This window comes from Isobaculum melis (genome assembly GCF_900111355.1).
GTDB lineage: Bacteria > Bacillota > Bacilli > Lactobacillales > Carnobacteriaceae > Isobaculum > Isobaculum melis.
Window position 1 is genome coordinate 1 of record NZ_FOHA01000003.1, and the last position, 57,671, is coordinate 57,671.

Annotated in this window: 55 protein-coding genes and 1 other annotated feature (1 of these 56 running past the window's edge); of the genes, 50 read left to right on the forward strand and 5 right to left on the reverse strand. The window is 35.7% G+C overall.

Translation table 11 applies throughout. The features are described from left to right. Positions 1–329 precede the first annotated feature (329 nt). Genes BMW29_RS03455 through BMW29_RS03480 form a run of 6 tightly spaced genes read left to right on the forward strand, consistent with a single transcriptional unit; the run spans position 330 to position 4,880 of the window. A complete protein-coding gene (locus BMW29_RS03455; RefSeq protein WP_092650369.1) occupies positions 330–983 on the forward strand; it encodes a metal-dependent transcriptional regulator in 654 nt (217 codons plus the stop codon). Between the two features lie 15 nt (positions 984–998). Next, positions 999–1,928 carry a metal ABC transporter solute-binding protein, Zn/Mn family gene (locus tag BMW29_RS03460; protein ID WP_092650371.1) on the forward strand — a complete coding sequence of 310 codons (930 nt, stop codon included), beginning with the start codon at positions 999–1,001 and terminating at the stop codon, positions 1,926–1,928. Between the two features lie 12 nt (positions 1,929–1,940). After that, positions 1,941–2,699 carry a metal ABC transporter ATP-binding protein gene (locus BMW29_RS03465; RefSeq protein WP_218139635.1) on the forward strand — a complete coding sequence of 253 codons (759 nt, stop codon included), beginning with the start codon at positions 1,941–1,943 and terminating at the stop codon, positions 2,697–2,699. After that, a complete protein-coding gene (locus tag BMW29_RS03470; protein WP_092650375.1) occupies positions 2,696–3,616 on the forward strand; it encodes a metal ABC transporter permease in 921 nt (306 codons plus the stop codon). The genes BMW29_RS03465 and BMW29_RS03470 overlap by 4 nt, the downstream gene beginning before the upstream one ends. Next, positions 3,613–4,524 (forward strand): metal ABC transporter permease, encoded by a 912-nt coding sequence (locus BMW29_RS03475; RefSeq protein WP_092650377.1) that lies wholly within the window; start codon positions 3,613–3,615, stop codon positions 4,522–4,524. Before BMW29_RS03470 ends, BMW29_RS03475 begins: the two co-directional genes overlap by 4 nt. Positions 4,525–4,562: 38 nt before the next feature. Next, a complete protein-coding gene (locus BMW29_RS03480) occupies positions 4,563–4,880 on the forward strand; it encodes a hypothetical protein (RefSeq protein WP_092650379.1) in 318 nt (105 codons plus the stop codon). A 92-nt stretch (positions 4,881–4,972) separates the two neighbouring features. Here the strand turns inward: BMW29_RS03480 and BMW29_RS03485 are convergent, their stop codons facing one another. Beyond that, complete coding sequence (locus BMW29_RS03485) at positions 4,973–5,422, reverse strand: 2-thiouracil desulfurase family protein (protein ID WP_177165663.1); 450 nt, start codon at positions 5,420–5,422, stop codon at positions 4,973–4,975. A gap of 225 nt (positions 5,423–5,647) precedes the next feature. Between BMW29_RS03485 and hrcA the strand changes: the two genes are divergently transcribed. The 25 genes from hrcA (at position 5,648) to BMW29_RS03610 (ending at position 33,579) form a co-directional block, all read left to right on the forward strand. Then, on the forward strand, positions 5,648–6,688 hold the full coding sequence (gene hrcA / locus BMW29_RS03490) for a heat-inducible transcriptional repressor HrcA (RefSeq protein WP_092650383.1): 1,041 nt from the start codon (positions 5,648–5,650) through the stop codon (positions 6,686–6,688). A gap of 21 nt (positions 6,689–6,709) precedes the next feature. Further along, on the forward strand, positions 6,710–7,282 hold the full coding sequence (gene grpE / locus BMW29_RS03495) for a nucleotide exchange factor GrpE (protein ID WP_092650385.1): 573 nt from the start codon (positions 6,710–6,712) through the stop codon (positions 7,280–7,282). 65 nt (positions 7,283–7,347) lie between these two features. Beyond that, positions 7,348–9,180, forward strand: coding sequence for a molecular chaperone DnaK (gene dnaK, locus BMW29_RS03500; RefSeq protein ID WP_092650387.1), 1,833 nt, complete (start codon positions 7,348–7,350; stop codon positions 9,178–9,180). 147 nt (positions 9,181–9,327) lie between these two features. After that, positions 9,328–10,509: a molecular chaperone DnaJ gene (gene dnaJ / locus BMW29_RS03505; protein WP_092650389.1), complete on the forward strand. Its 1,182-nt coding sequence runs from the start codon at positions 9,328–9,330 to the stop codon at positions 10,507–10,509. Positions 10,510–10,699: 190 nt separating this feature from the next. Next, positions 10,700–11,647, forward strand: a complete 948-nt coding sequence (gene prmA, locus BMW29_RS03510; protein ID WP_092650391.1) for a 50S ribosomal protein L11 methyltransferase — start codon at positions 10,700–10,702, stop codon at positions 11,645–11,647. Positions 11,648–11,650: 3 nt separating this feature from the next. Then, positions 11,651–12,412 carry a 16S rRNA (uracil(1498)-N(3))-methyltransferase gene (locus tag BMW29_RS03515; RefSeq protein WP_092650393.1) on the forward strand — a complete coding sequence of 254 codons (762 nt, stop codon included), beginning with the start codon at positions 11,651–11,653 and terminating at the stop codon, positions 12,410–12,412. 222 nt (positions 12,413–12,634) lie between these two features. Further along, the gene (gene rpsU / locus BMW29_RS03520) at positions 12,635–12,811 is read left to right on the forward strand and encodes a 30S ribosomal protein S21 (protein WP_092650395.1); all 177 of its coding nucleotides are present in this window, start codon (positions 12,635–12,637) and stop codon (positions 12,809–12,811) included. Between the two features lie 23 nt (positions 12,812–12,834). Then, positions 12,835–13,281 (forward strand): GatB/YqeY domain-containing protein, encoded by a 447-nt coding sequence (locus BMW29_RS03525; RefSeq protein ID WP_092650397.1) that lies wholly within the window; start codon positions 12,835–12,837, stop codon positions 13,279–13,281. Between the two features lie 280 nt (positions 13,282–13,561). Continuing rightward, positions 13,562–14,509, forward strand: coding sequence for a PhoH family protein (locus tag BMW29_RS03530; RefSeq protein ID WP_281241497.1), 948 nt, complete (start codon positions 13,562–13,564; stop codon positions 14,507–14,509). A 20-nt stretch (positions 14,510–14,529) separates the two neighbouring features. After that, the gene (locus tag BMW29_RS03535) at positions 14,530–16,707 is read left to right on the forward strand and encodes an HD family phosphohydrolase (RefSeq protein WP_092650401.1); all 2,178 of its coding nucleotides are present in this window, start codon (positions 14,530–14,532) and stop codon (positions 16,705–16,707) included. A 14-nt stretch (positions 16,708–16,721) separates the two neighbouring features. Continuing rightward, a complete protein-coding gene (ybeY, locus tag BMW29_RS03540; protein ID WP_092650403.1) occupies positions 16,722–17,198 on the forward strand; it encodes an rRNA maturation RNase YbeY in 477 nt (158 codons plus the stop codon). After that, positions 17,176–17,571, forward strand: coding sequence for a diacylglycerol kinase family protein (locus BMW29_RS03545; RefSeq protein ID WP_092650405.1), 396 nt, complete (start codon positions 17,176–17,178; stop codon positions 17,569–17,571). Before ybeY ends, BMW29_RS03545 begins: the two co-directional genes overlap by 23 nt. A 13-nt stretch (positions 17,572–17,584) precedes the next feature. Continuing rightward, entirely contained in the window at positions 17,585–17,989 is a 405-nt protein-coding gene (locus BMW29_RS03550; RefSeq protein ID WP_092650407.1) for a cytidine deaminase, read from the forward strand. Further along, complete coding sequence (gene era, locus BMW29_RS03555; RefSeq protein WP_092650409.1) at positions 17,982–18,887, forward strand: GTPase Era; 906 nt, start codon at positions 17,982–17,984, stop codon at positions 18,885–18,887. The genes BMW29_RS03550 and era overlap by 8 nt, the downstream gene beginning before the upstream one ends. Before the next feature lie 148 nt (positions 18,888–19,035). Then, positions 19,036–19,803 (forward strand): DNA repair protein RecO, encoded by a 768-nt coding sequence (gene recO, locus BMW29_RS03560; RefSeq protein WP_092650411.1) that lies wholly within the window; start codon positions 19,036–19,038, stop codon positions 19,801–19,803. Positions 19,804–20,007: 204 nt separating this feature from the next. After that, positions 20,008–21,129 carry a hypothetical protein gene (locus tag BMW29_RS03565; RefSeq protein WP_092650413.1) on the forward strand — a complete coding sequence of 374 codons (1,122 nt, stop codon included), beginning with the start codon at positions 20,008–20,010 and terminating at the stop codon, positions 21,127–21,129. Positions 21,130–21,499: 370 nt separating this feature from the next. Further along, the gene (locus BMW29_RS03570; RefSeq protein ID WP_092650415.1) at positions 21,500–22,621 is read left to right on the forward strand and encodes a hypothetical protein; all 1,122 of its coding nucleotides are present in this window, start codon (positions 21,500–21,502) and stop codon (positions 22,619–22,621) included. Between the two features lie 114 nt (positions 22,622–22,735). Next, positions 22,736–23,452 carry a class A sortase gene (locus BMW29_RS03575; RefSeq protein WP_092650417.1) on the forward strand — a complete coding sequence of 239 codons (717 nt, stop codon included), beginning with the start codon at positions 22,736–22,738 and terminating at the stop codon, positions 23,450–23,452. A gap of 55 nt (positions 23,453–23,507) precedes the next feature. Then, positions 23,508–23,687 (forward strand) — a binding site (T-box leader). 89 nt (positions 23,688–23,776) lie between these two features. After that, entirely contained in the window at positions 23,777–24,688 is a 912-nt protein-coding gene (gene glyQ, locus BMW29_RS03580) for a glycine--tRNA ligase subunit alpha (RefSeq protein ID WP_092650419.1), read from the forward strand. Next, positions 24,681–26,768, forward strand: coding sequence for a glycine--tRNA ligase subunit beta (gene glyS / locus BMW29_RS03585; protein WP_092650421.1), 2,088 nt, complete (start codon positions 24,681–24,683; stop codon positions 26,766–26,768). The genes glyQ and glyS overlap by 8 nt, the downstream gene beginning before the upstream one ends. Positions 26,769–26,884: 116 nt before the next feature. Then, a complete protein-coding gene (locus BMW29_RS03590) occupies positions 26,885–28,600 on the forward strand; it encodes an ABC transporter ATP-binding protein (protein ID WP_092650423.1) in 1,716 nt (571 codons plus the stop codon). A gap of 264 nt (positions 28,601–28,864) precedes the next feature. Beyond that, on the forward strand, positions 28,865–29,251 hold the full coding sequence (locus BMW29_RS03595; protein WP_092650425.1) for a BlaI/MecI/CopY family transcriptional regulator: 387 nt from the start codon (positions 28,865–28,867) through the stop codon (positions 29,249–29,251). Then, complete coding sequence (locus BMW29_RS03600) at positions 29,244–31,283, forward strand: M56 family metallopeptidase (RefSeq protein ID WP_092650427.1); 2,040 nt, start codon at positions 29,244–29,246, stop codon at positions 31,281–31,283. Before BMW29_RS03595 ends, BMW29_RS03600 begins: the two co-directional genes overlap by 8 nt. Positions 31,284–31,444: 161 nt before the next feature. After that, positions 31,445–32,155, forward strand: a complete 711-nt coding sequence (locus BMW29_RS03605) for a glucosamine-6-phosphate deaminase (protein WP_092650429.1) — start codon at positions 31,445–31,447, stop codon at positions 32,153–32,155. A 20-nt stretch (positions 32,156–32,175) separates the two neighbouring features. Beyond that, on the forward strand, positions 32,176–33,579 hold the full coding sequence (locus tag BMW29_RS03610; RefSeq protein ID WP_092650431.1) for a glycoside hydrolase family 1 protein: 1,404 nt from the start codon (positions 32,176–32,178) through the stop codon (positions 33,577–33,579). Positions 33,580–33,647: 68 nt separating this feature from the next. Here the strand turns inward: BMW29_RS03610 and BMW29_RS14110 are convergent, their stop codons facing one another. Beyond that, positions 33,648–33,992: a hypothetical protein gene (locus BMW29_RS14110; protein WP_092650433.1), complete on the reverse strand. Its 345-nt coding sequence runs from the start codon at positions 33,990–33,992 to the stop codon at positions 33,648–33,650. 237 nt (positions 33,993–34,229) lie between these two features. On the opposite strand from BMW29_RS14110, the gene BMW29_RS03620 reads away from it, so the two are divergent. The 3 genes from BMW29_RS03620 to BMW29_RS03630 all read left to right on the forward strand — a co-directional run bounded on the left by BMW29_RS03620 (position 34,230) and on the right by BMW29_RS03630 (position 37,954). Next, positions 34,230–34,643 carry a hypothetical protein gene (locus BMW29_RS03620; RefSeq protein WP_092650435.1) on the forward strand — a complete coding sequence of 138 codons (414 nt, stop codon included), beginning with the start codon at positions 34,230–34,232 and terminating at the stop codon, positions 34,641–34,643. A 499-nt stretch (positions 34,644–35,142) separates the two neighbouring features. Next, positions 35,143–35,571: a hypothetical protein gene (locus BMW29_RS03625; protein ID WP_092650437.1), complete on the forward strand. Its 429-nt coding sequence runs from the start codon at positions 35,143–35,145 to the stop codon at positions 35,569–35,571. 16 nt (positions 35,572–35,587) lie between these two features. After that, complete coding sequence (locus BMW29_RS03630) at positions 35,588–37,954, forward strand: hypothetical protein (protein WP_092650439.1); 2,367 nt, start codon at positions 35,588–35,590, stop codon at positions 37,952–37,954. Positions 37,955–38,005: 51 nt separating this feature from the next. Here the strand turns inward: BMW29_RS03630 and BMW29_RS03635 are convergent, their stop codons facing one another. After that, positions 38,006–38,593, reverse strand: a complete 588-nt coding sequence (locus BMW29_RS03635) for a nitroreductase family protein (protein WP_092650441.1) — start codon at positions 38,591–38,593, stop codon at positions 38,006–38,008. 249 nt (positions 38,594–38,842) lie between these two features. On the opposite strand from BMW29_RS03635, the gene dnaG reads away from it, so the two are divergent. The 3 genes from dnaG to BMW29_RS03650 all read left to right on the forward strand — a co-directional run bounded on the left by dnaG (position 38,843) and on the right by BMW29_RS03650 (position 42,586). Next, complete coding sequence (gene dnaG / locus BMW29_RS03640; protein ID WP_092650443.1) at positions 38,843–40,720, forward strand: DNA primase; 1,878 nt, start codon at positions 38,843–38,845, stop codon at positions 40,718–40,720. A gap of 48 nt (positions 40,721–40,768) precedes the next feature. Beyond that, positions 40,769–41,893 carry an RNA polymerase sigma factor RpoD gene (gene rpoD / locus BMW29_RS03645; protein ID WP_092650445.1) on the forward strand — a complete coding sequence of 375 codons (1,125 nt, stop codon included), beginning with the start codon at positions 40,769–40,771 and terminating at the stop codon, positions 41,891–41,893. Between the two features lie 243 nt (positions 41,894–42,136). Then, positions 42,137–42,586 carry a hypothetical protein gene (locus tag BMW29_RS03650; RefSeq protein WP_092650447.1) on the forward strand — a complete coding sequence of 150 codons (450 nt, stop codon included), beginning with the start codon at positions 42,137–42,139 and terminating at the stop codon, positions 42,584–42,586. A 198-nt stretch (positions 42,587–42,784) separates the two neighbouring features. On the opposite strand, the gene BMW29_RS03655 is transcribed toward BMW29_RS03650, so the two are convergent. Further along, positions 42,785–43,825 (reverse strand): hypothetical protein, encoded by a 1,041-nt coding sequence (locus BMW29_RS03655; protein WP_092650449.1) that lies wholly within the window; start codon positions 43,823–43,825, stop codon positions 42,785–42,787. A 245-nt stretch (positions 43,826–44,070) separates the two neighbouring features. Between BMW29_RS03655 and BMW29_RS03660 the strand changes: the two genes are divergently transcribed. The 9 genes from BMW29_RS03660 to BMW29_RS03700 all read left to right on the forward strand — a co-directional run bounded on the left by BMW29_RS03660 (position 44,071) and on the right by BMW29_RS03700 (position 51,413). Beyond that, positions 44,071–44,769: a tRNA (adenine(22)-N(1))-methyltransferase gene (locus tag BMW29_RS03660; protein WP_092650451.1), complete on the forward strand. Its 699-nt coding sequence runs from the start codon at positions 44,071–44,073 to the stop codon at positions 44,767–44,769. 1 nt (position 44,770) lies between these two features. After that, complete coding sequence (locus tag BMW29_RS03665; RefSeq protein ID WP_092650453.1) at positions 44,771–45,895, forward strand: Nif3-like dinuclear metal center hexameric protein; 1,125 nt, start codon at positions 44,771–44,773, stop codon at positions 45,893–45,895. Between the two features lie 11 nt (positions 45,896–45,906). Continuing rightward, positions 45,907–46,524 (forward strand): hypothetical protein, encoded by a 618-nt coding sequence (locus BMW29_RS03670; RefSeq protein ID WP_092650455.1) that lies wholly within the window; start codon positions 45,907–45,909, stop codon positions 46,522–46,524. 50 nt (positions 46,525–46,574) lie between these two features. Further along, positions 46,575–47,804, forward strand: coding sequence for a peptidase T (pepT, locus tag BMW29_RS03675; RefSeq protein WP_092650457.1), 1,230 nt, complete (start codon positions 46,575–46,577; stop codon positions 47,802–47,804). Continuing rightward, on the forward strand, positions 47,804–48,091 hold the full coding sequence (locus tag BMW29_RS03680) for a DUF1294 domain-containing protein (protein WP_281241490.1): 288 nt from the start codon (positions 47,804–47,806) through the stop codon (positions 48,089–48,091). Before pepT ends, BMW29_RS03680 begins: the two co-directional genes overlap by 1 nt. 206 nt (positions 48,092–48,297) lie before the next feature. Further along, complete coding sequence (locus BMW29_RS03685) at positions 48,298–49,035, forward strand: metal ABC transporter ATP-binding protein (RefSeq protein WP_092650459.1); 738 nt, start codon at positions 48,298–48,300, stop codon at positions 49,033–49,035. Beyond that, entirely contained in the window at positions 49,032–49,886 is an 855-nt protein-coding gene (locus BMW29_RS03690; protein ID WP_092650461.1) for a metal ABC transporter permease, read from the forward strand. The genes BMW29_RS03685 and BMW29_RS03690 overlap by 4 nt, the downstream gene beginning before the upstream one ends. Then, on the forward strand, positions 49,873–50,808 hold the full coding sequence (gene efaA / locus BMW29_RS03695; RefSeq protein WP_092650462.1) for an Mn/Fe ABC transporter substrate-binding lipoprotein EfaA: 936 nt from the start codon (positions 49,873–49,875) through the stop codon (positions 50,806–50,808). Before BMW29_RS03690 ends, efaA begins: the two co-directional genes overlap by 14 nt. A 98-nt stretch (positions 50,809–50,906) precedes the next feature. After that, positions 50,907–51,413: a hypothetical protein gene (locus tag BMW29_RS03700; protein ID WP_092650464.1), complete on the forward strand. Its 507-nt coding sequence runs from the start codon at positions 50,907–50,909 to the stop codon at positions 51,411–51,413. Between the two features lie 45 nt (positions 51,414–51,458). On the opposite strand, the gene BMW29_RS03705 is transcribed toward BMW29_RS03700, so the two are convergent. Beyond that, positions 51,459–52,454 (reverse strand): 4-hydroxy-3-methylbut-2-enyl diphosphate reductase, encoded by a 996-nt coding sequence (locus tag BMW29_RS03705; RefSeq protein WP_092650466.1) that lies wholly within the window; start codon positions 52,452–52,454, stop codon positions 51,459–51,461. A 193-nt stretch (positions 52,455–52,647) separates the two neighbouring features. On the opposite strand from BMW29_RS03705, the gene BMW29_RS03710 reads away from it, so the two are divergent. The 4 genes from BMW29_RS03710 to addA all read left to right on the forward strand — a co-directional run. Continuing rightward, positions 52,648–52,986 (forward strand): DMT family transporter, encoded by a 339-nt coding sequence (locus BMW29_RS03710; RefSeq protein ID WP_092650468.1) that lies wholly within the window; start codon positions 52,648–52,650, stop codon positions 52,984–52,986. Then, complete coding sequence (locus BMW29_RS03715) at positions 52,983–53,300, forward strand: DMT family transporter (protein WP_092650470.1); 318 nt, start codon at positions 52,983–52,985, stop codon at positions 53,298–53,300. Before BMW29_RS03710 ends, BMW29_RS03715 begins: the two co-directional genes overlap by 4 nt. A 412-nt stretch (positions 53,301–53,712) precedes the next feature. After that, positions 53,713–57,327, forward strand: coding sequence for a helicase-exonuclease AddAB subunit AddB (gene addB, locus BMW29_RS03720; RefSeq protein ID WP_092650472.1), 3,615 nt, complete (start codon positions 53,713–53,715; stop codon positions 57,325–57,327). Next, positions 57,308–57,671, forward strand: the 5' portion of a protein-coding gene (gene addA, locus BMW29_RS03725; protein WP_092650474.1) for a helicase-exonuclease AddAB subunit AddA. The gene runs 3,446 nt beyond the window's last position; only the first 364 of its 3,810 coding nucleotides appear in the window; the start codon lies at positions 57,308–57,310; its stop codon lies beyond the right edge, outside the window. Before addB ends, addA begins: the two co-directional genes overlap by 20 nt.

Consider the following 57,671-nt stretch of genomic DNA (forward strand, 5'->3'; position numbering starts at 1 on the left):
TATTTTCTACATGATAGCTAAATCAAAAGAATACTATAATCTTATTAATTGTAGCATTAAAATACTCATTCACATTATTAACTTCATAAAAAATTACAACTAAATAATCATTCATACTATCCAATCACATCCATCATAACTCAATAAACAAAGACTTTTATTAAATCCTCAAAATAAAAAAACTTCCAAAATTATCCTTATAAAAATTATTACATCAAATTTAAACGACTAATCTTTCCTATTGCTTTTCCCCACAAGATTCGCTATATTAAAGATAAGTTTTAGGTTTACCTAAAAATATTTTCCAGAAAAAGGAGGCATCTATTTAGATGACACCAAATAAAGAAGACTATTTAAAAATGATCTTTGAACTAAATGGCACTTATAAAAAAGTTAGTAATAAAGAAATTGTTTCAGGACTAAAAGTTTCCGCAGCATCGGTTAGTGAAATGATGACAAAGCTTGTAAAAGGTGGCTATATTACCTATACCCCTTATCAAGGCGTTCAATTAACCGAAACAGGCATCGCTGAAGCTTCTATTCTCATTCGCAAGCATCGTCTTTGGGAAGTATTTCTAGTAGAAAAATTAGGCTACTCTTGGAGCGAAGTCCATGAAGAGGCTGAGTTGCTTGAACATGTTACTTCAAGTACTTTAAGTGAACGCTTAGATGCATTTCTAGGCTTTCCTGAAAAATGTCCTCATGGAGATATGATTCCAAAAGGGACAGTAGTTGTGGATGAAACAGTGACCTACCCCTTATCTGCATTAGAAGTTGGTCAGAAAGCATGTCTCTATAAAGTCATGGATGAAAAAGAATTGCTGGATTATTTAATTGAACTAGATATGCATATTGGCGAAAGCTTTACCTTACTTTCAATTGGCTCATACGAAGGGCCGATTAAAATCCAAAAAGAGAACTGTGAAATCGTGCATATTAGTCAGAAAGCAGCGCAGCATTTATTTGTTGAACGATTAGCATAAGGAGTGAGGTCTTTCATGAAAAAAATAAGGTTAATAGCAGCCGTTTTGATGTTGTCCTTGCTAGCGATTGGTTGTAGTGGAAAAACTGCTGACTCACAGGATCATGACAAAATAAATATCGTGACGACAACGACTATGCTGACCGATTTGGTACAAACCATTGGTGGCGAACATGTTTCTGTCAAAGGGTTAATGGGAACAGGTGTCGATCCTCACTTATATCAAGCCAGCGCAGGGGATGTCATCAAAATGCAAGAAGCGGATATGGTGGTTTACACTGGTTTACATTTAGAGGGTAAAATGGGAGATGTTTTTGCTTCCTTAGATAAGGTTGGAAAAGATGTTATTGCGATTGAAAATGGCTTAGATGAATCCAGATTAATTGTATCAGATGATGATGGTGTCAGCTATGACCCACATATTTGGTTTGATGTGGCGAATTGGAAAGCTGCTGCAAAAGAAGTGACAAAAGGACTGATTGCAAAAGATCCTACTAATGAAGCGGACTATCAACAGCATTTAACAGACTATTTAGTTGAATTAGATGAATTAGAAATTTATATTGAAAAACGTGTTGCTGAATTATCCGAGGATCAAAGGATTCTAGTAACGGCTCATGATGCCTTTGAATACTTTGGACAAGCCTATGATTTTAAAGTAGTAGGTATCCAAGGCATTAGCACAGTTTCAGAAGCAGGGACAGGTGATGTCAGTGAAATGGCCAATTTTATTGTGAAACATCATGTCAAAGCAATCTTTGTAGAATCCTCTGTCTCACCAAAAACCATTCAAGCCTTACAAGCTGCTGTTAAGGCAAAAGGTGCAGCGATTGAAATTGGTGGCGAGCTTTACTCTGATTCATTAGGAGATAAGCAATCTGGGGATGAAACCTATATTAAAACATTCAAAAAAAATGTCGATATTATTGTCGATTCATTGAAATAAGGAGGAATTGGGTTGAAGAAAGAGAATCCAGTTGTTACAATCAAGCATTTAACAGTCGCATATGACTTACAGCCAGTCTTATGGAATGTCAACTTAGCGATTCCACGAGGCCACTTAATGGCTATTGTGGGACCAAATGGTGCAGGAAAATCCACTTTAATTAAAGCGATTATGGAGCTATTAAAACCAGTAGCAGGAGAGATTACTTTTGACTTAGGTGAGCACTTATCTAAAAAAGAAGAGCGCAACTTAATTGGTTATGTACCTCAAAACGGAAGTGTCGACTGGGATTTTCCAGCAACCGTTTTAGATGTGGTTTTAATGGGGCGATATGGGCACCTTGGTTGGATGAAGCGACCAAAAGAGGCGGACTATGCTTTATCTAGAGAAATGTTAAAACGTGTGGGCATGGAAACCTATGAAAATCGTCAAATTAGTCAATTATCTGGTGGACAAAAACAGCGGGTATTCTTAGCCCGTGCCTTGGTTCAACAGCCAGACATTTACTTTATGGATGAACCTTTTCAAGGAGTAGATGCGCAAACGGAAAAAACAATTGTGGCTTTGTTAAAGGATTTAAAAAAAGCTGGAAAAACGGTTGTGGTGGTCCATCATGATTTACAAACCGTCCCCACTTATTTTGATGATGTGACACTTATTAATCGTGAAGTGATTGAAAGCGGTCCAGTAGAAACTATTTTTACAGAAGAAAATTTAGCAAAAACTTATCAAAAAGAAGCAAATGAAGTAAGAGAGGAGCTGGTTGAATGAGCTCATTGATTCAGCTGTTTTCTGATTATACCTTGCAAATTGTGGCACTAGGATCTGGTGTATTAGGTTTACTAAGTGGCGTGATTGGGAGTTTTGCTGTTTTAAGAAAACAAAGCTTGTTAGGCGATGCGATTTCTCATGCTGCCTTGCCAGGAATCTGTTTAGCTTTTATGCTAACAGGCATTAAAAGTTCAGAAGTCTTATTGCTAGGTGCCTTGATTTCTGGCTTAATTGGGACATTTTTTATTATTAAAATTGTCAATTATTCTAACATTAAGTATGATAACGCATTAGCTTTTATTTTATCGATTTTCTTTGGTTTAGGTCTGGTTTTGCTGACATATATTCAAAAACTACCGAATGCGAACCAAGCAGGCTTAAAAAACTTTATCTTTGGGCAATCCTCCGCACTCTTAATTCAAGATGTCGAATGGATGATTGGCATTGGTAGTGTGATGTTAGTGTTAGTTTTTCTTTTTTGGAAAGAATTTAAATTATTAGCCTTTGATGAAGTTTTTGCTGAAAGTATTGGTTTTTCGACACAAAAAATTAATTTGTTGCTCTCAGGAATGATTGTCTTAACCATTATCTTAGGGCTACAAACAGTTGGCGTTGTATTAATGAGTGCCTTATTAATTGGCCCTGCTGTAGCAGCTAGACAATGGACCAATCGTTTAAATATTATGGTATTTTTAGCTGCTATTTTTGGCTCAGTTTCAGGTATCGTAGGAACAGTAATCAGCTCAGTAGTCACTAAAATGCCAACAGGACCAACCATTGTTTTGGTTTTAAGTATGATCGTCTTATTTAGTTTATTATTTGCACCCGGTCGTGGGATGATTTGGACACTTTATTTAAGAAATAGACAAAAGCATTATTTAAAAGAGAAGTTAAAAACAGAGGAGGGCGCTGCATGAACAATCCAGCATTAGAAATTCAAATCATTGCCGTGATTGTTGCGGTAGCCTGCGCTTTACCTGGTGTTTTCTTAGTCTTAAGAGGAATGGCAATGATGGCAGATGCCATTACACACACAATTTTATTAGGCATTGTGATGGCTTTCTTTGTTACTGAGGATTTATCTTCTCCTTATTTAATTCTTGGGGCAGCCTTAATGGGTGTTTTTACAGTTTGGTTAACAGAATTATTACACCAAACAAAGCTCTTGGGAAAAGATGCTTCAATTGGTGTTGTTTTTCCCTTGCTTTTTAGCATTGCGATTATTCTGATTTCTCGTTATGCAGGATCGGTTCACTTAGATACAGATTCAGTGTTACTTGGCGAATTAGCATTTGCACCATTTGATCGCTTGCTTGTTTTTGGAGTAGATATTGGGGCGAAAGCCATTTATGTGATGGGGATTATCTTACTGATTGCAGTCATAGCTGTAATTGTGTTCTTCAAAGAATTACAAATTGCCACTTTTGATCCAGCTTTAGCTGCTGCTTTAGGCTTTTCACCAGTGTTGATCCATTATGGCTTAATGACAATGGTTTCAGTCACAGCAGTAGGTGCTTTTGAAGCAGTAGGCTCCATTTTAGTCGTTGCTTTTATGGTAGGCCCACCGATTACAGCCTATCTGTTAACCAATCATTTAAAGAAAATGTTGGTCATTAGTGCAGGAATTGGTGCTTTCAATGGGATTGTTGGCTTCCAATTAGCGATGCTAGCAGATGTCTCGATTGCTGGAATGATGGCAGTTGTAACTGGCTTGGTCTTTTTGCTAGTCTTTATTATCGCACCAGAAAAAGGACTATATACAGGAATGAAACGTCGTAAAATGCAGAAAAAAGAATTTGAAAAGGCATTAAAAAACCTGTTATAAGAAAATGTATCCAATACTAAATGAGGACTGATGCTTAAATGAAGGTTATGACAGTTTGTGGTAGTTTAACATTTAAAGATGAGATAATGAAAGTAGCTGTGGAAATGGAATTGAGAGGACATGTAGTATTGACTCCAATCATTCCAGCAAATCATGCCAAGGATGCTTTTTCTGAAGCAGAATTAAAGATACTTGGAAAAATGCACAAAGAGAAAATAAAGCTATCCGATGGGATATTCGTTGTCAATGTAAACAGTTATATAGGAAATAGTACAAAAAGTGAAATAGAATTTGCTAAATCATTAAATAAAGAGATTATATATTATACTGATTTAATAGAAGAACATTTAATCTAATAGTAGCAAAAATCCATATCAAAAATTGATATGGATTTTTGCTGTTTTTTGAAAAGTATTCACTGCTATCATTAGTCGTGTACACGATTTAATCATGCATTCCAATGATATTCATCCGTCACGATAATCTGATGTTTTTTCAATAAAGCAGCAGTTAATCCATTACCAATTATTTTATGCCCAGAAAAAGTCCCATCATATACCATCTCACTCCCACAAGAAGGACTATTCGCTTTTAAAATCACTGTTTTAATCCCATGCTTTTTAAGGGCTGCTAAAGTAGCCAGCGCACCATTTTTAAATGCTTCTGTCACATCTTTACCTGAAATTGTCAGCACTTTAGCTGAACCATTCCACACATCCTCAGCAGAACCGCCCACAATCTCAGCAGGCTCACGAGGTGTCGCAAGACCTCCAAGCACTTCTGGACAAAAAGCGACTGCTTGTTCATTTTGAATCAATCTTTTTATTTCTTCAACCGTATTTGCTTGTCCATCATACCGACAAGGACATCCCGCCAAACAGGCACTAACACCAATCATGATAATCTCCTCATTTTCGTTTTAGCTTTTCTTTGAATCATTATAACAAAAATAATGAAGAAAGTAGCAGAAATCGTGAAAAAAGCTACAAATCGTGATTTTTTTTTAAGATTCTCACTTTTTTTATTATTTTTTAAGCTTTAATCGTTGACAAAGCCTAAGATATTTGTTAATTTATGAGTATGTTAGCACTCGATGTTGTTAAGTGCTAAAAGGGGTGATCAGATGTTAACAGAAAGACAAGTATTGATTCTAGAATCAATCATTCGGTTCTATACTGAAACAGGACATCCTGTTGGGTCTAAGACGTTGATGAATGAGTTAAGCCTGCCTTTTAGTTCTGCTACGATTCGAAATGAAATGAGCCGACTTGAGGAGTTAGGTTTTATTGAAAAGACCCATTCTTCATCAGGCCGTATTCCTTCAGTGAAAGGCTATCGTTTCTATGTAGACTATTTGATTTCACCTGAGCAGTTGCCTGCCCAGGAGGTTGCAAAAATTCGTTCAGCATTTGGACCTAGATACCATGAGCTAGACGAAATTGTGTCGCAATCAGCGAATATTTTATCAGAGCTAACAAACTACACAGCGATTCTTTTAGGACCGAAAATGCAAGAGAATAAGTTAACTGGCTTTAGATTAGTACCATTAAGTGAACATCAAGCGATGGCCATTTTGGTCACCGATCAAGCCCATGTTGAAAATCGGACATTTACGATTCCACCTGGGATGAAGCTAGCAGATTTAGAAACCATTGTGAAAATCTTTAATGACCAATTGATTGGCTTACCATTAACTGAGGTTTTCAAGAAAATCAATGTCGAAATACCACAAATTTTAGCACGACATCTCCATACCGATTCAGATCTTTTTGTTGATGTGTTTGGCAATATTATCACACATACAATAAGAGAACGATTTTATGTCGGTGGCAAAATGAACCTGTTAAACTTTTCAGAATTTCAAGATATCGAAAAGTTTAAATCCATTTATTCACTAATGGATGAAGGAAACAATTTAAGAACATTGATTTCAAGAAAGTCTGATGGGATTCATGTGAAAATTGGACAAGAATTAAACAATGACCTATTTTCTGACTTTAGTTTAATCACTGCAACCTATCAAGTTGTGGGACATGGTGAAGGAATGATTGCACTACTTGGTCCGACCAGTATGCCTTATTCCAAAATGCTAGGACTAGTAGATACATTTAGAAATGAGCTAGCGGATAAAGTGAGCGATTACTATCGCTTCTTAGAAGAATAGCAACATAAGGAGGAAACGCTTGTGTCAAAGAAAAAAACACATGAAGAAACACAAAATGAAGAAGAAGTAGTAGCAGAAATCCAACCTGAGGCTGATGTAGAAACAGCAGAAGAAGTGGACAATAAAGAAGAAGCTACTAAAAAAACAGAATTGGAAGTTGCACAAGAAGCACTTGCTGCCTCAGAAGAACGTTATCTTCGTTTACAAGCTGATGTTGCGAATATTCGTAAACGTACCCAGCAAGATAGAGAAGATGCTGCAAAGTATCGTTCTCAAACACTAGCGATGGAATTACTTCCAGTGCTAGATAACCTAGAGCGTGCTTTAGCCATTGAAGTCAGTGATGAAGCGGGTGAAAGCCTTAAAAAAGGGATTGAAATGACCTTAGAAAGCTTCTTAGCAGCACTTAAAAAAGAAGGCATTGAAGAAATTCCTTCATTAGGAGAAGTTTTTGATCCTAATTTGCATCAGGCCGTTCAAACACAGCCTGCAACTGAAGATCAAGCAAAAGACACAGTTGTCTCAGTATTCCAAAAAGGGTATACGATTAAAGACCGTGTGTTACGCCATGCAATGGTTGTCGTCGCACAATAAAAAAAGATGTCTCTGCAAACTCTGTTTGCATTAAAAAAAATAAACTAAAAAAGAGGTAATGTAAAATGAGTAAAATTATCGGAATTGACTTAGGAACAACAAACTCAGCAGTAGCAGTATTAGAAGGTGGGGAAGCAAAAATTATCCCTAACCGTGCTGATGATAGCAATACAACACCATCAGTTGTGGCATTTAAAGATGGTGAACGTCAAGTCGGGAAAATTGCAAAAAACCAAGCAGTAACAAACCCTAACACAATCAGTTCAGTTAAACGTCATATTGGCGAAACTGGCTATAAAGTAAATGTTGAAGGAAAAGACTACACACCACAAGAAATTTCAGCGATTATCTTACAATATCTAAAAGGATATGCTGAAGATTATTTAGGCGAAACTGTATCAAAAGCAGTGATTACAGTTCCAGCTTACTTTAATGATGCACAACGTCAAGCAACAAAAGACGCTGGTAAAATTGCAGGATTAGAAGTAGAACGTATCATTAACGAACCAACTGCAGCAGCATTAGCTTATGGGATGGATAAAACAGATCAAGATGAAAAAATCTTAGTATTTGACCTTGGTGGTGGTACATTTGACGTATCAATCCTTGAATTAGGTGATGGCGTATTTGATGTATTAGCAACAGCAGGAGATAACCACTTAGGTGGAGATGACTTCGATAATAAAATTGTAGATTATATGGTTTCTGAATTCAAAAAACAAAATGCCATTGATTTATCACAAGATAAAATGGCTTTACAACGTTTGAAAGATGCAGCAGAAGATGCTAAAAAAACACTTTCAGGTGCAGCTTCAGCAAACATTAACTTACCATTTATTACAGCAGGTCCTGCAGGTCCAATTCACTTCCAAATGGACTTAACAAAAGCTAAATTTGATGAAATCACATCAGACTTAGTAGAGCGTACAAAAATTCCAGTTCGCCAAGCATTAAAAGACGCTGGTTTATCACAATCTGATATTGACCAAGTCATCCTAGTTGGTGGATCAACACGTATTCCAGCAGTTGTTGAAGCAGTACGTAAAGAAACTGGTAAAGAACCTAATAAATCAGTAAACCCAGATGAAGTAGTTGCAATGGGTGCTGCAATCCAAGGTGGCGTTATCACAGGTGATGTGAAAGATATCGTTTTACTTGATGTCACACCATTATCACTTGGTATTGAAACAATGGGTGGCGTATTTACACAATTAATTGAACGTAATACAACAATCCCAACAACTAAATCACAAGTCTTCTCAACAGCAGCTGATAACCAACCAGCAGTTGATGTACACGTCTTACAAGGTGAACGTCCAATGGCAGCAGATAACAAAACTTTAGGTCGTTTCCAATTAACAGATATTCCAGCAGCACCACGTGGTGTTCCTCAAATCGAAGTATCATTTGATATTGATAAAAATGGTATCGTAAATGTTCGTGCAAAAGATTTAGGCACAAACAAAGAACAAACCATTACCATTAAATCATCTTCAGGTTTATCTGATGAAGAAATCGAACGCATGGTAAAAGATGCTGAAGCAAATGCGGATGCCGATAAAGCACGTAAAGAAGAAGTTGATTTACGTAATGATGTTGATCAATTATTGTTCAGCGTTGACAAAACATTAGGTGAATTAGAAGGTAAAGTGGATGCTGAAGAAGTTCAAAAAGCAGAAGCAGCGCGTGATGAATTAAAAGCAGCAGTTGAAGCTAACGACATCGAAGGCATGAAAACAAAACGTGATGCATTGAATGAAATCGTTCAAGCATTAACAGTTAAATTATATGAACAAGCTGCACAAGCGCAAGCAGAAGCAAATCCAGAGGCAGCTCAAAGCGGTGCAGATGATACTGTGGAAGCTGACTTTGAAGAAATTAACGACGACGAAAAATAAGCAACTTTTTGACGTCTTGAAAGGAGGAGCCAAAGCTGAAAATGCTTTTGGCTTTTTCTTTCGAATATGGTATGCTTTGAAAGGTAAAGAAAACGAACATTGATGTCATAATGAGCATCTTATATGAAACAAACAGGAGGGAAATAAATGGCAAAAAGAGATTATTATGAAGTGCTTGGTGTTTCAAAAAGTGCCTCTGATGACGAAATCAAAAAAGCCTATCGTAAATTATCCAAACAGTATCATCCTGATATTAACCAAGATGCTGGAGCAGAAGATAAATTTAAAGAAATTGCAGAAGCATATGAAGTCTTAAGCGATCCACAGAAAAAAGCTGGTTATGATCAATATGGTCATGCAAGTACAGATCCAAACTTTGGCGGCGGAGGCTTCGGTGGTGGCGGCTTTGGCGGCTCATCAGGTTTTGGCGGTTTCGGTGGCGGCTTTGAAGATATCTTTGAATCATTCTTTGGTGGTGGCGGTGGTCGCTCAGCGAATCCAAATGCACCAAGACAAGGAAATGATTTACAATATACAATGAAAATGAAGTTTGAAGAAGCCATTTTTGGTAAAGAGACAACCATTAAATATAATCGTGAAGATACTTGTGGTACGTGTGGTGGCGATGGTGCAAAACCAGGAACCCATCCAGAAACCTGTCATAAATGTCATGGCTCAGGTTCTTTAAATGTTGAACGCAATACACCACTAGGTCGTGTGATGACACGTCAAACCTGTGATGTATGTCATGGAACAGGAAAAGAAATCAAAGAAAAATGTCCAACTTGTCATGGCTCAGGTCATGTTAAAGAAAGTCATAGCGTCAAAGTAACCGTGCCAGCTGGTGTAGAAGACGGCCAACAAATGCGCTTAAATGGACAAGGAGAAGCCGGAATCAATGGCGGACCACATGGTGATTTATATGTCATTTTCAGAGTAGAAGAAAGTGATCTATTTGACCGTGATGGCTCAGAAATATTCTATGAATTGCCAATTAGCTTTGTACAAGCAGCTTTAGGTGATGAAATAGAAGTCCCAACTGTTCATGGTAAAGTGAAGTTGAAGATTCCAGCAGGTACACAAACTGGGATGACTTTCCGCTTAAAAGGAAAAGGTGCACCAAGATTAAGAAGTAGTGCAATGGGCGATCAACATGTCAAAGTACAAATGATTACGCCTAAAAACTTAAGTGAAGCACAAAAAGAAAGCTTACGTAGCTTTGCGAAAGCAAGTGGCATCACTGTAACAGAACAGAGTGATGGCAATCTTTTTAACAAAGTAAAAGATGCTTTCAATAATGGTAGTAAAAAAGGTAAAAAGAAAAAATAACAGATAAAAGTGGCACCTTGTTAAATTGGATTGATAGTGTCACCTATGAACATTGGAGGAAGAAGAAAATTCTTTCTCCAATGTTTTTTATGTGTATTGAATTTTAAACCTTTCAAACTAAAAACACTATTTCAGATAAGGATTCCATGTTAAGATAGATATAGAAAAAAATGGAAGAGGCGTTGAGAAGATGAAGTGGATGGAAATAAAACTATTAACAAGTTCGATGGCGGTAGAGGCGGTCTCCAATATCTTTATTGAAGCAGGAGCAAGTGGGGTTTCAATAGAAGATAAAATGGACTTAGAGAATGTACCAGACGACGGCTTTGGCGAAATCTGGGAGATTGACCCAGCTGATTATGTAGCAGAAGGTGTGGCAATCAAAGCCTATTTTCCTGAAACCATTTTTTTACCAGAAATTTTACCCGCAATGAAACAAAGAATTTTGACCTTAACTACTTTTGGTTTAGACATTGGAAAAAATGAGTTAACTATTAGTGAAGTTTCAGAAAGTAGCTGGGCGACAGCTTGGAAAAAATATTATCATCCTGTTAAAGTTTCTCGCTTTTTAACCGTTGTACCTAGCTGGGAAGACTATACAAAAAAACATGAAGATGAGCGGATTCTTAAGCTAGATCCAGGTATGGCCTTTGGAACGGGGACACACCCAACCACAAGATTATCCTTGCAGGCCTTAGAGATGGTGCTTACAGGTGGGGAAACAGTCATTGATGTAGGAACTGGTTCAGGTGTATTAAGTATTGCTAGCAAAGCTTTAAATGCAGCACAAGTCTATGCCTATGATTTAGACGAGGTAGCTGTCAGATCAGCAAAAGAAAATATGAATCTTAATGCATTTGCACAAGATGTATCTGTAGCAGCTAATGATCTATTAAATGGGATTACATTAGAAGCAGATGTAGTGGTAGCCAATATCCTTGCTGAAATTATTTTAAAACTCATTGCAGATGCATGGCGTGTGTTAAAGCCAAATGGTTATTTTGTTACCTCAGGGATTATTGTTGATAAAAAAGCAGAGATTCTTGCTGCCTTAATTGCGCAAGGCTTTCAAATCGACCAAGTGCATCAAATGGGTGATTGGATTGCAATCATTGCTAAAAAAGTAGTGGAGGACTAACACGTGCAACGTTATTTTTTAGAAAAAGAGCTAGCAGAAAATCAGTTACAAGAAATCGTGATAACAGGAGAGCAGCATCACCATATGAATCGTGTGATGCGCATGAAAGAAGCCACACAAGTCTATTTAGTTTTTCCAAGTGGTCGCAGTATCATCGCTGAAATTATCACAATCAACCAAGAGCAAGTTTCCCTTAAGTGGATAGCAGATGAAGTTGCTGAAAAAGAACTACCTATTCAAGTGACCATTGCCAGTGGCTTACCCAAACAAGATAAACTAGAATTTGTTGTTCAAAAAATAACCGAATTAGGTGCAGCTGCCTTTATTCCTTTTCAAGGGCACTTCTCCATTACCAAATGGGACCATAAAAAAGCAACAAAAAAAATCGAGCGTCTGCAAAAAATAGCACTTGAAGCAGCCGAACAATCTCACCGTAGAAAAGTACCAACCATTTATCCTTTAGCAACTTCAATTGAAGAAATTGCTCAACAAGCAGCAGACTATGATTACTGCTTAGTTGCTTATGAAGAGTCTGCAAAAGAAAATGAACAAGCTGTGTTTGCTAAAGTGCTTCAGCAGGTTAAACCAGGAGAAAAAATCCTTGTGGTATTTGGCCCAGAAGGAGGACTTGCGCCTAAAGAAATAGAACAATTAGAGACTGCTGGGTTTCTTTTATGTGGCTTAGGCCCACGGATTTTAAGAACTGAAACAGCACCTCTTTATGTACTATCAGCCATTTCATATGTGACAGAATTAAAACAATAGAATAGAACAAATAAAATGAAGAAGAAATCGTATAAAAAAGCAGAAATTTTGACAGAAATGTGAGCAATCTAAAAAAAGTTTCAAACTATTTGCATTTTTTTACAGTTGCTTATTGACTGAAAAACTTTGTTTAGCTATAATTATGGTTGAACAATTGTTTTTAGCAATATTTTTTGTTAAAAAACAAGGTTACAATGAAAGCTCGGAGGGAGGGAATTTAATATGTCGAAAACAGTCGTTCGCAAAAACGAATCTCTTGATGATGCTCTTCGTCGTTTCAAACGTACCGTTTCAAAATCTGGTACTTTACAAGAATCACGTAAACGTGAGTTTTATGAAAAACCAAGTGTAAAACGTAAGAAAAAATCTGAGGCAGCTAGAAAACGTAAGCGTTTCTAAGCTTCAACTAGAAGGTGAAGATAATGACACTTCTAACTACACTAAATGAAGATATTAAAACAGCCATGAAAGCTAAGGATAAAGAAACTCTTTCTGTTATTCGTATGCTAAAGGCTGCTTTACAAAATGAGCAAATTAATATTGGAAAAGAATTGTCTTCTGAAGAAGAACTCACAATTTTATCCCGTGAAATGAAGCAAAGACGTGATTCTCTTGCAGAATTTTTAAATGCAGATCGTCAAGATTTGGTTGAAAAGGTTCAAGGAGAAATCGCAATTGTGGAAAAATATTTACCTGCTCAATTATCTGAAGAAGAGATTAAAGAAATAGTTTCCCAAGCAATTGCAAAAGTATCTGCATCTAGTATGAAAGATATTGGCGCTGTGATGGGTGCTGTAATGCCTCAAACAAAAGGCAAAGCAGATGGCAATCAAGTCAATAAAATTGTGAGAGAACTATTAAATTCTTAATAATAAGCACAGACCTTTTGAAAAAGAGGACTGTGCTTTTTTATTTTTTAAAATAGATGGATAATCAAAAATAAACCTTACTTAACAAACAAAAAAACGAAATTGTAGGTACATCAGAATAGCATACAAGTGTTTGATGCAGAGAAAAAATGAAATAGTAGATGTTCCTTTGATAACATCTCTTCTTTTTATAGGAAAAATATGCTATGATTTAATGGAATAAATGCACAAAAAAAGTGAAGGTCGTGGTGATTTTTTGAAACAAGAAATAACTATAGAAATGCACCTACAAGACGCAAACGAAGCAGCAGCTTTATTTGGTGCTCAAGATAAACATTTAACCTTATTAGAAGAAGCTATGTCTGTTGCTATTCGAAGTCGTGGTGATCAATTGGAAATTATTGGTGAGGAAGAACAAGTGCACAAGGTAAAACAACTGATTAGCCAATTACAACTTTTGTTACGAAAAGGGATTAAAATTAGTGCACCAGACATTGTGAGTGCGATAAAAATGTCTGAACGAGGGACTTTAGAGTATTTTGTTGATTTATATGATGAAGAAATTGCAAAAGATAAAGAAGGCAAAGCCATTCGCGTCAAAAACTTTGGGCAAAGACAATATGTGCAAGCTGTTCGTAAAAATGATATTGTTTTTGGAATTGGCCCAGCAGGAACAGGTAAAACGTTCTTAGCCGTTGTGATGGCTGTAGCCGCTTTAAAAAAAGGTGAAGTTCAAAAGATTATTTTGACTAGACCAGCAGTTGAAGCAGGTGAAAGCTTAGGCTTTTTACCAGGTGATTTAAAAGAAAAAGTCGACCCTTATTTACGACCTGTCTATGATGCACTCTATCAAGTTTTTGGTTCAGAGCATACAACAAGGCTAATGGATCGTGGAGTGATTGAAATTGCACCACTTGCTTATATGCGTGGTAGAACATTAGAAAATGCTTTTGTGATTTTAGATGAAGCACAAAACACCACCATTGCTCAAATGAAAATGTTTTTAACCAGACTAGGCTTTGGTTCAAAAATGATTGTGAATGGAGATAAAACACAAATTGATTTACAAAGAGGTGCGATGAGTGGCTTAGTCCATGCAGAACGAACCTTGCAAAATATTAAAAATATTGCTTTTGTTGAATTTGATGCAAGTGATGTTGTAAGGCATCCTGTTGTAGCAAGTATCATTGAAGCCTATGCTAATGAAGATAACATAAGTAAATCCTGATAAAAGTAAGAGGTGGAAAAATGAATCGTTTTTTAGAACGCATACAACAAAAATTAGGAAAGCTATATACTCCCATTGTGATGCTCCTCTTTTCACTTTTGCTTTTTCTTATTGCCTATCCAAGTGTTCGGCCTAAAACCTTAGATGTAGAGCTTTACCATGTTGCAAAAGAAACCATTCGCGCAACAGCAACAGTTGAGGATAAAGAGAAAACGGAGGAAGCAAGAAAACTAGCAGCGGAAGCTGTATCTCCTGTTTTCCATTATTATCCAGAATTTGTGAAGTCACAGACCTCTAAAGTCGAAGTGCTATTTGTGACAATTGATGAAATCAATACAGCATCTGAAAAGCTGTATCAAGAAAAAATCAAAGAAGCAGAAAAAAATGGTGAAACCACCATGCCGGCAAAACCGACTTCTAAAGAGAAAGCAGCAAGTCTGAAAGAAAAATTAGCAACCAATACCAACGTTGCCAGTACTTTTGGATCTAATTTACCTGACTGGAGTTTAATTCAGCTCTTTGATAGTGATGCGACAACTTTAAAAAATATCAAAGCGACAAGTATTGATATTATTAATGAAGCCATGAAGTCACAAATTTCTGAGGATGAACTAACAAAAGAAAAGCAAAAAGCTAAAGATAAATTAGATTTTAGTGATTTGTCTGTTCAAAATCAAAAAGTAGCAAACTTATTAATTGATAATGGCATTATTCCAAATAATGTATTAGATGAAGATGCCACAGAAGTTTCTCGAGCAGAAGCCAAAAATAAAGTACAACCAACAATGATTTTACAAGGTCAAGTCCTTGTTCAAGAAGGTCATATTGTGGATAATAATACGTATCGACAAATTGAATTAGTTGGTCTATTAGATAAAAAAATGTCTTATCAACCAGCTTATGGCTTGATTATTTTACTAGTGATGCAAGCGATTATTTTAGTTTTTGATACCATTCAAAAGAAACGTTCTTCGCTTAGCGAAGGTAGAGATATGACACTTTATGGTGTTTTAGTCGTTTTATCTGCTATTGTCATGAAATCACTCGAGCTGATTCAAAGCTCTGGTGCAAGCAATGTTTCGATGATTTATCCAGCAGCCATGACACCATTATTACTCACACTCTTTATTTCAAGACGATATGGTATTATTAGTAATGGCTTTTTAGCAGCTTATTCACTATTTATCTTTATGTCTGATACTGGAAGTGGCTTTGGTGTTGTGATGGCACTCTATTATGCCTTAAGTGGGATGATAGGCGCTATTGTTGCTAAAACACGTGTTAATAAACAACTTTTATTTATGGGAATCTGGTTGGCAGCCTTTAATTTAGGCTTTATGTTGATGATTAATTTTTATCAAAATACCAATTTATTAACGACAGATGTCTTATTTTTACTGATTTATGGAGTGGTTGGTGGCCTCATGTCCTTTGTAATGGCCTTAGCGATTATGCCATTTATTGACTTAGCTTTTGAACCAAATGCTGTCTTAAAAATGACAGAATTATCCAATCCAAATCAGCCTTTACTAAAAAGAATTCTAACCGAAGCACCAGGAACCTATCACCACAGTATTATGGTAGCGAATTTAAGTGCCAATGCCGTACAGGAAATTGGTGGAGATTCTGTTTTCGCAAGGGTTGCTTGCTATTATCATGATGTAGGAAAGCTGATGAATCCCATGTTCTTTGTAGAAAACTTACCAAGTGGCATGGTTTCTCCTCATGAACAGCTAACACCAGAACAAAGTCGTGATATGATTTTATCCCATGTTTCAGAAGGGGTCAGAATTTTAACTGAGGAAGGCTTACCTCAAACGATTATTGATATTTGTGCCCAACATCATGGGACAACCTTAATGCGTTTTTTCTATATTAAAGCAAAAGAGCAAAATGATGCTGTTACAGAAGAAGAATTCCGTTATCCAGGACCAAAACCTCAAACGAAAGAAGCAGTGGTCATCAATATTGCGGATAGCGCCGAAGCTGCTGCAAGAGCAATGTCACATCCAAGCTTAGAAGAAATAGAAAACTTAGTTTATGGGATTATTAAAAGTAGAGTAGCAGATGGTCAATTTAATGAATCAGATATTACATTAAAAGAGCTTGATAAAATTGCTGTTTCAATTATTAATGGTTTAAATGGTACTTTCCATTCAAGAATTAAATACCCTAAATTAGAAAAAAATAATGAGTAAAGGGATGGCAAGAAATGGAACTAGATTTATTTGATGAAACCAATCAATTATCTGAAGAACAAATTAAAATGGTGCAAACCTTATTAGATTTTGCAGGCGGACATCTTGGCTTAGCTGAGGATACAGAGATGTCTGTGACTTTTGTGAATAATGAAAGAATACAAGAAATTAATCGCACCTATCGTCATAAGGATGTTGAAACGGATGTCATTAGTTTTGCCTTAGAAGATGAAGTAGAAGGTGAGATGCAGATTTCTTATGGACTACTCGATGAGCCAATGCCTGTCAATATTGGAGATATCATTATTTCTATAGAAAAAACCGCAAGCCAAGCAAAAGAATATGGTCATTCCTTTGATCGAGAATTAGGATTTTTAGCCATTCATGGCTTCTTACATTTAAATGGCTATGATCATATGGATGAACAAGATGAGAAAAAAATGTTTGGTCTGCAGAAAGAGATATTGGATGCCTATGGACTTAAAAGATAAGCAAGTAGGGAAAAATAAAAGTTTTATCGCTTCACTGAAGCATGCATTTAGAGGCATTGTCACTGTTTTTAAAGAGGAGCGCAATATGCGTTCACATTTATTAAGTGCAGTGCTCTCATTAGTGCTGTGTTGGCTTTTTCACGTATCTACTGTAGAATGGTTTATGATTTTGTTCTGCTGCTTCCTTGTCATTATTATTGAAGTCTTAAATACAGTAGTCGAAAATATTGTTGATTTAGTAACAGGCTGTTCTTATCATCCAATTGCTAAAAAAGCCAAGGATATGGCAGCTGCCGCAGTGTTAATTGCTGCTTCGTTTTCATTACTAATTGGTTGTATCGTTTTTTTACCTAAATTAATTGAGCTATTTTAAAGGAGAAAATATGATGAAGATAGAAAAGTTGGTTGAACAGGCAATTGTTGCAAGAGAAAATGCTTATGTTCCTTATTCAAATTTTCCAGTAGGAGCAGCGCTTGTAACAGAAAATGATACAGTTTATTTAGGCTGTAATATTGAAAATGCATCATATGGATTAGCAAATTGTGCAGAACGTACAGCGATTTTTAAAGCTGTTTCAGAAGGAGAAAGACAGTTTAAATACCTAGTTGTTTCAGGAGATACAGAAGGCCCAATCTCTCCATGCGGTGCTTGTCGTCAAGTGATTGCGGAATTTTGTGCACCAGATATGCCTGTGAGACTAGTAAATCTAAAAGGAGCCTATCAAGAAACCACAGTGAGTGAGTTATTGCCAGGCGCCTTTACACCGGAGGACTTAAAAAAATATGACTAAACAACCTTTTAAATCAGGTTTTGTTGCAATTGTAGGAAGACCAAATGTTGGAAAATCAACACTATTAAATCGTGTTATTGGACAAAAAATTGCCATTATGAGTGATAAGGCCCAAACAACACGTAATAAAATTCAAGGGATTTATACAACGGATGAAGCACAAATTGTTTTCATTGATACCCCAGGAATTCATAAACCCAAGCACCGTTTAGGCGATTTTATGGTAGATTCTGCGTTGAGTAGCTTAAGAGAAGTAGATGCGATTTTATTTATGGTTAATGCAAGTGAGAAGCGAGGGCCAGGAGATAACTTTGTCATTGAGAAGCTAAAACATACCAAAACACCTGTTTTCCTTATCATTAATAAAATAGATGAAATTCACCCAGATGCGTTATTTGAAATTATTACAGATTATAGCAAAGAACTAGATTTTACTGCAGTTGTGCCAATTTCAGCCTTAAATGGAAACAATGTTGAAACTTTATTAGAACAAGTGGTGGGCTATATTCCAGAAGGTCCCAAGTTTTATCCTGATGATCAAGTAACAGATCATCCTGAGTATTTCATTGTTTCTGAATTAATCAGAGAAAAAGTCTTAAAGTTAACAAGAGAAGAAATTCCACATTCTGTAGCAGTTGTTGTAGAAAGTATGAAAAAAAATGAACATGATAAAATTCAAGTACAGGCGACCATTATTGTTGAACGTTCTTCGCAGAAAGGCATTATTATTGGCAAATCTGGTAGTATGTTGAAAAAAATTGGTTCAATGGCTAGAAGAGATATTGAACTGATGCTAGGTAATAAAGTCTATTTAGAATTATGGATCAAAGTTAAAAAAGACTGGCGTGATAAACAAAGCTCTCTACAAGATTTTGGTTATCGTAAGGATGATTATTAAATTGAAGTTAAGGCGTAATGCCTTAGCTTTTTGTTATTAGGTAATAGGTAGGGCTGTTTTTGATGAATAAACCAACCTTTAAAAGCAATGATAAGTGTTTGTTTATTGCAAAACAACAATAATAATATAGTTAATTGGAGGTGAGCGGGTGGCGCAATTAGAGCAAGTTGAAGGCATCATATTATCGGTAAGAGATTATAGAGAAAGTGATCGTTTAGTAAAGATTTTTACTGCAAATGCAGGGAAAAGAATGTTCTTTGTAGCTGGAACAAGAAAACCTAGAAGCCGAATTGCCCCTGCTATCTTATCATTTACTAAAGCTACGTATATTGCTGATATCAAGAAAACAGGCCTCTGCTTTTTAAGAGATGCCAAGGAAATCCACTACTACCAGACGATTCAACAAAACATCTTTTTAAATGCTTATGCTACCTATATTTTAGGATTAGCGGATGCTGCTTTAGAGGACGGAGTTGTTGATGGCAAGCTGTATCACCGAATAGAACGTGTATTAGAACGTATGGATGATGGGGAAGATCCTGAAATTTTAGTCAATATCTTTGAAATGCAGCTGCTGCCATACTTTGGTGTTGCACCAGCAATGATGGGCTGTGCGGTCTGTAATGATACAACTGGACACTTTGATTTTTCAATGCGATATCAGGGGATTCTCTGTGAAAAACATTGGGATAAAGACCCTTATCGGATGCATGCATCTGAAAGAGCTGTCTACTTACTACGACTTTTTTCTGCAGTTGATATTGATAAAATTGGTCAGATATCAGTGAAGAAAGAAACCAAACAAGAAATAAGGAAAATTCTTGATTTGATTTATACTGAAATGGTAGGTATTCATTTAAAGAGTAAAAGTTTTATTGATAAAATGGAAAATACTAACTTTTTTAAAGAAATTTGACTGCGATCATTTTTCTTTTTTTTTATCTTTTTAAGAAACGAGTCAATCATTGATAAATAATGAAATCCTTTTGATTGGTGTCACAAAATGTTCACATTTTATGTAAACAAAAATTAAGCGTTATTGCTTTTTTAAACTATATAATTATATAATTAATTTTGTATCAATAAAGATACAAAATTGTTCTAGGAGGAATAGTTACATATGAAAAATGATTTAGCTAAGAAGTTTTTAAAAAGCGCACTAATTTTAGGCGTTGGGGTAACAACATTTGTCAGCCCATTATTAGCAGGACACACAGCGGTTCAAGCTGCTGAGGAGCAAGCAAGTACACGTGCCACTCTTTGGGATCCGGATGCAACTGAAGTTTTAGTAGCAGAAAAAAACATTGTCATTGGTTATAAAGATAACTTCAATGGATCAGGTAAATTTGATTATCGAGTGTTTGGTGAAGGCACAAACGACATCGATATCAGTGCTTCACATGAATTAGTGGAATATGGTGTTCCTTTTACCGTTTCTTTTGAACATGATGGAGAGCAATACGAATTCACATTAACTCGTGAAAAACCAGCTGCACCAGTTTCACCAATTGAAACTGTAAAAAGTGTTTTATACAACGGAAAAGCAATTACTGCAAGTAACTTCCCTAAAGTTCATGTGGGTAGTGACGGACAGATTAATGTAGCTGACTTTACATTTGTAGATGCAGAAGGAAATGCAGTAGATGGTGACATCACAGCAACACCAGTTGATACTTCAATTGTGAGTGCAACGCAAAAGACGACCATTACATTAACAGAACAAGTTATCACACGTTCAACACCAAAATCAGTATCGATTGAAGTTCCTGTAGTTGTTGCGAATCCAACAATGGTTAAAACCACTGTTGAGGAAGTAACTTACACAATTAAATCAACTTCTACTGAAGCAAATCCATCTATTTTAACAACTCAAGATGGTAAAATTAAATTAGAAGCTTGGAGTATTGGGACAGATCAATATACTGTAAGAACGACTAATGTTGAAACTGGTGAAACAAAATTAAATAACTTTGATACAACATATGGTACTTACACTGTATCATTGATTAACGATATCTTAAATACAACGTCAGATTATGTATTTAACTTTAATTTTGATAATACACCAGCTGGTACAAAAGAATTAGAGAACACAACAACAGCTACTCCAGAAAATGCATCAAAACCAACGAACTTAGCTAAAACAAATGTAAATCTAGGTGTGATTCCTAGCTTAGGCGGTTTAGGTTTAATGGGCTTATCAGGTGCAGCATTTTTTAAGAGTCGTAAAAATAAAAAATAATTTTATTATGAAGAAGAGTACCCTATAATAGGTGCTCTTCTTTAAAAAATGATAGATAATAAACGATATTGAGAAGTCAATCAGACGAATGATATAAGTATATATAAGATGAATGGTAGAAAACTTTCTGAATCGAATTTTATATATACAAAAAAAGAATCATAACAGCTTTCATATAAGATTTCTTAATGGATAATACTATATGTAAGAGTTGATTATCATGAGATGAGGATATTTATTTTCACAGTTTGTTCATATTGTTTATAAGCTATCGCTAGATGTTGTTGTAAGTTGAAATATTTCACTATATGATTGTTTTGTATCAGCTCTTGATACAGAATATCTTTAATTATAGGAGGAATAGTTACATATGAAAAACGATTTAACTAAGAAGTTTTTGAAAAGCGCACTAATTTTAGGCGTTGGGGTAACAACATTTGTCAGCCCATTATTAGCAGGACACACAGCGGTTCAAGCTGCTGAGGAGCAAGCAAGTACACGTGCCACTCTTTGGGATCCAGATGCAACTGAAGTTTTAGTAGCAGAAAAAAACATTGTCATTGGTTATAAAGATGACTTCAATGGATCGGGGAAATTTGATTATCGAGTATTTGGTGAAGGTATCAATGATATTGATATCAGTGCTTCACATGAATTAGTGGAATATGATGTTCCTTTTACCGTTTCTTTTGAACATGATGGAGAGCAATATGAATTTACACTAACTCGTAAAAATCCAGCTACTCCAGTTTCACCAATTGAAACTGTAAAAAGTGTTTTATACAATGGAAAAGCAATTACAGCAAGCAACTTTCCTAAAGTTCATGTAGGTAGTGATGGGGAAGTTGATGTAGCTGATTTTACATTTGTAGATGCAGAAGGAAGTGCAGTAGATGGTGACATCACAGCAACACCAGTTGATACTTCAATTGTGAGTACAACGCAAAAGACAACCATTACATTAACTGAACAAGTCATTACACGTTCAACACCAAAATCAGTATCGATTGAAGTTCCTGTAGTTGTTGCGAATCCAACAATGGTTAAAACAACTGTTGAGGAAGCAACTTACACAATTAAATCAACCTCTACTGAAGCAAATCCTTCAGTTTTGACTTCTCAAGATGGTAAAATTAAATTAGAAGCTTGGAGTATTGGGACAGATCAATATACACTAAGAACAACTAATATCGAAACTGGTGAAACAAAATTAAATAATTTTGATACATCTTATGGTAGCTACACTGTGTCTTTAGTTGACGATATTGTCAATACAACTTCAGATTATGTATTTAACTTTAATTTTGACAATACACCGGCTGGTACAAAGGCATTAGAGAATACAACAACAGCTACTCCAGAAAATGCATCAAAACCAACTAATTTAGCTAAAACTAATGTAAATCTAGGCGTGATTCCTAGCTTAGGTAGCTTAGGTTTAATGGGCTTATCAGGTGCTGCATTTATTAAGAGCCGCAAAAATAAAAAATAAAAGTTTTGTAAGAAAATGAATGCCTAGGGATGTGTCTGAAAATGACTGTGTCATCTGAATTTTTTAGACACATCCTAAAAGGTACTCATTTTCCTATCATTTAGAGGTGAAAAAATGACAAAAGAAGTAAAAAAAGATAAACAAGAGAAAAAAGAAAAATTTTCAATAAAATGGTTAATAATAGCCATTCTATTATTTATCTTAGGTATTGGTTTGGTATTTAGTAATCAAATTTATGGTTTTTTCATTTCTAAAAGTGTAGAACAAAACTTAGTAGAGCAAAAAGATCAGCCTTTAACGATATCCTCTGAATCCCAAGAGGAAGAGCCAAAAGATGAAGGGGTATATATGCCTAAAGAAACCTATTTAGATGATTCTGATGAAGAAATTTATCTTGGGAAGCTAGCAATGCCTGATGTGGAAATTGCTTTGCCAATTGTTAAAGGTGTCGGTGCAAATAATTTATTTAGAGGGGCAGCTACAAATAAAATAGGGCAAAAAATGGGAGAAGGAAATTATCCGCTATCTGCACATAAAATGCCTGATGGACAAGATCATTTATTATTTAGCCCATTATTAAAAGCAGAAATTGGTCATAGAGTCTATATTACAGATGAACAAAAAATTTATGTCTATGTGGTCAATAAGATTTTTGATGTGAAACCAGACCAGGTTGATATCTTAGATGATGTTTATGGGGAAACAATGATTACCCTTTATACCTGTAGTACAGATATTGCAGCAGAACGTCGTGTTGTGCAAGGTGAGTTGGAAAAAGAAATCATTTATGAAGAAGCAAGTGATGCTGAGAAAGCATTATTTAATCAATAAGAATTTTTAGGTTGACAAAACACTTGGAATAGCGCTATTATTTAGATACAAGTCAATAAAAGCAATGAAGGAAAAAAGTAGAAATCAATGGACTATCAAAGCGATTTTGGAATAGTGAAAGCCAAAAATAGAAGTGATTTTGAACAGGCATTCCTGAGCTTATTTAAAAAAGTTGCTAGTTAATATCATGATTAACTAGAATTAGGGTGGAACCGCGAAGTTATTCGTCCCTATGTGCGTAGTCATTGATTGCCACATAGGGGCTTTTTTTATTGATAAAAAGTAGAAATTTTCATTGTATGTATAAAAAAGGAGTGTATAAAAATGGGGCAAAAAAAGACTGTGCAAGAAATGATTTTAGCGTTACAAGCTTATTGGTCAAAGCAAGGCTGTATGTTAATGCAGGCTTATGATACAGAAAAGGGTGCTGGAACAATGAGTCCATATACGTTTTTACGTGCTATTGGACCTGAACCATGGAATGCAGCTTATGTTGAGCCTTCAAGAAGACCAGCAGATGGTCGTTATGGAGAAAATCCGAACCGTTTATTTCAGCATCATCAATTTCAAGTAGTGATGAAACCGTCACCTGAAAATATTCAAGAGCTTTATCTAGAAAGCTTAAAAATTTTAGGCATTGATCCATTGGCTCATGATATTCGTTTTGTAGAAGATAACTGGGAAAATCCCTCAATGGGGTGCGCAGGCTTAGGCTGGGAAGTTTGGTTAGATGGTATGGAAATTACACAGTTTACTTACTTCCAACAAGTAGGTGGGCTTGAATGTAAACCTGTAACAAGTGAAATCACTTATGGACTAGAGCGCTTAGCCTCTTATATTCAAGAAGTAGATAGCGTTTATGATTTAGAATGGACACAAGGGGTTAAATATGGAGAAATCTTTATTGAACCAGAATTTGAGCATTCAAAATATGCTTTTGAAGAGAGCAATCAAGACATGCTGTTACAATTATTTGATATGTATGAAAAAGAAGCCAAAGCACAAATTGAAAATGGTTTGATTCATCCAGCCTATGATTATGTTTTAAAATGTAGTCATACCTTTAATATGCTAGATGCTAGAGGGGCTGTTTCAGTAACAGAGCGTGCGCAATATCTTGCGCGTATTCGTAATATGGCCCGTGCTTTAGCAAGAGGCTTTGTTGCGGAACGAGAAAAATTAGGCTTCCCATTACTTGCGAAAACAGCTGAAAAGGAGGATGCAGCTCATGACTAAAACATTATTATTAGAAATTGGATTAGAAGAACTGCCAGCACAATATGTTTCATCGAGTGCTGCTCAATTATTAACCCGTGTTGAAAATTATTTAAAAGAAGCAAACCTATCTTTTGAAGCAGCAAAAAGCTTTTCTACACCAAGAAGATTAGCTGTAATGGTAAAAGGAATTGCTGAAAAACAAGCAGATGTAGAAGAAGAAGTTAAAGGACCTGCTAAAAAAATTGCGTTAGATGATGCGGGTAACTGGAGTAAAGCAGCTGAGGGTTTTGTTAGAGGTCAAGGCTTAACAACAGCTGATATTACTTTTAAAGAAATTAAAGGGATAGAATATGTTCATGTTCAAAAATTTACTCCTGGCAAACTGGTCATTGAGGTGTTAGCTGGTTTAGATAAAGTCATTACTGCAATGACTTTCCCAGTGAGTATGCATTGGGGCAATCATTCCTTTAAATATATTCGTCCAGTAAAATGGGTGACAGCTTTACTAAATGATGAAATTATTCCATTTATGGTAATGGGGGTTACAACGGATAGAACAAGTAGAGGCCATCGTTTCCTAGGAGACCCTGTTTCATTTGCGCAAGCAGAGGATTATGAAGCAGCATTAGAAAAACAATTTGTGATTGCTGATGCGAGCCGTAGAAAATTAATGATTACAGAGCAAATTGAAGAAATGGCACAAAAAAATGCTTGGGTAGTGGATTTAGATGCAGACTTATTAGAAGAAGTGAATAACCTAGTTGAATATCCGACTGTTTTTTCTGGCCAATTTAATGAAAGCTTTCTTGATATCCCAGAAGAAGTCCTGATTACTTCAATGAAGGAACACCAACGCTATTTTTATGTGAAAAATAAAGCAGGTCAATTATTGCCTTACTTTATTTCAGCTCGCAATGGGGATGCTGTGCATATTGAAAATGTTGCCAAAGGAAATGAAAAAGTCCTGGCTGCCCGTTTAGAAGATGGTGCCTTCTTCTATCAAGAAGATCAACAAATCACCATTGCTGCTGCAGTGGAAAGATTAAAAAATATTACCTTCCATGAAAAAATTGGTTCAGTTTATGAGAAAATGTTGCGTGTGAAAGAATTGGCACAAATCATTGGTCAGCATGCAGGCTTAACCAAAGAAGAGCTTGCACAATTAAATCGTGCGGCAGAGATTTATAAATTTGATTTAGTGACAAATATGGTCGGTGAGTTTCCTGAATTACAAGGGATAATGGGCGAAAAATATGCTTTATTACAAGGTGAAGAGCCAGCCGTAGCACAAGCGATTAGAGAACATTATATGCCAACCTCAAGTGAAGGTGCCTTACCAGCAAGTAACATTGGGACAGTTTTAGCCATTGCGGATAAATATGATAGTGTGGCTAGCTTCTTTGCAGTTGGCATGATTCCAACCGGTTCAAATGATCCATATGCCTTACGTAGACAAGCTTATGGTGTAGTAAGAATGATTGAAGAAAAAGGCTGGAGCTTCCCAATTGAACAAATTGAAACAGAAATGATTGCTTCTTTAACAAAAAATGATCACCATTTACTTGCGCATTTTATTCAACAAAAAGATGAAGTGATTACTTTTGTCAAAGGCCGTATTCGCCAATTACTACAAGGAAGAAAAATCCGTCATGATGTGATTGATGCGGTGTTAAACTCTAGTCAAGAAGATATGCCAGTTCTTGTACAGACTGCTAGAATCTTAGAAAGTAATCTGAATTCAGCAACCTTTAAACCAACGATTGAATCCTTAACACGTGTCATGAATTTAGCCAGAAAAGGTGCCAAGGATGCCATTGAAAAAACGGATTTTGTTGTAGATGAAGCCTTGTTTGAAAATGAATCAGAAAAAGCTTTATATCAAGAAATCTGTCGCGTGGAAAAAGTCTTTGAAGTAGGTAGCATTAGTGAAGAATTTACTGCATTAGAAAGTCTACAACCAACCATTGATCAATTCTTTGATGAAACCATGGTGATGACTGAGGATAAAGCAGTCCGTGAAAATAGATTGGCTTTATTAGGTAAATTAGGGAAACTAGTGATTTCTTTTGCAAGCCTTGATGGCTTAATTGTTAAATAAATCTATTTCAAGTCCAACTTTTATGTGTAAAAGTTGGACTTTTTTTATGGCTAAACTATCATTTTTATCTGGTTTTGACTATAATAGTAAGCATATCTAAGAGAGGAGAAGACCAGATGTTAAAACGTTTTTTTAGCTATTATCAACCATATAGAAAGTTATTTATCTTAGATTTTGGTTGTGCAGTACTTGCAGCAGCTCTTGAGCTAGCTTTTCCAGTCATTGTGAATCAAGTGATTGACCAGCTGTTACCAAAAAATAATTTACGTCTCATTATTTTAGCATCTTTAGCACTACTCTTTTTTTATGCAGTCAATACAGGTGTGAAGTATATTGTGACCTATTTTGGGCATAAATTAGGAACCAATATCGAAACCGATATGCGGACTGAATTATTTGCCCATTTACAAAGACAACCCTTTAGTTACTATGACAATGAAAAAACAGGAAAATTAATGAGTAGACTCACAACTGATTTATTTGAAATTAGTGAAGTAGCCCATCATGGTCCAGAAGATATTTTTATTACCTGTATGTCATTAGGTGGTTCTCTTTATTTAATGTTGCGTATTCATGTACCTTTAGCTTGGGCAACCTTTGCTTTAGTCCCTATTATTGTGATAGCGATGACCATTTTTAATAAAAAAATGACAAAAGTAAACACCAAAATTTATAAAAATCTAGGAGAATTTAATGCGGGCGTAGAAAGCTCAATTAGTGGTGTGCGTGTTGTTCAAGCCTTTGCAAATGAAGGACATGAAGAAGAAAAGTTTGATGTTTTGAATCAAAATTATCGTGGTTTAAAGCTGAAATTTTATCAAACCATGGCCATTAGCTCCTCATTTAATTATTTCTTGATACGTCTCATCAGTTTATTTGCCCTCTTTTTTGGTGCTTATTATACTATTCAAGGAGCTATTACTTATGGTGAATTTGTTGGCTTTATCTTATTGTCTAATATTTTTATTCGACCAATAGAGTTGATTAATAATATGATTGAAAGCTACCCTAAAGGAATTGCTGGCTTTAAAAGATTTACCGAATTAATGGATATGAAGCCTGCCATTACAGACGCGCCAGATGCTGAAACAATGCCAGCTGTTCAAGGCAATATTGCCTATCAGCATGTTTCATTTGGCTATACAACTGAAAAAGATGTATTAAATGATATTCATTTAACGATCCAAGCGGGTGAAACCATTGCTTTTGTCGGTCCATCAGGCGCAGGTAAAACGACTATTTGTAATCTACTTCCTCGTTTTTACGAAGTGACAGGTGGTCAAATTACAATTGATGGATTCCCCATTCAAAAAGCCACATTAGATTCATTGAGAAATCAAATCGGGATTGTGCAACAAGATGTTTATTTATTTGCTGGAAGTATTCGTGAGAATGTTGCTTATGGGAAGCTCGATGCTACAGATGAAGAAATGATGGCTGCTGTCAAGCTAGCAAACTTAGAAAAAGTTGTTGCTGAAATGCCAGAAGGATTAGATACTTTAATTGGAGAACGAGGTGTGAAGCTATCAGGTGGCCAAAAACAACGCTTATCCATTGCCAGAATGTTTCTAAAAAATCCACCTATTCTTATTTTAGATGAGGCAACCTCAGCTTTAGATACAGAAACAGAGCAAGCGATTCAAGAAGCTTTAAATGAACTCTCAGATGGACGAACCACCTTGATCATTGCACACCGCTTAGCCACTATTAAGCATGCAGATCGGATTATTGTGGTGAATGAGCAGGGGATTGTTGAAGATGGTACACATGAAGTCTTACTTGCACAAAATGGGGCTTATCGTAAACTATATGATGCCCAATTTTCTTCTTAGCTTTGACACGATTATGATGTCAGAGTCTAGACTAAAAAGAAAAGCTGCCACATCAAGCAATTTTGATTGGGCAATAAAAAAGATCAAAAAACAAATTAAGTTACTTCAGCAAACGAAGTAAAGTGACCTGAAAAACGCAAGGAATGATAAATTACGTTTTTTATTTTCAGTTAATAGCTGAGTTGATTTTTATCAATAGACATGTTAAAATTATTTCGAAAGGACTACAACTTGTAGTTCTATCAAAAAAAGGAGTGAAACATCATGGGAGAAGGACAAGTATCTAATTCCGAATATGTATTAATGAAGATTATTTGGGCCAACCAAAATAAAGCCTTTTATTCTGAAATTGTTGAGGCACTTGAAAAAGAAAATTTTACTTGGAAAAAAAATACCATTTTAACTTTTTTAGCGCGATTAGTAGAGAAAAAAGTCTTAGCAACCAATAAAGTGGGCAGAAAAAATGAATATTATGCACTAGTTAGTGAAGAAGAATATATTGCGAGACAAACAAAATCATTTGTTGGACGTGTCTATGAGGGCAATGTGAAAGGATTAGTATCTACTTTAATCCAACAAGACTTAATTTCATCCAATGATTTAGATGAGCTACAAAGTTTTTGGGAACAAAGGAAAAAAATAGATGAATGAGGTTTTTAAGTTATCTCTCTCCTTATCTCTCTCTGCTTCAATATTAGTTTTATTGATGATTGTCATTAAAAAAGTGGGCAAAAAATGGTTATTAAAGCGCTGGATTTATTACCTTTGGCTGGTTGTTTTTTTACGGTTATTGTTACCTTTTGGCTTTGAGCAAAGTGTGATGAATCAACTATTCCATCATTTTGATGAACAAGAATTGATAACGGATGCTCCTTTGAAACCAGCAGAAAATGGTGTTCAGCTTGAAAATGTTACCCTAATAGAAACCGCTAAACCAGATGCTGAAACGCTTCAGTCTTCAGCGCCACCAAAAAAATCGATGCTTGCACTTATTTTGCATTATTTATGGATACCTTGGTTAATTGTGGGAGGGGCATTACTCATCTATAAAATTGTGACTTATCGTAACTTTGTCAATTATGTGAAAGCAAATATTACATTAGTTGATGAACCTGCAATTCTGGATTTATTGAGTGATGTGCTAGAAGAGCTTGAAGTCAAGCGACCACTTGAACTTTTTGTCAATCCTCTGATTGCTTCCCCCTTATTAATTGGTGCGCGTAAATCGGCCATTGTTTTACCAACTGTATCCCTTCAAGCAGAAGATTTGCGTCATATTCTCTTACATGAAGTGATTCATTATAAAAGAAAAGATGTCCTCTATATTTGGCTAACACAAGTAAGTGTTTGCTTAAATTGGTTCAATCCAATGATTCATCTCATGAGTCGACAGATTCAAAAAGATCGTGAGCTTTCCTGTGATGAAGCTGTTATACATAAATTGAGTGGTATAAATCGTATGCACTATGGCGATACTTTATTACGCTCATTGAGTGCATCTGGGAGCTACAAGGAATCCTTAATGTCCATTTCTTTACATGAGCATGCAAAAGATTTAAAGGAAAGACTGATTTCAATTAGTGAGTCTGCGCCTCCTTCTAAAATGGGGAAATATCTATTGATTGTTGTAGCGACTTTTTTAATTTTCATCGGGTCAGTTCTTGGGGCTTATCAAATGAATACAAGTCCTCAACCTATCAAAGAAAGCCTTCTTTCTTCAATTAACTCAGATACAGATTCAGAGCTAGAAGCGGGGGATTTTCGTAAATTGGATTTAGCTGGTGAAATAAAAGGCCTTGATTTACAAGTGCCATTAGCAAATATTACCATTCAAACAGGTTCAGCAGAGGCCATTGAAGTGGATGGAAAATTAGACTATCAATTTGAGGATGGTTTGTTCAAAGTAACCACACAGAAAAACAATGAATATGACGAGCTATCAATTGTGATTACTTTATTAGAAGAAAAGACCTACGATGCGATTCAAATGAAAACAGAAAATGCCAATATTAAGCTTGATACCATTCAAGCGAAAGATGTTTTGATTACAGGTGATTATAATCAGGTAAATCTTGCTTCATTACAAAGTGAGACCCTTCAAATCGAAGCAGAGCTTGGCGAAATCACAATCACTGATGGTACAGTCACACAGCTTGTTACGATTTCAACCTCTCTGACAGATGCAACGATAACGAATTTACATGCTAAAAATCTAGTAGTAGTGAATTCAAATGGAATAATCATAGCAAATGAACTTGAAATTTTTGAAAAAACAACCATTGAAAATGATCACGAGATGACTTTGACTGATTTTACTTCAAATCAAATCGAAGTTGCACAAGATATTGGCGACTTAAGCATTCATAATGGTTGGATGAAGCAGCAGACAACGTTCCATTCCACAATGGGAAATATCACATATCATGGTATCCTACATGGACAAACAACCGTTGAAAATGAAGGCGTTGGTACAATTGCATTAAATATTGTTGAACCACAAAATCTCTATCAAATTCAAGCAGAAAGTGAAGAGGCAGGTTTAAATAAATTGATGATTGATCAAACAACCCATGCCTATCCTTATACATCAGGTAGTGGCGAACACCTTCTTCAACTCAGAGATAGTAATACAGTTGGTACCGCTATTAAACTTTACTTTAACAGTCCTAAGGAGGAAAACTAATGTTTTTCCGTAGTAAGAAGAAGCCCTTTTAAACCAGAAATTTAATGGCTAAGATAAAACGAATGCTTCGTTTTATCTTAGCTTATTTTTTTCTTGCACTGTAATGCATTACAGAGTGTATAATAGAAAAGTAAAAAGGATGCTAAGGGAGGAAAATGGACATGAAGATGATTAAAACAGCTACATATGAAGAGATGAGTGAAGCAACAGTGAATATTTTACTCAGTCATATGTCACAAGAAAAACGTGTGAATTTGTCAATTACAGCAGGTAATAGCCCTAAAAAAATCTATGAAATGCTGATTCCAAAAGTAAAAAATAAAACCTACTATGAGCATGTGCACTATTATAATTTTGATGAGGTACCTGTTGAAGGACAAGCCGTTGGTCTCACAATGTCTGCTTTAAATGAAGCCTATTTTGAACCAGCAGCCATTCAACCTGCCAATATTCACCCAATGACAACTGAAAATTATCAAGCTTTTCCCCAAGAAATAGCGGATGCTGGTGGCTTAGATTTAATGCTGATTGGCATTGGTGCAGATGGTCATTTCTGTGCAAATATGCCAGGGACAACACGATTTCATGAAGCAGCTTACCGAATTGATTTGACACAAAAAGTAGCTGAGCCTTGGTATGAAGAGGTAAAAAAAGACTTAAACACAGACTGCTTTGTCACTTTAGGTGCAAAATCATTGATGCGTGTGCGCCATTTGGTTTTAATTGCAAATGGTCAAGGCAAGGCTGAAATTTTAAAACAAGCTTTAAATGGTCCAATTACCCCACAAATTCCTGCCTCTATTTTACAATTACACCCTAACTTCACAGTGATTACAGATGCTGAAGCTGGCGCATTATTAAAGGATAAATAACAGAAAGAGGAGATAAAAAAATGTATCATAAAAAACTAAAACCTTTTCCAAAAGATTTTCTATGGGGCGCTTCAACAAGTGCTTATCAAGTAGAAGGAGCATGGAACGAAGATGGCAAAGGACCATCGATTCAAGATCTAAAAACGATTCCAGCTGATACAAGTGACTTTAAAGTTGCAACCGATCATTACCACCATTATAAAGAAGATGTGGCTTTAATGGCAGAAATGGGCTTTAAAACCTATCGTTTCTCAATTGCTTGGACACGTATTATGCCAACTGGAGATGGTGAAGTTAATGAAAAGGGCTTAGCTTTTTATAGTGATCTGATTGATGAACTTATTAAGCATGATATTACACCTTTAGTGACTGTTTATCACTTTGATTTACCTGCTGCGCTTGAAGAAAAAGGTGGCTGGAAAAACCGTGCAACAATCGATGCGTTTACTAGATATTGTGAAATTCTCTTTAAAGCATATGGCGACCGTGTCAAATATTGGTTAACGATTAATGAACAAAATATGATGATTCTTCATGGGGCTGCTGTGTTAGGAACAGGAAAACCAGATTGGAAAGACTTATACCAACAAAACCATCATATGATGGTTGCACAAGCTAAGGTTACAACTGCTTGTCATAATTTATTACCAGATGCCAAAATTGGTCCTGCTCCAAATATTGCTTGTGTTTATTCACAAACCAATAACCCAGAAGATGTTCAAGCAGCTGAAACGATGGCAGCAATCCGTAACTGGCTCTATTTAGATATGGCCGTTTATGGAGAATATAATGCCTTAGCTTGGGCATATATGGAAGAAAAAGGCTATACGCCAACTTTTGAACCAGGGGATGAAGCGATTCTAAAAGCTGCAAAAGCTGATTTTATTGGCTTTAACTACTATGCATCACGTACAGTGGCAGCATCACCAATTGATGATACAGCTTCACCAGAAGCAGGAGATCAACAATTAGCAGTAGGCGAACCTGGCGTTTATCGTGGGGTAACCAATTCCTATTTAGAAAAAACAGAATTTGGCTGGGAAATTGATCCAGCAGGTATGCGTACAACAGCAAATCAAATCTATTCACGCTACCGTTTACCAATGATTATTACAGAAAATGGTTTAGGCGGTATTGATAAATTAGAAGATGGTAAAATCCATGATGACTATCGTATGGACTATCTGTCAAAACATATTCATCAAGTACAAGAAGCGATTACAGATGGTGCAGATATCTTTGGTTATTGCCCATGGAGTGCCATTGATTTAATTAGTACCCATCAAGGCTTTAGAAAACGTTATGGCTTTGTTTATGTAGACCGTGATGATTTTGATTTGAAAGAATTAAAACGTTACCGTAAAGATAGCTTTTTCTGGTATCAAAAAGTGATTAAAACCAATGGTGAAGATTTAGCTAAATAAGCAAAAAAGTTCGTGCTAAGCTATTCTTAGCACGAACTTTTTTATCGATTTTTAATAGAGCAGGTAAACTAGTCATAGATTGAACTAGAGCCTATGACGATGAAAATACCTATCGTTAAAATCAGCCAAGTCCAATATTTATTGGGGATAAAAAATAAAGAAGACCCATCTTTTATCTGAATACGCTCACCAGTTTCTTCATCAATGAAAGTTTTTAAGGTATCAGATACAAATTTTTTAGTGAAAAGATAATTGAAGAGTGTAGCTAACCCAACTCCAACAATCCCTTGTAAAATATAGCCTGCTCGATAACTTGTATCAACTGGCAATAGACCAAAAATAACAGTTGTTATGTAAACTCCTAAAAAGACTGATAAAACAACTAATCCACCTTTACCACGCCAAATAATCAATTGCAACACTCCTTATTATGATAAATAGATCGCTCATTTATTATTAATGAATATGAGTTAACTGTCAATCGCTTTTGAACAGTAAGGACAAAATAAATGTTGCATAAACTCATTATTTATGAAAATATGGCTTAATAGATAGTCAACCTTGTTGGTAAATATAAGGTCACGAATCTCAAAATAATAAGATATAGCATCTAAAAATACAAAATAGTCAAATCACAGAGGAGGGTAGAAATGGCTCTAAATATAAAAATGATTCAATGTTACAGTGATTTAAATGAAACAGTAGTATTAGATTTCATGCCCTGTAAAGAGGAAGATTATGATTTTATTTACGACTTTTATGATCAAACAAACACTGAATTTCTCAGAATTTTTGAAACGGACTACACTAGACTGATTGGACCTTATTTACAACCATTATTTCCTTTAAGAGATCCTATTACTTTTGAGTTACAGCCTAAATTTGATAGTTGTTTTGATCAATTGTTGAGTAAGGAGGACTGGGAAAAACTGCTGGATGTCCTTACTTTTGAAGCTTTACCAAATGTGATAAAGAAAGAAAAATATTTTTATGAATCCTTTATTTCATGGCATAAAAAGCAATTAGGTTGGGCTGATATGATCATGATAGAAGGAAATCAGTAATTGATAATTAACATGCTGTATTATTTTTCTGCAGTAGCATTTAATTGAGAATGCTTATAAAAAAATAGAATAAATTTAAATCAGAGATAATTATTAACTAAAACCAAAAGAAATGATGAGAATATAATAAATGGGTTTTAAGTTATGGAGATATATTATAAAACGTTGTAACCTATGAGAGTGTAGTGATGAAGCGATTGACACCAAGGTGAATATCCTTTACTATGGGGTTGCAAATAACATTTGTTAATTGCACCAACGAATTCCTGTACTATAAATATGTATTTCTGGGAAATTAATTTGCTTCAAAATGTTACGTTTGTAATGTTTTGAAGTTTTTTTGTCTTTTCTCTTCTCAGAACGCACAAAACAAATGTTTTTTTCATTGGAAATGCATAAAATTTATTGTTAAATCACTCATTAATTCTAATCTAAAAAGATGATTAGAATTGTTTGTTTACTGAATGGTTGATGAAAATGAAGGATGGAGTTGGCTAAGATGCATATTAAATCATTAGGAAATAAGAAAACACGCTTACTGATATTATTGGGGTTCATATTAGGAATCATTGTTTATGGCTATTGGGGATTTGCCCAGACAGAAAATCATCCTGTTTCTGCTTCAGGAGTTTATACTGGAAAAGTGCCTTCTTATTACCAAGAAGTAGGGAAAACCTCAGATGGCTTAAAGCTTTATTCTTTTGAAAATATTACTGGTAGTTCAGGTGAAAATGAACTGCTTTATAGAGTTCATGATGGGACTTATTTTCATTTGGCTGCAGCTGATGGGGAATACGAAAAAGCGGTATTAACAGTAGCGGATATTTCCTCAGAAAAACCACAGCCTTCAATTAAAGGAAAGCCAGGGAGCTATACAAATGATGTGCTTATGGATCCGGTAAGGTCCCAATGTCAGCATTCAATATAGCCTTGCAGGACAATATTTGTTAAATTATGCAGCGAGTTCAAATATTTATGGTAGAACACAAGAGAACGCAGTTGGTGGCTTTATATTTGATGGGAAAGATGGCGTAAATATCCCTCTATTAGATGAAAAATATGGCAGCTTTACAGCGAGCTCTCAATCTGAGGGAACATTAGATATGACGACTATGAAAATAGATAAAACAATAAAAGGAAATGCTTCAAAAGCTGAATTAGTTCCTTCAAAAAATGCTGAAGGTAAGCAACTTGAAAAAGCAAATATAAAAAAAGCTTACTTAGTAACGGAGAGCTCATTGGACATGAATCAGGCCATTGCGAATCCTTCCATTCCATCAGCAGAAGCCGTAACCGAATTGCAAAATATGGGAAATCGTCCAATGACTTTAGTTGGACCATCTGGTGCAACCATGCAGTCAAATGGTTATCTACCTGAAAATTTTTCAGTTGCATATGATAAGTCCTATAAATCTACTAATGCTAGTATTGATACATCAACAGATAGTTTATCCTCTCAAAAACCAACCATTCTTTATACACTTGGTGCTTATAATTATAGATTAAGAGCTTCAACGATTACAGATGTAACAGATTTTGTGAAGCAGGAAGGTTATGGTGATTATTATGGTTATCATATTCCATCTAAACATGATAAAACCTATTTTGCTGATGTTGCCTCTGGTTGGAAGCTGATTATTGTAGAAGAAGATGCGACGATGCCTTATAGTCGTGTAGGAAATTTACAATTGGGGATGATTAATTCAAATAATGAGGTTATTGGTACGGGAAACCTCAATCTTGCGGTTAAGCTAGACGGTTATACAACACCTGTAACAGGAGATTTTAAAGGACAATTATTCTTTTCATCAGTTGGTTCTAATCCTCAAGGTGAACAATATTTGGTGAAATATGATCCAGATGATTCTGGTAAATTACCGAGCTTTTATTTAGAAACAAGAGATCGAGCAGGTGGCAATATTCATAGAGGGTACACTGGAACATCAAAAAGCTTTGGTCAAAATATCATTTCAATAGATGGTCAAAGAAGAACGGATATCAGTAGCTATCGAACCACACCAAAAGGAAATCAGCTTGAATCTCAATGGACGCTAGCAGATTATCTTGCACAGTCAAAAAATGCTCAGCTTTATACCGATGGAATGGATGTAGAATTACTAAATGTGACGAATAAACAGGGGAATATTGCGGCTAAGGATACCTTGCATAATGCTTATATAGCAAATGGTGCAAGTGGTATTAGCTTTAGTGTTACCCCATCTTTTACAGGAGATAACTTTATTACAGCCTTAGGAATTTTAACTGAAACAGAACTACCTGTTTTTAAATCTGCTATTATCCATGAACTGGTTGAAGTAACACCTGAAGATCCAACAATTTATACAACTGAGCAGGTGAAGATAACAGCTAGTGCTGAGAATGTAACCAGTAAAAATTCTAATGTCACTGCGATGACAGACACACAAGTTACAATGGCATTGGATAACAGTTTGATTCCTGACTGGTCTAAACTAACCTTAACCTTTAAAAAATATGCACCAAATGGGACTTTTATTGAGTATTCATTAAGTGATTTTAGCCAAGCGCCTACTTTAGAAAGTTTACAGACAAATAAAACCAGTAATACTTATTTTATTGATCTTGCTAACAAGACAATCACAATCAACTTTGGAACGGATGAAACGGTTTATGCCTCAGAGGAAGATAAGCTGGCCAATAAAGGGAAAATTGGTAAGCTCTATAATAATGTTGGAGACCATTTAGAAGTATCTGTCATTGCAAAAACAGATACTGTTGCAAAAGAAAATGTGACAAATACGGTTAAGGTGACAGGTGGCAATGCAATTACTAATAGTCATTTAATTGTGCCGATTCAGCCGCAAACCTATTCAAATAGTACAGATGCCTTTACAACCTATCGCAGAGATTTATTATTACATGTCAGACAGATTGTTGTGAATCCTCAGACAGATTTAGTGCAACCTACCTTTGGGTATGGTGCAGTAAATAGTCAAAAGGAGGATGGCTCAAATGTTTCTACTTATTCAGTGAAAATGAATTCTGGTACAAATCCATTGTCGCTGTTTGATGCTTATACGATTCGTTATCCAAAAGAAAATAAACGCATCCGCTATCAACAGACAATACCGGAATATTATCAAGTGATAGGTTATGTCGCAACACCATCAAATACACCTCATGCAGTTGAAAACGTTGTTCCTAGTGTGAATATTGATACAGAAGTGCAAGCTGAATCCTGGATTAGTGTTTATATCACACCTGTAACAGATGAAATCAAACCTTATAGTTGGGATTATTTGGAAAAACCGTTAGGAACGATTAAAAAATAATAAGTGATGGCGCATGTCTCTTGAATGCTTCATTTTTTTATGGCTTAGGTTTTATGATAGTAACGCACTCGCCCAATTGTCCACAGGTTGTCTTGTGGCTTCTTTTAATGGCTGATCAAAATCACGATAGCCTAAACGGTAATTTGCAATCAATTCATAATTTTCTGGGAAGCCTAATTTTTTTGCAAGTGGTGCATCTAAAATAAAGGGACTTGTTACCCAAAAGCCAACTATTTCTTTCTCCCAAGCCAAAAGGGAAAAGTTTTGAATTAAAGCAGAGGTAGCTTCAATCGCATCATAATGTTTCCGTTTGTTATCTGGACAAGTTTCACAAGAAAATAAAATCGTCGCAGGTGCTTGTAAAATTAAGCGTGTCATTTTTTTGGTCAAACGCTCCTTGGTTTCATGATCTATCAATAGTTGGTTGCGTTCATAGCAAGCCATCACTTGTTCAAATAACCATTCTTTTTCTTTTGAAGTGGTCACAATTTTTGCTAGCCAAGGTTCACTTTTTCCGTGAAAGGGCGCGTAACTGGCTTTTTCAAGTAACGCTTGAATCTCTTCAAAGGAAATAGGGGTGTCTAAACTGGTTTTTGATGTGCGGCGTTTGACAATTGCTTCAGAAATCGATTGTTGCATCCTTCAACAGCTCCTTTTTTAGTCAGTGAGAATGATTCTCAATGATAGTGTTATCATAACTGAATTTATTAGAAAGAGCAATGCTTTTAGCGTTAATTTTATTTGTGATAACGGGATTCTTGTGATATAATACAATCTGTATAGTTCTGTCTCTTTATAGATAATTAACAAAGTCGTACTGCTTTAGGTGCGACTTTTAAAACCTGTTTGATGAGATTGAACGGAAATACAGATGATGAGGTGAGTACAATGGCTAATTTAATACCCGAAGAACAAGTAAATGAGATTCGTCAATCGGTGAATATCATTGATGTCGTCAGCCAATATGTACAACTGAAGAAAAGTGGTCGAAATCATTTTGGCTTTTGCCCTTTTCACCAAGAAAGAACACCTTCGTTTTCTGTTGCTGAAGATAAACAAATTTTTCATTGCTTTAGCTGTGGAAGAGGCGGTAATGTTTTCAAATTTCTAATGGAAGTTGATGGGTTGAACTTTCCTGAATCAGTGATGAAGGTTGCTGAGATGTCGCATTTTCCTCTTGAGGGTGAATGGACTCAGTATGCACAAAACGAAGACACTGAGCAGGATACAAGTTATAAAAAACTGATTCAACTTCATGAAGAAACAGCAGATTTATTTCATCATATTTTATTAAATACAAAAGCAGGGGAAGATGCCCTGACTTATTTGGAAAATCGTGGTTTAACCAAAGAATTAATTGCAACATTTAAGATTGGTTTTGCACCAAGGGAAAGAAATGTGTTACATCAATTTGCAGTTGCAAAAGAATTTGAGCAAGATATTCTGTTGGAAAGTGGTTTATTTGTTCAAAGAGATAGTGGCGAACTGCTTGATCGTTTTTATGATCGGATTATGTTTCCTATTCGCAATCAGCAAGGAAAAACAGTCGCTTTTTCTGGACGGATTTTCAATCAAGAACAATATCCAGAAGCACCTAAGTATTTAAACAGTCCTGAAACGTCTATTTTTAATAAGCGAAAAGTATTATTTAATTTAGATTTAGCCAGGGCAAGCATTCGGCGTGAAAAAGAAGTCATTCTATTTGAAGGCTTTATGGATGTCATTGCTTCTTGGCAGGCGGGGGTTCAAAATGGTGTTGCTTCAATGGGAACCAGCTTGACGAATGAACAAATTCATATGCTCAGTCGCTTAACCAATAAGGTATTGATTTCCTATGATGGAGATAATGCTGGAATTGAAGCTACTAAACGAGCGATTGATATTTTAGGAACCAATCCAAAATTTGAGCTCTCCATTGTGAGCTTACCTGATGGCTTAGATCCAGATGATTTTATCAAAAAACTAGGTGTAGATGCCTATAAAGAGCTATTAGCTCATGGTCGAGATACCTTATTCTCATTTAAAATGCGCTACTTTAGAAAAGGCAAGCAATTGCAAAATGAAAGTGAACGTATTGCTTATATTGAAACAATTTTACAGGAACTACTGACCTTAAGCTCAGCTGTTGAAAGAGATGTTTATTTAAAACAATTGGCGATTGAATTTGATATTAGCGTGGATACATTAAAAGAGCAATATCAAAGCTTGTTAGCAAATGCGAAAAAGCAAGCGCGAACGGAGCAGCATAAGCAAGCACCGCCCGTTGGAGAGAATCGACAACAGTTTCAGCCACAGCAAGGAATTGTTGAGCGAGGTAGTCGAAAGCTAACGGATGTCGATAAAGCACAACGTCAATTACTTAAACGATTGATTGAGCATCAAGAAGCACTGATTCTATTAAGAAGTCATTTTCCTGATTTTGCGTTTGCCCATGAATCCTATCAATTATTATTTGTTTTGTTTGAAGCGTTTGTAGCAGAGCATGATATGTATTCAATGAGTAGCTTTCTAGATTATGTGAAAGATTCCCATCTCCAAAACTTGCTAGCAGAAATTGCGATGATTGAGCTAAGTGAAGAGTTGGAAGAACAAGAAATTATTGATTATGCCGATGTGATTGTAAACCGTTATTCGATTAGAACGTCCATTCAAGAAAAGAGACGTGCCTTAAATGAGGCGACCAGAATTGGTGATAAAGAAACGGCTAGAAGTTTGATGATTGAAGTGGTCAATTTGTCACGACAATTAAAAGAAAAGACCCAGTAATAAAAGATAGATAGTGAGTAGTAAAGATTTTGAAGGGGGCAATTTTTAATGGCTAAAGAAGAAAAAAATGCAAATGAATTGAACGTAACACTGGAGGATGCAACAGCTACTTTAATTAAGGAACACAAAGGGAAAGCATCGATTAATTATGATGATTTAACAAACAAAATTGCAACTCCTTATGAATTAAATGCAGAGCAAATGGATGATTTAATTCAACAATTTGAAGATGCTGGTGTCAGTGTTGTAGGTGAAGATGGCGGCCCAACGGATCAACAAATGGTCATTAAAGAAAAATTCAATAAAAATGATAATTTGGATGACTTAAGTGCACCTGCTGGGGTTAAAATTAATGATCCTGTTCGGATGTATTTGAAAGAAATTGGCCGTGTTCAATTGTTAACTGCTGCAGAAGAAGTAGAACTTGCTTTACGCATTAAAGAGGGCGAGCAAGAGGCGAAGCAACGTTTAGCTGAGGCTAACTTACGTTTAGTTGTAAGTATTGCGAAGCGCTATGTTGGTCGTGGAATGCAATTCTTAGATTTAATCCAAGAAGGTAACATGGGCTTAATGAAAGCTGTTGAAAAATTTGACCATGAAAAAGGTTTTAAATTCTCAACTTATGCGACTTGGTGGATTCGTCAAGCGATTACCCGCGCGATTGCTGACCAAGCAAGAACCATTCGTATTCCAGTGCATATGGTGGAAACCATTAATAAATTGATTCGTATCCAACGTCAATTATTACAAGACTTAGGAAGAGAACCAACACCAGAAGAAATTGGTGCTGAAATGGACTTGCCTACTGAAAAGGTTCGTGAAATTTTAAAAATTGCACAAGAACCTGTCTCATTAGAAACCCCAATTGGTGAAGAAGATGATTCTCATTTAGGAGATTTCATTGAAGACCAAGAAGCAACCAGTCCTGCAGAGCATGCGGCTTATGAATTATTAAAAGAACAGTTAGAAGATGTCTTAGATACCTTAACGGATAGAGAAGAAAATGTGTTACGCTTACGTTTTGGTTTAGATGACGGCCGCACGAGAACACTTGAAGAAGTAGGTAAAGTATTTGGTGTTACCCGTGAACGGATTCGTCAAATTGAAGCCAAAGCTTTACGCAAATTACGTCATCCTTCTCGTTCTAAACAATTAAAAGATTTCTTAGAATAAAAGAGGAGGCTGAGACAAAAGGCGTTTAGGTTCGAGCAATTGGAGCAAAAGACGAACAATACGCTTTTTGTATTGATCGTCTTTTGTGAAATTGCCGAAGAACCTGCCTTTTGGCCACCGTTTACGGAGGCAAATTATGCTTTTTTAGAAGTAATTAAGGGGGTGGGATAAAACTTTTTAGTTTTGTCCCAATCCCTTTTTTCTATGGAAAATGTTAAACTAAGAGTGAAAGAAGGGAAGTAGATGAAAAAAGTATGGATGGTTATAGCAATTTTAATGACAGGGATTATTGCAATTGGTTGTAGCAATAAAAAAGAGGATAAAAGTAAAGCTGACTCAAACCTTGCTTCATCAAAAGCCTCAGAGCATTCTGAACAAGAGCCAGCAACAACAAAAGTTAACTATACAGCAATTGTTAAGGCTGACCGAGCTGTTGGCGAGAGTCGTCTATGGGTAGAGGAATTAACCCCAATTGATGAAGGTTCAGAGGAGCAAGCAAGTATGTCTGGAGAAGTGATTTTATTGATTACAGATGAGGAAATTATTTCTTATGAAGATCCAGCTGCTGAGACGATTCAAGCTGGTCAAAAAATTGAAGTTTGGTTATCAAAATTTCCAATGGCAACAAGATCATTGCCGCCACAAATTGCTGGCAAAGATGTGTTAGCTATTCGTGTCTTAAACGCTGAATAATGCTTTCGTTTTATTGGAGGCATTCGAAAAAAGTGAAAAATGAAAGTTACCTAAAACAAAATGGTTTTAGGTAACTTTTTTATTTTTGTAATGAACATTTAAAACGTATGCTGTTCATTTATATAAGTAGGATATTTACAACTTAGAACTGTGAGAACTATTTTGTAGCTTCTATCTTATCTATCAACTGATTAGTGTTTATAAAACTGGCTTAGATGCAGGAAGATTAATGGCATCCATGATGCCAGGTGTCGCCTCTACTACCTGAGGAATTAAGTTCACACCAGGAGCACCACTAGAAGCATAGGGTTCATTTTCAGGAATCATCCCTTTAATAGCAATATCAAGCACAATATCTCCTTCAATATGATAGCTATCGGACATGGCAGGGGTCTTTTGAATATCATCACAGACCTTATGAATAAAGTGGAAGGCTGTTACCTCTTCTCCATCTTTTAAACACTGCATAGAGAATTTATGGGCACTAATAGTACCAGGCATTACTTGACCACAAGGGGGATTTAATGCTGTATCAGCAGTATAAATTTCATGTGATTCTCGATACTCGTTGTATTCAATACCTGCATAGTCAGCGATGACTTTAGCAGTAGAACCATAATAAGAGGTGATAATTTCCTGAAGAAACTGGCCATTAAAATCTTTTGGTTCAAGACCATAGCCAAAGACCTTAACCCAAGGAGAGGTATTAAAAGCATCATCTTGTCCACCATTTACAATAATTTTCTTAAGACCACCTGTCATGCTAGAAAATACTAGTGGAAGATAAGGGTTAAAAAGTCCTGGGAAAATTCCTTGCTGAGTGAATGTCACACCATTTTCTATGGCACAAGATTGAATCATATCGTATAATTTTGGTGCAACTTTATGTAGATGATACATTGGAAGTGTGGTGAGAACATTCTTCTTGGCCTTTAAAGCACGACAGATATTTTCTACATTTGGCGTGTAGCCTGTTGGTCGTGAATTTCCTTGATCACGCATATTAGGAAGATAATCTAGTACAATATCTGCTTCCATTTTCAAAGCAGCATCAATATCGTCTGATACTTCAATCCCTATTTTTTCAAAACCAAAAATTTCTCCTACATCTTTCCCTACTTTGGTAGGGTCTGTATCAACAACAGCAACTAATTTAAGTGACTGAGCCTGAGAAATCATTTTTGTCACATAACGGCCCACATTACCAAGACCCCAAATAATTATTTTATATTCTTTCATTTACAATACCATCCTTTCTAGATTTAGTAGTATTATATGCTGAAAACCACTTTGAGTAAATAGATGATTCATATGAAGGAGCGATTAAATGAAAAAATCTTTTATATAGAAGGAAAATCAAAGGATTTAACAGCTATACAAAATTTTTAGCAGCCTTTTTTAGATGAAGGATTTTTTATTTCTAAACACAAGCAAATCAATCTATTGTATAATAAAGAGGTAGATGAAAGGAATGAACAATCATTATGGATGAAAAAAATTTGTCAGCACGATTAACAGCTGCAGCAGCTTATATTCCTAAGCAAGCAAGATTAGCAGATATTGGCTCAGATCATGCTTATTTACCAACTGCTTTAATGTTAGAAGATCAAATTTCTTATGCAGTTGCTGGAGAGGTTGTAGAAGGGCCTTTTGAAGCTGCTAAAAAACAAGTCAATAAACTAAAATTAAACGATACGATTCAAGTGAGACTGGCAAATGGTTTAGATGCTATTTTACCGGAGGATCAGATTGATTGTATTGCCATTTGTGGCATGGGTGGTACATTAATTTCTGAAATATTAGATAAAGGCTTTCAAAAAAGACAGTTAACTGGAAAAGAGCGTTTGGTCTTACAGCCAAATGTTGGAGAGCAAACTTTGAGAAAATGGTTGGCAGCTCATGAATATACAATAGTAGATGAAGCCATTGTAAAAGAAGATGGGAAAATTTATGAGTTAATCATTGCTGAAAAACAAGAAACAGTGCCTCATTATACAGAAAAAGAATTAAAATTTGGTATCTTGTTAAGTAAAGAAAAAGGGCCGATTTTTAAAGAAAAGTGGCAAAAAGAATTAGAAAAAGTTGAAGCTATTTTAGCTAGTTTAGCGCAATCTCAATCAAATCAAGAAGTAAAACAGGCACAAATGATGGACGAAATAGCGCTGATTAAGGAGATGCTATAAGATGAGCAAAATTAACGGAAAGACATTAATTGAGCATTTTGAGCAATTTGCACCACCCTATTTAGCGGAGTCAGGGGATCCAATTGGTTTACAAATAGGAACGTTAAATAAGCCCATTCATAAAGTCATGGTAAGCTTGGATGTTCGACAAGAAACCGTTCAAGAAGCGATTGCACAGCAAATTGATTTAATTATTGTGCACCATCCGCCTATTTTTGTAAAGCCAGCAAATTTAGTGATAGATGATCCTCAAAAAAAATTATATGCGGATTTAATTAAACATGATATTGCAGTTTATGCGGCGCATACGAATCTAGATGTAACGACAAATGGAATGAATGATTGGCTAGGACAAGCCATAGGACTAACGAACACAATTGTGATGTCTGAAACGAAGAAAATTGGCTATAAGAAGCTGGCTGTCTTTGTGCCAAGTAATGATGCTGAAAAAATGCGTCAAGCTTTAGCTGAGGCTGGAGCAGGAAGTATTGGCCCACATTATAAAAATTGCAGCTACACACTAACAGGTACGGGACGTTTTACACCGGTTACAGGAGCAATGCCAACAATCGGTAGCATCAATCAAGCAGAAGCTGTCTCAGAAGCAAAGGTTGAAGTGATTTTCCCTGAAACCTTAACAACGCAAGTTGAGCATGCCATGTTTGCAGCGCATCCTTATGAAGAACCAGCTTATGATTTATATACGATTGAAAATTTTTATGATAGCTATGGACTAGGACGTGTTGGTGATTTAGCCGAACCAATTAAAGTAAAGGACTTTGCACAGCAATTAAAAGCTGTCTTTAAGATTGATGGATTACGCGTAGTGAGTTCTGATTTGGAAAAATTAGTACAGCGTGTTGCCATTTGTGGTGGTGCTGCTGGTAAATACTATCCTGATGCCATGCATAAAAAAGCTGATGTGTATATTACTGGAGATGTTGATTTCCATACAGCCCAATATATGTTAGCTGATGGCTTGACGGTCATTGATCCAGGGCATCATATTGAAGCAATCTGTACACCAAAATTAAATGAACTCTTAACGAATTGGGCAGTAGAAAATCAGTGGGAGCTTGAAGTCATTGCCTCTCAATTGAATACAGATCCATTTAAATTTATGTAGTGGGGGATTTGATGATAAAAGTTACGATTCAAAAGAAATATGCACCAATTTATACAGCTAAAAAAGGACAGCTATCATTGATAGATGTTCCAGCATTTACAATGATGGAGCTCCCTTGCGCTGGTAATCAAGCTGGAACCGTTTTTGAAGCTAAAAAGCTAAATGCCCTTTATGATGTTGCAAAAGGAATTCGTCTCTTTATGCAACAACATTATGAGCAAGACTATCTTGTTTTTCCAATCTCATGTGAAAAAGGAACAGCAGTTGATTTACAAAGCTTATTTGAAGAAAAAACGGAAGTCCAATGGAAACTAAGAATGCTATTGCCAGAGGAATTAACAAGTGAGGACTTTCAATCATTAAAAGACCAAGTTCAGGATAAGGTGAAAAATAGAGAAATTGAAGCCATTGATTTTGTAACGATTGCACCTCATCAAGTCATTCAAGGACTCTATCATCAAGGGAATGAAGCCGAGGAAGAAGCCTTAGCAGATGCCATGAAACAATTTGCAGCACATGAACAACTACAAGTAGAAGCAGCGCAGTCAATCATTTATCTTGAAGACCTACGAAAATTAAAAGAAAACGCTGAGGTTTTAATGAGAATACCATTAAAAAATAGTTTTTAATTTGGTAGAAAATGAGGTATGATAGGACTATTAGAGAGGGGTTTTGACCAATGTATGAAAATTTAGTACCAAGATTTATTCGTTATGTAAAAACAGAAACACGTTCTGATGAAAGCAGTACTACAGTTCCTTCAACACCAACACAAACAGCTTTTGCTAAGGTGTTAGCAGAGGAATTAAAAGAAATTGGGTTAGAAAATATTACCATTGATGATGCTTGTTTTGTGATGGGAACTTTACCAAGCAATACAGATAAAAAAGTACCAGCAGTGGGCTTTATTGCACATATGGATACAGCTGATTATGAAGCTGTTGGTGTGAATCCTCAAGTTGTAGAAAATTATGATGGAAAAGATATTGTCTTAAATGAAGCTTTAAATGTGGTCATGTCACCAAATGAATTTCCTAATTTAAAGGATTATCAAGGACAAACTTTAATTACAACAGATGGTAGCACTTTATTAGGTGCAGATGATAAGGCTGGGATTGCTGAAATTATGTCAGCGATTGAGTATTTAGCACAGCATCCTGAAATCAAGCATGGTGATGTCAAAGTTGCTTTTGGTCCAGATGAAGAAATCGGCAGAGGTGCGGATTTATTTGATGTGAAAGCTTTTGGTGCGGATTATGCTTATACAATGGACGGTAGCCGTCTTGGTGAACTGGAATACGAAAGCTTTAATGCTGCGCAAGCGCGAATTGCGATTAAAGGGGTAAGTGTTCACCCTGGAACAGCTAAAGATAAAATGATCAATGCAAGTAAGCTAGCAATGGAATTTGATGCACTTTTACCTGCTGATGAGGTTCCTGAAAAAACAGAAGGTTATGAAGGCTTTTTCTTATTGCATGATATGAAGGCAACCATTGAAGATGCTGAGCTTGTTTATATTATTCGTGATCATGATCGCGAAAAATTCAATGCGCGTAAAGCTTTAATTGAGAAAATTACTGCACAATTGAATGAAAAATATGGAGTTGAGCGCTTTACTTTGACCATGAAAGATCAATATTATAATATGCGTGAAATCATTGAAAAAGATATGAGTGTGGTTGAGATTGCAAAAGATGCGATGACAAATCTGGGCATTAAACCAATTATTGGGGCAATTCGTGGTGGGACTGATGGTTCTAAAATTTCATTTATGGGCTTACCTACACCGAATATTTTTACTGGTGGTGAAAACTTCCACGGTAAATTTGAATTTATTTCAGTGGAAAATATGCAACATGCTACAGATGTCATTGTTGAAATTATCAAGTTAAATGAGGCGCGTGGTTAGTGAAGTTTGAACCAGTTTTAGGTTATCTTCTTTTGATTAATTTATTGTTATTTTTGATGATGGGATTAGATAAATGGAAGGCTGTTCATCATAAATGGCGGATTCCTGAAAAAATTTTATTAGGCTTGGGTATACTTGGTGGTGGAATAGGTGGCTGGCTTGGCTTATTATTATTCAATCATAAGAGTTCAAAATGGTATTTTAAGCTGATTTATTTTTTAGGTTTACTAGTTTTTTTTGCGGCATTCTATTATTCTAATGAGCTAAACCAGTTTTTTTATGTGTAGCTATTAAGCATTTTATTTAGACAAGAGTCTGAATAAAATGCTTTTTTTATTTGCTAAAAGAGGCTGGGATTGTAGCCATTTTTTTTCGTTGCTTAGTTTGGTCTTTTTTTTTATTGCAAAATTAGTTTGACAATTTATTGATTATGGCTTACCATTTAAAATAATTAAGGCATACCTAAAAATGCTTTATGAAGGAGTGAGGAAAAATGATAGAAGTCAAAAATTTAACTGTAGCCTATCAAGGAAAAGAGGCTTTATCAAATATTCATTTAACTGTAAGAAAGGGTGCAATCACAGGCATCATTGGACCAAATGGTGCTGGAAAATCGACTTTATTAAAAGGGATGATTGGTTTGGTTCCCAAAAATAAAGGAGAAACAACCTTTGAAGAAAAGGAGATTGCCAGTGTTAGAAAAAATATTGCGTATGTTGAGCAACGAAATGAGATTGATTTATCCTTTCCCATTAAAGTTGAAGATGTGGTTTTGCTTGGTACTTTTCCAAAATTAGGTTTATTTAGAAGACCTAAAGCTGCTGAGCGCCAAAAGGTCATCGAAAGTTTAAAAAAAGTGAAGATGGAGGACTTTGCTAAACGTCAAATTGGTGAACTGTCTGGTGGGCAGCTACAACGAGTTTTTATTGCACGAGCATTAATTCAAGAAGCAGATATTATTTTATTAGATGAGCCTTTTGTTGGAATTGATATGAAAAGTGAGCAAGTGATTATTGATTTGCTTAAAGAGTTAAAAATGCAAGGAAAGACTATTTTAATTGTGCATCATGATTTAAGCAAAGTGACAGATTATTTTGATGATGTCATTATTCTAAATCGTTACTTAGTTGGTTGTGGTCCTTTAGATTCCACTTTTACAACAGAAAATATTCAATTAGCTTATGGTGAGACGATGGGCAATGTGTTAATTAAAGGAGTGAATAGCCAATGATTGGTCATTTTATTGAGGGATTACAAAACTATCAATTTCTACAAAATGCGTTAATTACCTCAGTGGTGGTAGGAATTGTATCTGGTGTCATTGGGAGTTTTATTATTTTAAGAGGGATGTCTTTAATGGGAGATGCGATTTCTCATGCAGTCTTACCAGGGGTGGCATTCTCCTATATTCTTGGGATTAATTATTTTATAGGTGCTTCTGTTTTTGGAATTGGCGCTGCATTATCAATCGGTTTTGTAACGCGAAAAAGCCGTTTGAAAAGTGATACAGCAATTGGGATTGTTTTTAGCTCCTTTTTCTCATTAGGGATTATTGCGATATCCTTTGCAAAAAGTTCAACAGATTTATATCATATTCTTTTCGGAAATGTTTTAGCCGTTCGAAGTAGTGATATGATGATTACCATTATTGTGGCAATTATTGTGATATTGTTTGTTGTCTTATTCTATAAAGAATTATTGGTAAGTTCTTTTGATCCGATTATGTCGGAAGCTTATGGTTTGAATGTGGGCGCAATCCATTATTTGTTAATGTTGTTATTAACTTTTGTGGCAGTTTCAGCAATGCAAACAGTAGGAACGATTTTAGTTGTAGCACTATTGATTACACCTGCGGCAACCGCTTATTTATTAACAAATAAATTGTCTGTGATGATTGTGTTATCTGCTGCTATTGGCACATTAAGTTCGGTGATTGGCTTATTCTTTAGCTATTCCTACAACTGGGCTTCAGGTGCTACGATTGTACTAACCGCGGCAGTATTTTTTATCCTAGCATTTATTTTTTCACCAAAACAATCAATCTTATTTAAGAAAAGGGGTATGACAAATGAAGAAATTTAGTTTAATGATGGTTTTAATGGCGGGGCTGTTTGCTGTTTCCGCTTGTAGTAATGGAGAAAAGACAACGACAGATGAAGCAGATAAAAAACTTCAAGTTGTTGCAACCAATTCAATTATTGGCGATATGGTCGAAAATATTGCAGGCGATTTAGTCGACTTGCATAATATTGTACCTGTGGGAACAGATCCTCATGAGTATGAGCCATTACCTGAAGATATTGAAAAAGCAACAACTGCACAAGTTGTCTTTTATAATGGCTTAAATTTAGAAACAGGTGGAAATGGCTGGTTTAGTAAGCTAATGGAAACTTCTAATAAAGAAGAAGGCAAAGATTACTTTTCAGTTAGTCAAGGTGTAACACCACTTTATTTAACTTCAACAGGGCAAGAAAGTGAACAGGATCCACATGCTTGGTTAGATATTGAAAATGGCATTCAATATGTCAAAAATATAACCACTGTTTTAGCTGACAAAGATGAAAAAAATCGTGAAACTTACGAAAAAAATGCAGACGCTTATATTGAAAAATTATCCAAATTAGATGCATCTGCAAAAGAAAAATTTAAGGATATTCCTAAAGAGAAAAAATTACTTGTAACAAGTGAAGGCGCATTTAAATATTTTTCTAAAGCATATGATTTAGATGCTGCTTATATTTGGGAAATCAATACTGAAAATCAAGGGACACCGAGTCAAATGAGTGCAATTGTTGATAAGGTTAGAACAAGTAAAGTACCCGTTCTATTCGTTGAAACAAGTGTTGATAAACGAAGTATGGAAAGTGTTGCTAAAGAAACAAATCTACCAATTTACGAAGAAATTTTTACAGATTCAATAGGTAAAAAGGGAGAAAATGGAGATAGTTACTATAACATGATGGAATGGAACTTAACACAAATTTATGATGGTTTATCAAAATAAAGCGTGAACTTAATCATTTCTTAAAGGGAACTTTATAAAAACGAATAAATGATAGGTTATACTTTTTTTAACAGAAAAATAAAGGAGTATGACACTTCATGAAAAAGTTTGTTTTATATGGTTTACTAGTGGTTTTTATTCCAGTGCTGATAGTCAGTGTTATCCATTATCAGGATGCGACTAAGTATCCTGCTGTGAGAACGGCCATTAGTCGAAATGAGGCAACAACATTACAAGATGATGAAACCTATTTTATTGTGACACCAACGAGTAAGTGGACAACTGCAACAGGGTGGATGCTGAAATATCAAAATGACACTGGAGAAGAGATTTATATTAAGGGGAAAGCACCACAAAATGAATTAAGTGATGTTTTATATGATTCCTCAAATGAGTTTTTAGTAAAAGGTGAATTGATTAGTGGTGTAAGTGAAAAAAATGGGGTAGCGTTTATCCAAGCTGAGTCTTGGGAGATTATTTATCCAGTGAGAAGAAATTATGATCTTCCTAATGCACCAGCCAAAACACGATTCTTTTATCCAAAAGGCTATATTGATGAGTTTGATGTAGAGAATCAGGATTATGGAATTAGAAAAGCAAGATAATCTAAAAGTCCGAAAAATGTATCCCAACATTTTTCGGACTTTTTATTATCTTTTCCCTGCACGTAAGTCTTCTAAACGACGGGCACGATTCTTTGTAATATCTTTGATTCTAGGTCTTGGTAAGATATCTTCTGCTTTAGCAGATGAATGTAAGTGCCAAGTTGTTTCATCTTGTTCATCATATTGTGAAAGGAAAACAATGACTTCGCGTACAATTTGGGTTGGGGTAGAAGCCCCAGCAGTTACAGCAATTTTTTTCACACCTTTTAACCAGTTTAAATCCAACTCAGTAATGGTACCAATACGATGGGCAGGTACTTTCGCAATTTCTTGAGAAACTTGTGCTAAGCGATTACTATTGTTGCTTCTTGGATCACCAATCACAAGGGTCAAATCACAGTCTGCTGCTTGTTCAGCAACGGCTTCTTGTCGCACTTGGGTTGCAAGACAAATATCTTTATGCAATTCAACTGTTGGGTATTTTTTTTGAATTTCTGCCATTAAATCTCCAACATCCCATTGGCTCATGGTGGTTTGGTTGGTCACAAAGATTTTTTCTTGTTGAATATTTAAGTGTGCAATATCTTCTAAATTGGCAATAAGATGGACTTTATCAGGAGCAACGCCAACAGCACCTTCAGGCTCTGGATGGCCTTTTTTACCAATATAGATCACTTCATAGCCAGCAGCTACTTTTTTTTCAATTAATTCATGAGTAATGGTTACATCAGGGCAAGTCGCATCAATGGTGACAAGTCCTTTTTGTTTTGCTAATGCCCTCACTTGAGGTGCAATCCCATGAGCTGTAAAAATCACGGTTCCAGTATCTACCTGATCTAATATTTCAAGACGATTTTCGCCGTCTAATGTTTGGATTCCGACTGCTTCAAAAGCATCTGTAATATGTTGATTATGCACAATCATCCCTAAAATATAAATTGGACGTGGTAAGGATTCATCTAATGAAGCATTTCGTGCGATAACCATTGCATCAACAACACCGTAGCAATAGCCACGAGGTGTAATATTGACAATTTCCATGGGTGATACCTCCTAAAAGTTTCTTGCTTTATTATTATACCGTGGTAGAAATAAAAAGCAATGCCACAGTCCTATAAGAATTTGTTAAAATGGTTGCATATTGTCTTTCTGAAAAAATACGAGTAAAATAGCTAGTGAGAGATGCTAGCAAGAGTGAATTGTTAGCTAAGAAAGATGAAATGAGGGATTTTAGATGTCTTGGTTGTATTTAATATTAGGGGGCTTTTTAGAAATTGGCTGGTCTTATTACTTAAATGAGTCGCAGGGTTTTACAAAATTATTTCCAAGTGTCATGGCGATTGTTTTAATTGCGTTTAGTTTTATGCTACTTGAAAAGGCGATGAAGGAATTGGGGATTGGTGTTTCATATGCCGTTTTTACTGGAATTGGAACAGCAGGTATTGCTTTAATTGGAATGGTCTTTTTAGGCGAAAGTATTAGTATTGGCAAAATTTTCTTTTTAAGCTTGCTTTTAGTTGGAATGGTAGGCTTAAAAATGAGCGAGACTGGGAAAGAAGGTTCTGAACAATGATGTGGCTTGTCTTATTAGCAGCAGGTTTATGTGAGGTTGGCTTTGTGACTTTTTTACAAAAATCTGATGGCTTTAAAAATAAAAAATATGTGCTCCTATCGATTTTGATTATGGGGCTGAGTATTTACTTGTTATCTGTTGCAACAACTGAAATTCAAATGGGCATTGCTTATGGCGTTTGGACAGGGATTGGTGCAGTCAGCAGTGTTTTAGTCGGCATGTTTTTCTTTGGTGAAAGTAAGTCTATGAAAAAACTCTTTTTTGTCACATTAATTATTATTAGTGTAGTTGGTTTAAAATTAACAGGTAGTTAATAATTTAGAGGATTGTTGACATGCTTCTTGTTATGCTTCTTAGGATTGTCATGCTTCTTGTTATGCTTCTTGTCATGCTTCTTAGGATTTTAATCCTTAGAAACATGATACAGATCAAACGCAGTTTGACTCTGAACCTTATAAAGTTGTTGTGATCGAAGCGTAGCGTAGTAGGAACCAATAAGCTTTACTGCAGTGATTCTTGACAATTGTAGACAGAACCTGCTTTTTAGAAGTAATTTAAGGATATGGGATAAAACTTTTCAGTTTTGTCCCATATCCATCTTTTTTCTTGACTTAAATAGTTACTGCTTTTTTAAGCTCTTAAGTGATAAGAAGCATTGAAGGAAACTTAGAGCTAAAGAGAGAAAATGTGTTAAAATAAGAAAGAGAATTTAAAAGGGGTGAGTTCATGTCGTTGCAATTTATGTTAGGAAAAGCAAGTGAGGATAAACGCCAATCTTTTGTTGATGACATTGATCAACTACTAAAAAAGGAAAGTGATGCTACTATCTTTTATCTTGTTCCTGACCATGTAAAGTTTCAGATGGAGATGGATATCTTAAATCGTTTACAAGATAAACAAGAGGGCGCAGACAGTATTGCTATGATGCAAGTCCAAGTTTTTAGTTTTACAAGATTAGCTTGGTACTTTTTACAGGATACCGCTACTTTTACACAGCCACAATTAACAAGAGCAGGTTTAGCTATGCTCGTACGAAAATTACTAGTCACTTATGAGCAAGACCTTAGTATTTACCGAGGAGAGGTTAAAAAAGCAGGATTCGTTGAGCAATTAACCAATTTATTAATTGAATTACGAGCAGGAACACTCACAAAGGAAGATATTCCCTACCTGATTTCACAGCTAGGTGATACCCCAAAAGAGCAAGATTTTAAATTGAAAATGCAAGATATTCAGTGTATTTATCATGCCTTTGAAACGGCCTTATTAGGGAAATATATTGAACAAGAGGATGTTTTAAAAGCGTTGATTCAGCGTTTAGAAACCTTAGATTTATCCCATACATCTATTTATGTTGAAGGCTTCTATCGCTTTAATGCCCAAGAAAGAGATGTGTTAATGGCTTTACTCAAAGGAAGTCAAAAGTTAACCATTGCCTTAAATTTAGATAAGGGCTATCCAACCGAAAAACCAGCACTTCATGAATTGTTTCAAGCACCTGGAGAAGTTTATTATCAGTTATATCAGGGCGCACGAAGTCTCGGGGTTCCTGTTTTAAAGGATCGTTATTGTGTGGCAAAGGAAACAACTAAAAATGAGATTCAATTATTAGAAGATTTTTGGATTGAAAGCTCTGATGTGTTAAATTTGAAGCAGTTGCAGCAATATCATTTACCTGGAAATCAGCAGAATATCCAAATTTGGTCTGCACAAAATAAGCGAGCTGAGGTTAGTCATGTTGCAAGGGAAATCCGTAAACTAGTTGCAAGCGGTCACTATCGCTTTAAAGATATCTTAGTGTTAACAAGAGATTTGGGAGAATATGAGAATTTATTCCAGCCTATTTTTACAGAGCATGAAATTGCCTTCTTTGATGATGCAAAAGAAAAAATGAGTAGCCATCCATTAGTAGAATGCTTACAATCAATCATTGCCATTGCTAAAAAGAATTGGCGCTATCCTGATATTATGAGACTGCTTCGCACAGAATTATTGGTACCACAGCAGGAAGAAATTGCTGAACTAACGGATCGTTCATTAAAAGTAACAAGGATGACACAGCTAATGAATCAATTTAGATCCAAAATAGATGTTACTGAAAATGTAATATTAGCTTATGGCTATGAAGGCTTTTATTGGACACAAGATAAACCGTGGATGTATACCAAATTTTCACATATGGACGCAGATAGACAATCCGATGAAGATAAAGCAATTGAAGCAGAAGCCAATGAAATCAAAAATTTTATGGTAGATGCATTGCTACCTTTGTTTAAAAAATGGGAACAAGCGAAAACAACAAAAGAAGCCTTACAAGATTTGTATCTTTTCTTAGAAACTAGTGGTATTAAAAATCAATTAGCCTTTTGGCGTGACCAAGGGATTGAAAAGAATGATTTAGAGGTCGCAAAACAGCATGAGCAAGTCTGGCAATCCTTTGTGCAATTATTAGATGAATATGTGGAAATTTTAGGAGAAGAGCCTTTTTCATTAGATGAATTTAGAGATATTCTAACAGCTGGCTTTGAGGAAATGACATATGGAATGGTACCACCAAGTATTGATCAGGTGATTCTTTCAAATATGGAAGTGGCTCGGATTGGTCAAGCGAAAGTAACCTTTATTTTAGGCTTAACAGAAGGAAGTTTACCTGCTAAGGTTGAAAATAAAAGTATCCTGACCAATGAAGATCGTGCCTATTTTTCACAAGTTTTTCAAGAAGAAAAATATTTAAAGCCTAGTGTTGAACAACGAGTGGCAACAGAGCCTTATATGGCTTACTTAGCTTTTACTTCTTCTTCAGAAAAATTAATTTTAAGCTATCCAGCAAGTGATGATTCAAAGGATGCCCCAATGATGTCTTCTTACTTAACAAGAATTCAAAAAGGGTTAGATTTACCCTTAATAGAAAAATTAGAAACAGCCATTGAACAAGCTGAACAGGATCTTATTTCTTTTATTTCCAGTAAAAGAAGTACGTTAACACAGCTGATTTTAGCCTTTCGAGGTCAACTTGATCAAGGCACCGCAATGAACCAGACATGGTTGAGTATTTATAATCAATTATTGGCAGATCAAGACATCAAACCAATTTTAAGCACTCTGATTCAAGGAATGTCACACCAAAATATTGCAGTTCCATTAACTTCAGACGTTGTCACTGAGTTATATGGTGCGACTTTATATACCTCTGTTTCTAGAATGGAAAATTTTTATGCGTGTCACTTTAAACATTTTGCGAATGACGGCTTAAAATTAGCTGAACGTCAAGTGTTCGATTTATCTCCTGCAAGTACAGGAGAATTATTCCATGATGCATTAGATAGATTATTTAAGCAGATTCAGTTTCAAGGATTGGAATGGCAACGGCTATCACCTCAACAATTACAACAGCTCACAAATGAAGTGCTCGTAATGCTTTATGGAGAAAAGAAATTTGCGATTTTAAACCATTCTAATAGAATGAAATACATTCAATATCAATTAAGTCAAACCATTCAAAGGATGGCATGGGTTTTATCTGAACAAGGAAAAATCAGTGGGATGAATCCAGTTGCAACAGAAGTTTTATTTGGTCAAATCGCAGGTGAAAAAGGTGTGCCTGGTTTGACTCTTTCATTAAAGCATGACAGTCAGCTACATGTTCGTGGGAAAATTGACCGTGTGGATCAAATGACAGTGGATGGAAAAAATTATTTGAGTATTGTAGATTATAAATCAAGTGCACATAAATTTGATTACCGTGATGCTTATTATGGATTAGCGATGCAAATGCTCACCTATTTAGATACAGCTGTAATGAATGCTGAAAAAATTATAGGCACAACTGCTCAAGGGGCTGGGGCCTTTTATCTTCATATAAAAAACCCATTATTAAATGGAAAAGAGCTAAAAGAGGAGACACCACAGTCAGAGCAGTTGTTAAAAGAATTTAAGTTAGATGGCATTTTATTGCAAGATGAAGCGATGGTCAGACAATTAGATCCTCAGCTGGAGCCCAAGACTTCTTCACTGGTTTATCCTGTTGCAGAAACATTAAAAACAGGCTTAAAATCTTCGCAATTTGTTGCAGAAAATGAATTAGATGCTTTGCTACAGCACAATCGACAATTATTTCAAGAGGCAGGGAATAAAATCCTAGATGGAGAGACAACCATTAATCCTTATTATAAAGATAAAACCTCTAGAGCCTGCAGTCATTGTCCATTCCGCTCAGTTTGTCAATTTGATGTGATGTTAAAAGAAAACCAATATCACCGTTTAGAAAGATTAAAGCGGGATGATGTCTTAGCTAAAATCACAAAAGAAGGAGGCGAAAAAAATGATGAACTTACCGATTAAACCAGAAAATAGTCGTTGGACAGATGGTCAATGGCAAGCTATTTATGAAGCAGGTCATCCAATTTTGGTTTCTGCCTCTGCTGGTTCGGGAAAAACAACCGTACTTGTTCAACGTGTCATCGAGAAAATTAAAGCAGGAGACAATGTCGATGAACTGCTCATTGTGACCTATACTGAAGCAGCTGCAAAGGAAATGAAGTTAAGAATTCAAACAGCCATCCAACAAGCAATTACAAGTGAAGGCGAAGCAGAAATGAAACGCCATCTCGTAAAGCAGGTCAGCTTACTTGCCAATGCCAATATTAGTACGCTGCATGCCTTTTGTTTACAAGTGATTCGCCGCT

Excerpts from the sequence above, each read along its gene's own strand:
- BMW29_RS03455 (WP_092650369.1), top strand. The coding sequence starts at position 330 with ATGACACCAAATAAAGAAGACTATTTAAAAATGATCTTTGAACTAAAT.
- BMW29_RS03460 (WP_092650371.1), top strand. The coding sequence starts at position 999 with ATGAAAAAAATAAGGTTAATAGCAGCCGTTTTGATGTTGTCCTTGCTA.
- BMW29_RS03470 (WP_092650375.1), top strand. The coding sequence starts at position 2,696 with ATGAGCTCATTGATTCAGCTGTTTTCTGATTATACCTTGCAAATTGTG.
- BMW29_RS03475 (WP_092650377.1), top strand. The coding sequence starts at position 3,613 with ATGAACAATCCAGCATTAGAAATTCAAATCATTGCCGTGATTGTTGCG.
- BMW29_RS03480 (WP_092650379.1), top strand. The coding sequence starts at position 4,563 with ATGAAGGTTATGACAGTTTGTGGTAGTTTAACATTTAAAGATGAGATA.
- BMW29_RS03485 (WP_177165663.1), bottom strand. The coding sequence starts at position 5,422 with ATGATTGGTGTTAGTGCCTGTTTGGCGGGATGTCCTTGTCGGTATGAT.
- hrcA (WP_092650383.1), top strand. The coding sequence starts at position 5,648 with ATGTTAACAGAAAGACAAGTATTGATTCTAGAATCAATCATTCGGTTC.
- dnaK (WP_092650387.1), top strand. The coding sequence starts at position 7,348 with ATGAGTAAAATTATCGGAATTGACTTAGGAACAACAAACTCAGCAGTA.
- dnaJ (WP_092650389.1), top strand. The coding sequence starts at position 9,328 with ATGGCAAAAAGAGATTATTATGAAGTGCTTGGTGTTTCAAAAAGTGCC.
- prmA (WP_092650391.1), top strand. The coding sequence starts at position 10,700 with ATGAAGTGGATGGAAATAAAACTATTAACAAGTTCGATGGCGGTAGAG.
- rpsU (WP_092650395.1), top strand. The coding sequence starts at position 12,635 with ATGTCGAAAACAGTCGTTCGCAAAAACGAATCTCTTGATGATGCTCTT.
- BMW29_RS03525 (WP_092650397.1), top strand. The coding sequence starts at position 12,835 with ATGACACTTCTAACTACACTAAATGAAGATATTAAAACAGCCATGAAA.
- BMW29_RS03530 (WP_281241497.1), top strand. The coding sequence starts at position 13,562 with ATGCACCTACAAGACGCAAACGAAGCAGCAGCTTTATTTGGTGCTCAA.
- BMW29_RS03535 (WP_092650401.1), top strand. The coding sequence starts at position 14,530 with ATGAATCGTTTTTTAGAACGCATACAACAAAAATTAGGAAAGCTATAT.
- ybeY (WP_092650403.1), top strand. The coding sequence starts at position 16,722 with ATGGAACTAGATTTATTTGATGAAACCAATCAATTATCTGAAGAACAA.
- BMW29_RS03545 (WP_092650405.1), top strand. The coding sequence starts at position 17,176 with ATGCCTATGGACTTAAAAGATAAGCAAGTAGGGAAAAATAAAAGTTTT.
- BMW29_RS03550 (WP_092650407.1), top strand. The coding sequence starts at position 17,585 with ATGAAGATAGAAAAGTTGGTTGAACAGGCAATTGTTGCAAGAGAAAAT.
- era (WP_092650409.1), top strand. The coding sequence starts at position 17,982 with ATGACTAAACAACCTTTTAAATCAGGTTTTGTTGCAATTGTAGGAAGA.
- BMW29_RS03565 (WP_092650413.1), top strand. The coding sequence starts at position 20,008 with ATGAAAAATGATTTAGCTAAGAAGTTTTTAAAAAGCGCACTAATTTTA.
- BMW29_RS03570 (WP_092650415.1), top strand. The coding sequence starts at position 21,500 with ATGAAAAACGATTTAACTAAGAAGTTTTTGAAAAGCGCACTAATTTTA.
- BMW29_RS03575 (WP_092650417.1), top strand. The coding sequence starts at position 22,736 with ATGACAAAAGAAGTAAAAAAAGATAAACAAGAGAAAAAAGAAAAATTT.
- glyQ (WP_092650419.1), top strand. The coding sequence starts at position 23,777 with ATGGGGCAAAAAAAGACTGTGCAAGAAATGATTTTAGCGTTACAAGCT.
- glyS (WP_092650421.1), top strand. The coding sequence starts at position 24,681 with ATGACTAAAACATTATTATTAGAAATTGGATTAGAAGAACTGCCAGCA.
- BMW29_RS03590 (WP_092650423.1), top strand. The coding sequence starts at position 26,885 with ATGTTAAAACGTTTTTTTAGCTATTATCAACCATATAGAAAGTTATTT.
- BMW29_RS03595 (WP_092650425.1), top strand. The coding sequence starts at position 28,865 with ATGGGAGAAGGACAAGTATCTAATTCCGAATATGTATTAATGAAGATT.
- BMW29_RS03600 (WP_092650427.1), top strand. The coding sequence starts at position 29,244 with ATGAATGAGGTTTTTAAGTTATCTCTCTCCTTATCTCTCTCTGCTTCA.
- BMW29_RS03605 (WP_092650429.1), top strand. The coding sequence starts at position 31,445 with ATGAAGATGATTAAAACAGCTACATATGAAGAGATGAGTGAAGCAACA.
- BMW29_RS03610 (WP_092650431.1), top strand. The coding sequence starts at position 32,176 with ATGTATCATAAAAAACTAAAACCTTTTCCAAAAGATTTTCTATGGGGC.
- BMW29_RS03620 (WP_092650435.1), top strand. The coding sequence starts at position 34,230 with ATGGCTCTAAATATAAAAATGATTCAATGTTACAGTGATTTAAATGAA.
- BMW29_RS03625 (WP_092650437.1), top strand. The coding sequence starts at position 35,143 with ATGCATATTAAATCATTAGGAAATAAGAAAACACGCTTACTGATATTA.
- BMW29_RS03635 (WP_092650441.1), bottom strand. The coding sequence starts at position 38,593 with ATGCAACAATCGATTTCTGAAGCAATTGTCAAACGCCGCACATCAAAA.
- dnaG (WP_092650443.1), top strand. The coding sequence starts at position 38,843 with ATGGCTAATTTAATACCCGAAGAACAAGTAAATGAGATTCGTCAATCG.
- rpoD (WP_092650445.1), top strand. The coding sequence starts at position 40,769 with ATGGCTAAAGAAGAAAAAAATGCAAATGAATTGAACGTAACACTGGAG.
- BMW29_RS03650 (WP_092650447.1), top strand. The coding sequence starts at position 42,137 with ATGAAAAAAGTATGGATGGTTATAGCAATTTTAATGACAGGGATTATT.
- BMW29_RS03655 (WP_092650449.1), bottom strand. The coding sequence starts at position 43,825 with ATGAAAGAATATAAAATAATTATTTGGGGTCTTGGTAATGTGGGCCGT.
- BMW29_RS03660 (WP_092650451.1), top strand. The coding sequence starts at position 44,071 with ATGGATGAAAAAAATTTGTCAGCACGATTAACAGCTGCAGCAGCTTAT.
- BMW29_RS03665 (WP_092650453.1), top strand. The coding sequence starts at position 44,771 with ATGAGCAAAATTAACGGAAAGACATTAATTGAGCATTTTGAGCAATTT.
- BMW29_RS03670 (WP_092650455.1), top strand. The coding sequence starts at position 45,907 with ATGATAAAAGTTACGATTCAAAAGAAATATGCACCAATTTATACAGCT.
- pepT (WP_092650457.1), top strand. The coding sequence starts at position 46,575 with ATGTATGAAAATTTAGTACCAAGATTTATTCGTTATGTAAAAACAGAA.
- BMW29_RS03685 (WP_092650459.1), top strand. The coding sequence starts at position 48,298 with ATGATAGAAGTCAAAAATTTAACTGTAGCCTATCAAGGAAAAGAGGCT.
- BMW29_RS03690 (WP_092650461.1), top strand. The coding sequence starts at position 49,032 with ATGATTGGTCATTTTATTGAGGGATTACAAAACTATCAATTTCTACAA.
- efaA (WP_092650462.1), top strand. The coding sequence starts at position 49,873 with ATGAAGAAATTTAGTTTAATGATGGTTTTAATGGCGGGGCTGTTTGCT.
- BMW29_RS03700 (WP_092650464.1), top strand. The coding sequence starts at position 50,907 with ATGAAAAAGTTTGTTTTATATGGTTTACTAGTGGTTTTTATTCCAGTG.
- BMW29_RS03705 (WP_092650466.1), bottom strand. The coding sequence starts at position 52,454 with ATGGAAATTGTCAATATTACACCTCGTGGCTATTGCTACGGTGTTGTT.
- BMW29_RS03710 (WP_092650468.1), top strand. The coding sequence starts at position 52,648 with ATGTCTTGGTTGTATTTAATATTAGGGGGCTTTTTAGAAATTGGCTGG.
- BMW29_RS03715 (WP_092650470.1), top strand. The coding sequence starts at position 52,983 with ATGATGTGGCTTGTCTTATTAGCAGCAGGTTTATGTGAGGTTGGCTTT.
- addB (WP_092650472.1), top strand. The coding sequence starts at position 53,713 with ATGTCGTTGCAATTTATGTTAGGAAAAGCAAGTGAGGATAAACGCCAA.